The organism is Streptomyces sp. NPDC051636 (assembly GCF_044453765.1).
In the GTDB taxonomy this organism is placed as follows: domain Bacteria; phylum Actinomycetota; class Actinomycetes; order Streptomycetales; family Streptomycetaceae; genus Streptomyces.
On record NZ_JBITDA010000023.1, the window covers coordinates 55,421 to 111,803 of the forward strand.

At 71.8% G+C, this 56,383-nt stretch carries 46 protein-coding genes and 7 pseudogenes (1 of these 53 only partly in view); 27 read left to right on the forward strand and 26 right to left on the reverse strand.

Going from position 1 to position 56,383, the window contains the following annotated elements:
- Together ACIBBH_RS31560 and ACIBBH_RS31565 are read left to right on the forward strand one after the other, a co-directional pair.
- Nucleotides 1-263, forward strand: a pseudogene (locus ACIBBH_RS31560) (IS1380 family transposase) (it extends 1,144 nt beyond the left edge of the window).
- 209 nt (nucleotides 264-472) lie between these two features.
- Nucleotides 473-865 (forward strand): annotated as a pseudogene (locus ACIBBH_RS31565) (transposase); the annotation flags it as partial.
- Here the strand turns inward: ACIBBH_RS31565 and ACIBBH_RS31570 are convergent.
- Nucleotides 862-1,719 (reverse strand): glycoside hydrolase family 97 N-terminal domain-containing protein, encoded by an 858-nt coding sequence (locus tag ACIBBH_RS31570; RefSeq protein ID WP_399410464.1) that lies wholly within the window; start codon nucleotides 1,717-1,719, stop codon nucleotides 862-864. The pseudogene ACIBBH_RS31565 and the gene ACIBBH_RS31570 sit on opposite strands and share 4 nt — an antisense overlap.
- Nucleotides 1,720-1,799: 80 nt before the next feature.
- Entirely contained in the window at nucleotides 1,800-4,604 is a 2,805-nt protein-coding gene (locus tag ACIBBH_RS31575; RefSeq protein WP_399410465.1) for a GH92 family glycosyl hydrolase, read from the reverse strand.
- Nucleotides 4,605-5,575: 971 nt separating this feature from the next.
- Between ACIBBH_RS31575 and ACIBBH_RS31580 the strand changes: the two genes are divergently transcribed.
- Nucleotides 5,576-5,800 carry a hypothetical protein gene (locus tag ACIBBH_RS31580; RefSeq protein WP_399410467.1) on the forward strand — a complete coding sequence of 75 codons (225 nt, stop codon included), beginning with the start codon at nucleotides 5,576-5,578 and terminating at the stop codon, nucleotides 5,798-5,800.
- 82 nt (nucleotides 5,801-5,882) lie between these two features.
- Here ACIBBH_RS31580 and ACIBBH_RS31585 read toward each other — a convergent pair whose 3' ends face one another.
- Together ACIBBH_RS31585 and ACIBBH_RS31590 are read right to left on the reverse strand one after the other, a co-directional pair.
- Nucleotides 5,883-7,349: a glycoside hydrolase family 76 protein gene (locus tag ACIBBH_RS31585; RefSeq protein WP_399410469.1), complete on the reverse strand. Its 1,467-nt coding sequence runs from the start codon at nucleotides 7,347-7,349 to the stop codon at nucleotides 5,883-5,885.
- A gap of 20 nt (nucleotides 7,350-7,369) precedes the next feature.
- Entirely contained in the window at nucleotides 7,370-8,983 is a 1,614-nt protein-coding gene (locus ACIBBH_RS31590) for a glycoside hydrolase family 27 protein (protein ID WP_399410471.1), read from the reverse strand.
- Between the two features lie 239 nt (nucleotides 8,984-9,222).
- Between ACIBBH_RS31590 and ACIBBH_RS31595 the strand changes: the two genes are divergently transcribed.
- On the forward strand, nucleotides 9,223-9,552 hold the full coding sequence (locus ACIBBH_RS31595) for a hypothetical protein (RefSeq protein ID WP_399410473.1): 330 nt from the start codon (nucleotides 9,223-9,225) through the stop codon (nucleotides 9,550-9,552).
- Between the two features lie 205 nt (nucleotides 9,553-9,757).
- Here the strand turns inward: ACIBBH_RS31595 and ACIBBH_RS31600 are convergent.
- Nucleotides 9,758-10,096, reverse strand: a pseudogene (locus tag ACIBBH_RS31600) (transposase); the annotation flags it as partial.
- 98 nt (nucleotides 10,097-10,194) lie between these two features.
- Between ACIBBH_RS31600 and ACIBBH_RS31605 the strand changes: the two are divergent.
- The gene (locus tag ACIBBH_RS31605; RefSeq protein WP_399410475.1) at nucleotides 10,195-10,728 is read left to right on the forward strand and encodes a GlxA family transcriptional regulator; all 534 of its coding nucleotides are present in this window, start codon (nucleotides 10,195-10,197) and stop codon (nucleotides 10,726-10,728) included.
- 283 nt (nucleotides 10,729-11,011) lie between these two features.
- Here the strand turns inward: ACIBBH_RS31605 and ACIBBH_RS31610 are convergent, their stop codons facing one another.
- On the reverse strand, nucleotides 11,012-11,158 hold the full coding sequence (locus tag ACIBBH_RS31610; protein ID WP_399410477.1) for a hypothetical protein: 147 nt from the start codon (nucleotides 11,156-11,158) through the stop codon (nucleotides 11,012-11,014).
- Between the two features lie 23 nt (nucleotides 11,159-11,181).
- Between ACIBBH_RS31610 and ACIBBH_RS31615 the strand changes: the two are divergent.
- Nucleotides 11,182-11,528 (forward strand): annotated as a pseudogene (locus ACIBBH_RS31615) (TetR family transcriptional regulator); the annotation flags it as partial.
- Nucleotides 11,529-11,576: 48 nt separating this feature from the next.
- On the opposite strand, the gene ACIBBH_RS31620 reads toward ACIBBH_RS31615, so the two are convergent.
- The 9 genes from ACIBBH_RS31620 to paaA all read right to left on the reverse strand — a co-directional run bounded on the left by ACIBBH_RS31620 (nucleotide 11,577) and on the right by paaA (nucleotide 19,367).
- Entirely contained in the window at nucleotides 11,577-12,830 is a 1,254-nt protein-coding gene (locus ACIBBH_RS31620) for a kynureninase (RefSeq protein ID WP_399410479.1), read from the reverse strand.
- Nucleotides 12,827-13,693 (reverse strand): alpha/beta hydrolase family protein, encoded by an 867-nt coding sequence (locus ACIBBH_RS31625; protein ID WP_399410481.1) that lies wholly within the window; start codon nucleotides 13,691-13,693, stop codon nucleotides 12,827-12,829. The genes ACIBBH_RS31620 and ACIBBH_RS31625 overlap by 4 nt, the downstream gene beginning before the upstream one ends.
- Nucleotides 13,683-14,531: a tryptophan 2,3-dioxygenase gene (locus ACIBBH_RS31630; protein WP_399410482.1), complete on the reverse strand. Its 849-nt coding sequence runs from the start codon at nucleotides 14,529-14,531 to the stop codon at nucleotides 13,683-13,685. Before ACIBBH_RS31630 ends, ACIBBH_RS31625 begins: the two co-directional genes overlap by 11 nt.
- A gap of 84 nt (nucleotides 14,532-14,615) precedes the next feature.
- Nucleotides 14,616-15,392: an SDR family oxidoreductase gene (locus ACIBBH_RS31635; RefSeq protein ID WP_399410484.1), complete on the reverse strand. Its 777-nt coding sequence runs from the start codon at nucleotides 15,390-15,392 to the stop codon at nucleotides 14,616-14,618.
- A gap of 83 nt (nucleotides 15,393-15,475) precedes the next feature.
- Nucleotides 15,476-16,654, reverse strand: coding sequence for a 2Fe-2S iron-sulfur cluster-binding protein (locus ACIBBH_RS31640; RefSeq protein WP_399410486.1), 1,179 nt, complete (start codon nucleotides 16,652-16,654; stop codon nucleotides 15,476-15,478).
- A gap of 8 nt (nucleotides 16,655-16,662) precedes the next feature.
- Entirely contained in the window at nucleotides 16,663-17,175 is a 513-nt protein-coding gene (gene paaD / locus ACIBBH_RS31645; protein WP_399410487.1) for a 1,2-phenylacetyl-CoA epoxidase subunit PaaD, read from the reverse strand.
- On the reverse strand, nucleotides 17,172-17,981 hold the full coding sequence (gene paaC / locus ACIBBH_RS31650) for a 1,2-phenylacetyl-CoA epoxidase subunit PaaC (protein WP_399410489.1): 810 nt from the start codon (nucleotides 17,979-17,981) through the stop codon (nucleotides 17,172-17,174). Before paaC ends, paaD begins: the two co-directional genes overlap by 4 nt.
- Nucleotides 17,965-18,276 (reverse strand): 1,2-phenylacetyl-CoA epoxidase subunit PaaB, encoded by a 312-nt coding sequence (gene paaB, locus ACIBBH_RS31655; protein WP_399410491.1) that lies wholly within the window; start codon nucleotides 18,274-18,276, stop codon nucleotides 17,965-17,967. The genes paaC and paaB overlap by 17 nt, the downstream gene beginning before the upstream one ends.
- On the reverse strand, nucleotides 18,273-19,367 hold the full coding sequence (gene paaA, locus ACIBBH_RS31660) for a 1,2-phenylacetyl-CoA epoxidase subunit PaaA (RefSeq protein WP_399410493.1): 1,095 nt from the start codon (nucleotides 19,365-19,367) through the stop codon (nucleotides 18,273-18,275). The genes paaB and paaA overlap by 4 nt, the downstream gene beginning before the upstream one ends.
- Nucleotides 19,368-19,723: 356 nt before the next feature.
- Between paaA and ACIBBH_RS31665 the strand changes: the two genes are divergently transcribed.
- Genes ACIBBH_RS31665 through ACIBBH_RS31675 form a run of 3 tightly spaced genes read left to right on the forward strand, consistent with a single transcriptional unit; the run spans nucleotide 19,724 to nucleotide 22,235 of the window.
- Nucleotides 19,724-19,972: an acyl carrier protein gene (locus ACIBBH_RS31665; RefSeq protein WP_399410495.1), complete on the forward strand. Its 249-nt coding sequence runs from the start codon at nucleotides 19,724-19,726 to the stop codon at nucleotides 19,970-19,972.
- Nucleotides 19,972-21,456: a class I adenylate-forming enzyme family protein gene (locus ACIBBH_RS31670; protein ID WP_399410497.1), complete on the forward strand. Its 1,485-nt coding sequence runs from the start codon at nucleotides 19,972-19,974 to the stop codon at nucleotides 21,454-21,456. Before ACIBBH_RS31665 ends, ACIBBH_RS31670 begins: the two co-directional genes overlap by 1 nt.
- Nucleotides 21,457-21,476: 20 nt before the next feature.
- The gene (locus tag ACIBBH_RS31675) at nucleotides 21,477-22,235 is read left to right on the forward strand and encodes an enterobactin synthetase (protein WP_399410499.1); all 759 of its coding nucleotides are present in this window, start codon (nucleotides 21,477-21,479) and stop codon (nucleotides 22,233-22,235) included.
- Here ACIBBH_RS31675 and ACIBBH_RS31680 read toward each other — a convergent pair.
- Nucleotides 22,169-22,579 (reverse strand): MBL fold metallo-hydrolase, encoded by a 411-nt coding sequence (locus ACIBBH_RS31680; RefSeq protein WP_399410501.1) that lies wholly within the window; start codon nucleotides 22,577-22,579, stop codon nucleotides 22,169-22,171. The genes ACIBBH_RS31675 and ACIBBH_RS31680 overlap by 67 nt on opposite strands.
- Between ACIBBH_RS31680 and ACIBBH_RS31685 the strand changes: the two genes are divergently transcribed.
- Nucleotides 22,571-22,708, forward strand: a complete 138-nt coding sequence (locus tag ACIBBH_RS31685) for a hypothetical protein (protein WP_399410503.1) — start codon at nucleotides 22,571-22,573, stop codon at nucleotides 22,706-22,708. The genes ACIBBH_RS31680 and ACIBBH_RS31685 overlap by 9 nt on opposite strands.
- A 62-nt stretch (nucleotides 22,709-22,770) precedes the next feature.
- On the opposite strand, the gene ccrA is transcribed toward ACIBBH_RS31685, so the two are convergent.
- From ccrA to ACIBBH_RS31700, 3 genes are all read right to left on the reverse strand, one after another.
- On the reverse strand, nucleotides 22,771-24,006 hold the full coding sequence (gene ccrA, locus ACIBBH_RS31690) for a crotonyl-CoA carboxylase/reductase (RefSeq protein WP_399410505.1): 1,236 nt from the start codon (nucleotides 24,004-24,006) through the stop codon (nucleotides 22,771-22,773).
- Between the two features lie 95 nt (nucleotides 24,007-24,101).
- The gene (locus ACIBBH_RS31695; RefSeq protein WP_399410507.1) at nucleotides 24,102-27,905 is read right to left on the reverse strand and encodes a type I polyketide synthase; all 3,804 of its coding nucleotides are present in this window, start codon (nucleotides 27,903-27,905) and stop codon (nucleotides 24,102-24,104) included.
- A complete protein-coding gene (locus tag ACIBBH_RS31700; RefSeq protein WP_399410509.1) occupies nucleotides 27,898-36,636 on the reverse strand; it encodes an amino acid adenylation domain-containing protein in 8,739 nt (2,912 codons plus the stop codon). Before ACIBBH_RS31700 ends, ACIBBH_RS31695 begins: the two co-directional genes overlap by 8 nt.
- 475 nt (nucleotides 36,637-37,111) lie before the next feature.
- On the opposite strand from ACIBBH_RS31700, the gene ACIBBH_RS31705 reads away from it, so the two are divergent.
- Both ACIBBH_RS31705 and ACIBBH_RS31710 read left to right on the forward strand, forming a co-directional pair.
- Entirely contained in the window at nucleotides 37,112-38,458 is a 1,347-nt protein-coding gene (locus tag ACIBBH_RS31705) for a condensation domain-containing protein (protein WP_399410511.1), read from the forward strand.
- A 101-nt stretch (nucleotides 38,459-38,559) separates the two neighbouring features.
- Nucleotides 38,560-39,078 carry an RNA polymerase sigma factor gene (locus tag ACIBBH_RS31710; protein WP_399410513.1) on the forward strand — a complete coding sequence of 173 codons (519 nt, stop codon included), beginning with the start codon at nucleotides 38,560-38,562 and terminating at the stop codon, nucleotides 39,076-39,078.
- An 89-nt stretch (nucleotides 39,079-39,167) separates the two neighbouring features.
- On the opposite strand, the gene ACIBBH_RS31715 is transcribed toward ACIBBH_RS31710, so the two are convergent.
- Nucleotides 39,168-39,896, reverse strand: coding sequence for a PAS domain-containing protein (locus ACIBBH_RS31715; RefSeq protein WP_399410515.1), 729 nt, complete (start codon nucleotides 39,894-39,896; stop codon nucleotides 39,168-39,170).
- Between the two features lie 663 nt (nucleotides 39,897-40,559).
- On the opposite strand from ACIBBH_RS31715, the gene ACIBBH_RS31720 reads away from it, so the two are divergent.
- The 3 genes and pseudogenes from ACIBBH_RS31720 to ACIBBH_RS31730 all read left to right on the forward strand — a co-directional run bounded on the left by ACIBBH_RS31720 (nucleotide 40,560) and on the right by ACIBBH_RS31730 (nucleotide 43,075).
- Entirely contained in the window at nucleotides 40,560-41,828 is a 1,269-nt protein-coding gene (locus tag ACIBBH_RS31720; RefSeq protein WP_399410517.1) for a helix-turn-helix domain-containing protein, read from the forward strand.
- A 134-nt stretch (nucleotides 41,829-41,962) separates the two neighbouring features.
- A pseudogene (locus ACIBBH_RS31725) lies at nucleotides 41,963-42,157 on the forward strand (alkene reductase); the annotation flags it as partial.
- Between the two features lie 261 nt (nucleotides 42,158-42,418).
- Entirely contained in the window at nucleotides 42,419-43,075 is a 657-nt protein-coding gene (locus ACIBBH_RS31730) for a recombinase family protein (RefSeq protein ID WP_399410519.1), read from the forward strand.
- An 88-nt stretch (nucleotides 43,076-43,163) separates the two neighbouring features.
- Here ACIBBH_RS31730 and ACIBBH_RS31735 read toward each other — a convergent pair whose 3' ends face one another.
- From ACIBBH_RS31735 to ACIBBH_RS31745, 3 genes are all read right to left on the reverse strand, one after another.
- Complete coding sequence (locus ACIBBH_RS31735) at nucleotides 43,164-44,033, reverse strand: PhzF family phenazine biosynthesis protein (RefSeq protein WP_399410521.1); 870 nt, start codon at nucleotides 44,031-44,033, stop codon at nucleotides 43,164-43,166.
- A gap of 109 nt (nucleotides 44,034-44,142) precedes the next feature.
- Nucleotides 44,143-44,454 carry an EthD family reductase gene (locus tag ACIBBH_RS31740; RefSeq protein WP_060905596.1) on the reverse strand — a complete coding sequence of 104 codons (312 nt, stop codon included), beginning with the start codon at nucleotides 44,452-44,454 and terminating at the stop codon, nucleotides 44,143-44,145.
- A 78-nt stretch (nucleotides 44,455-44,532) separates the two neighbouring features.
- Nucleotides 44,533-44,679 carry a hypothetical protein gene (locus tag ACIBBH_RS31745; RefSeq protein WP_327286445.1) on the reverse strand — a complete coding sequence of 49 codons (147 nt, stop codon included), beginning with the start codon at nucleotides 44,677-44,679 and terminating at the stop codon, nucleotides 44,533-44,535.
- 206 nt (nucleotides 44,680-44,885) lie between these two features.
- Here ACIBBH_RS31745 and ACIBBH_RS31750 point away from each other — a divergent pair, with 206 nt between their 5' ends.
- Nucleotides 44,886-45,788 carry a LysR family transcriptional regulator gene (locus ACIBBH_RS31750; protein ID WP_399410524.1) on the forward strand — a complete coding sequence of 301 codons (903 nt, stop codon included), beginning with the start codon at nucleotides 44,886-44,888 and terminating at the stop codon, nucleotides 45,786-45,788.
- A gap of 11 nt (nucleotides 45,789-45,799) precedes the next feature.
- Here the strand turns inward: ACIBBH_RS31750 and ACIBBH_RS31755 are convergent, their stop codons facing one another.
- Nucleotides 45,800-46,144, reverse strand: a complete 345-nt coding sequence (locus tag ACIBBH_RS31755) for a hypothetical protein (protein WP_399410526.1) — start codon at nucleotides 46,142-46,144, stop codon at nucleotides 45,800-45,802.
- 264 nt (nucleotides 46,145-46,408) lie between these two features.
- Between ACIBBH_RS31755 and ACIBBH_RS31760 the strand changes: the two genes are divergently transcribed.
- Entirely contained in the window at nucleotides 46,409-48,094 is a 1,686-nt protein-coding gene (locus ACIBBH_RS31760; protein ID WP_399410528.1) for an ISL3 family transposase, read from the forward strand.
- On the opposite strand, the gene ACIBBH_RS31765 is transcribed toward ACIBBH_RS31760, so the two are convergent.
- Nucleotides 48,081-49,667: an oxidoreductase gene (locus tag ACIBBH_RS31765; RefSeq protein WP_399410529.1), complete on the reverse strand. Its 1,587-nt coding sequence runs from the start codon at nucleotides 49,665-49,667 to the stop codon at nucleotides 48,081-48,083. The two genes, ACIBBH_RS31760 and ACIBBH_RS31765, sit on opposite strands and share 14 nt — an antisense overlap.
- A gap of 91 nt (nucleotides 49,668-49,758) precedes the next feature.
- Here ACIBBH_RS31765 and ACIBBH_RS31770 point away from each other — a divergent pair, with 91 nt between their 5' ends.
- The 8 genes and pseudogenes from ACIBBH_RS31770 to ACIBBH_RS31805 all read left to right on the forward strand — a co-directional run bounded on the left by ACIBBH_RS31770 (nucleotide 49,759) and on the right by ACIBBH_RS31805 (nucleotide 53,335).
- Complete coding sequence (locus ACIBBH_RS31770) at nucleotides 49,759-50,250, forward strand: hypothetical protein (RefSeq protein ID WP_399410531.1); 492 nt, start codon at nucleotides 49,759-49,761, stop codon at nucleotides 50,248-50,250.
- Nucleotides 50,250-50,420, forward strand: a pseudogene (locus tag ACIBBH_RS31775) (hypothetical protein); the annotation flags it as partial. The gene ACIBBH_RS31770 and the pseudogene ACIBBH_RS31775, both read left to right, overlap by 1 nt.
- A 212-nt stretch (nucleotides 50,421-50,632) precedes the next feature.
- A complete protein-coding gene (locus ACIBBH_RS31780; RefSeq protein WP_399410612.1) occupies nucleotides 50,633-50,821 on the forward strand; it encodes a hypothetical protein in 189 nt (62 codons plus the stop codon).
- A 46-nt stretch (nucleotides 50,822-50,867) separates the two neighbouring features.
- On the forward strand, nucleotides 50,868-51,317 hold the full coding sequence (locus tag ACIBBH_RS31785; protein WP_399410602.1) for a hypothetical protein: 450 nt from the start codon (nucleotides 50,868-50,870) through the stop codon (nucleotides 51,315-51,317).
- 416 nt (nucleotides 51,318-51,733) lie between these two features.
- Nucleotides 51,734-52,495: an SMI1/KNR4 family protein gene (locus tag ACIBBH_RS31790; RefSeq protein ID WP_399410533.1), complete on the forward strand. Its 762-nt coding sequence runs from the start codon at nucleotides 51,734-51,736 to the stop codon at nucleotides 52,493-52,495.
- A 232-nt stretch (nucleotides 52,496-52,727) separates the two neighbouring features.
- Nucleotides 52,728-52,811 (forward strand): annotated as a pseudogene (locus ACIBBH_RS31795) (LexA family protein); the annotation flags it as partial.
- Nucleotides 52,812-52,902: 91 nt separating this feature from the next.
- The gene (locus tag ACIBBH_RS31800) at nucleotides 52,903-53,088 is read left to right on the forward strand and encodes a hypothetical protein (RefSeq protein WP_399410535.1); all 186 of its coding nucleotides are present in this window, start codon (nucleotides 52,903-52,905) and stop codon (nucleotides 53,086-53,088) included.
- Between the two features lie 55 nt (nucleotides 53,089-53,143).
- Nucleotides 53,144-53,335 carry a hypothetical protein gene (locus tag ACIBBH_RS31805; protein ID WP_399410537.1) on the forward strand — a complete coding sequence of 64 codons (192 nt, stop codon included), beginning with the start codon at nucleotides 53,144-53,146 and terminating at the stop codon, nucleotides 53,333-53,335.
- A 436-nt stretch (nucleotides 53,336-53,771) separates the two neighbouring features.
- Here the strand turns inward: ACIBBH_RS31805 and ACIBBH_RS31810 are convergent, their stop codons facing one another.
- Entirely contained in the window at nucleotides 53,772-54,260 is a 489-nt protein-coding gene (locus ACIBBH_RS31810) for a MarR family transcriptional regulator (protein ID WP_359185245.1), read from the reverse strand.
- Between the two features lie 67 nt (nucleotides 54,261-54,327).
- Between ACIBBH_RS31810 and ACIBBH_RS31815 the strand changes: the two genes are divergently transcribed.
- Together ACIBBH_RS31815 and ACIBBH_RS31820 are read left to right on the forward strand one after the other, a co-directional pair.
- Nucleotides 54,328-56,031 carry a DHA2 family efflux MFS transporter permease subunit gene (locus ACIBBH_RS31815; protein WP_399410539.1) on the forward strand — a complete coding sequence of 568 codons (1,704 nt, stop codon included), beginning with the start codon at nucleotides 54,328-54,330 and terminating at the stop codon, nucleotides 56,029-56,031.
- Complete coding sequence (locus tag ACIBBH_RS31820) at nucleotides 56,028-56,342, forward strand: hypothetical protein (RefSeq protein WP_399410541.1); 315 nt, start codon at nucleotides 56,028-56,030, stop codon at nucleotides 56,340-56,342. Before ACIBBH_RS31815 ends, ACIBBH_RS31820 begins: the two co-directional genes overlap by 4 nt.
- Nucleotides 56,343-56,383 lie beyond the last annotated feature (41 nt).

Below are 56,383 nucleotides of genomic sequence, written 5' to 3' on the forward strand. Positions count from 1 at the left end.
GCGGCTTCGCCGTCAACACCGTCTGGCTCGAACTCAGCCTCACGGCGATCGACCTGCTCGCCTGGACCCGCGTCCTCCTCCTGGACGGAGAACTGGCCACCGCCGAGCCGAAGAAGCTCCGCTACCGGCTGCTGCACGTCGCCGCCCGCCTCACCCGCGGCGGCCGCCGCCTGCGCTTGCGGATATCGGCGACCTGGCCCTGGAGAAACGAACTGGCCACGGCCTTCCACCGCCTCGCCGCACTGCCCCGACCCGCAGGCTGACCGGCAACCACCCTGACCGCCCACGACCCGAAGGACCCGGAGAACGCGACCACCGCGCCGGGACTCCGCCATTTTCCGAACACCGAAATCGCGTCGGTCACCCGACAATTGCCCCTCAGCGACACCTCATCGTCCCAACCGAAACGGCGGGGTTAGTACTGCAACGGTGCTTGCCGTGACTGATGGCCAGGTCGGTCGTTGGTGTGGTTATGGGTGGGGACCTTGCTGATGTCGGGTGGTGGGCGTGTCAACTGGATGCTGTGCATGAGCGGTTCGTGCACCGTTTCAGCAGGCCGGAGCCCCGGGAGTCCGCACTGGCTTATATGCGGGGCCTGATCGCTCCGCTGCAGCGGAAGAACGGCTGGACGCTGGCGGAGGAAGCCGGCCACGCAGGCCCGGACCGCATCCACCGGATGCTGAACCGGATCGAGTGGGACGCCGACGAGGTCCTGGATGACGTGCGTGACTATGTCGTCGAGCACCTCGGCGACCCGAACGCCGTCCTGATCGTGGACGACACGGGCTTCTTGAAGAAGGGGACGCGGTCGGCCGGGGTGCAGCGGCAGTACTCCGGCACCGCCGGGGCCTGGAATAACTGTCAGGGTTGATCTTCCGGATGGTCCTCGTCAGGCAAGCGAAAATGAAGCTGTTCGAGGGTCCGGGCGGGCGACCCAGGCAGCGGTGTGACGGCGATGCGATGCAGGTCCAGGAGCCGGTGCCCGTCTTGGAAGTGGTTGGAGAGGTTGGTGCGTGTAACGCCCAGCAGCTGGGCCAGAGGGTGCTGGTGATCGCCCTGTCGTAAGATCAGCGCGTAATTGCCGTTGACGTTGAACAGTGCACCGTAGCCGTAGTCACCGCTGGGGGCTCCCGCGGCGGTGGTCTGGAACCACTTTCCCTGGTTGTCCGAGGCGTACGGTTGCATCCAGGCCGAAGCGCTGGAAGGCACCGTCCATGAGGACGTCTCCCGGTTGACGGTGATCATCCCGCTGGAAGGCAGCACGTACCGGTACGCAGCACCTTCGTCCGAGACCCGGACCACCAGGTCCATACGGGCCCTTCCCGTACCGGTGAACGACAGGGTGGTCTCATTGAAAGTGTCCTGGACGTCGCGCCGCTTGCCGGTGGTCATCGTGTAGGACTCGGTGACCGTGCGGTCGCTGCGGCCGGTGAAGGACAGGTCGCCGCTGAAGTCACCCGCACTGGTGACGATGCCGATAGAGGACGGGGACAGCACGCTGGCGCCGCGGTCTTGTACCCCGAACCGCAGCGACCCGCTGTCCAGTGTCACCTGGGCACTGATCGGAGAGGTGCTGGACGGCCCGTTCACGGTCCAGCCAGTGGCGGCCGCGGTTGAGGCCGACGCCCAGGCGACCGGGGCCACAAGCGTGAAGGCCGGGACCGCCAGTATGACGGAGGCGATTGATGTCAGGCGATATCTGAGGGTGCTGAGTGGCACGGTGATTCCTCCTTGCTACTCCGCTGGGGAGCCCGCCGCGCGGCAGGGGTGGCCACGCAGCGGGCCGGGCCGGGACAAGGTCAGCTGTAGACCTCGAACTCGTAGATCCGGGCGGCGCCGCTGCCTGCCTGCTCGGCGGTCAGGACGTCGAGCTTGAGGTAGCGGGTGGTGACGTTCACCGTGTGTGTCGTGACGCTGGCGGTGTTGCCGCGCGCCCGGACCAGGGTGGTCCAGGTGTGGCCGTCTTCGGAGGCCTGGATGTCGTAGTCACGGGTGTTCCACGCGGTCGTCTCCCCGCCGGCGCCGGCGTGCTTGAGGGTGATGGTCCTGATGGGCGTGGGGCCGCTCAGGTCCACCTGCCACCACTTGGTACTGCCGGACGAACACCATTTGTCACCGGTTCCGCCCGAGACGCTGCCGTTGACCGCCTTGGCCGCGGTTTCGTTGGAACTGCACGCGGAGTCGGCGGTCGCCGGCTTGTTCAGGGCCACATCGTTCGACGTGGAACCGGTGTCGAACGACGGCGGGGCGTCGGTGGCCGAGCTGCCCCACGAGGTGTTCGGAGTGCCGCCCAGGGTCATGTCGACGGTGCCACCGTCCCGTACCAGTGACTCCGGCAGCCACGGCCGGGTCGAGGTGGCGCCGTTGACCCGCATGCTCTGGATGTACGGGGCGTTGGTGCCGGCCCCGGTGGCGTTGATCGTGAAGGTGGCCCCGTTGCCGCGGTGCACCACCACCTGGCTGAACAGCGGGCTGGCCAGCAGCAGATCCGCCCGGCCCGGGGCGAGCGGGTACACGCCCATGGCCGCGAAGACGTACCACGACGACATCGCCCCGAGGTCGTCCTGCCCGGGGATCCCGCCCGGTTCATTGGACCACAAGGTGTTGACGACCTGCCGCACGGTCTGCTGCGTCTTGTACGGCTGGCCGGCGAAGTCGTACAGCCACGGAGTGCCGATCGACGGCTCGTTGCTCAAGTCGGAGTGGGCGCCGCCTGCGTCGGACAGTGCCCAGCTGCCGTCGGAGGCGTGGAAGAAGCTGTCCAGCCGGCGCGCGGCCGAGGCCGGGCCGCCCATCTTGGCGAACAAGCCCTTGACGTTGAACGGGACCATCCAGGTGTACTGCGCGGCGCTGCCCTCGGCGAAGCCGTCGTCGCCGGCCGGGTCGAACGACTGCCACGCTCCGGACGAGTCGCGCTGCTGGATGTATCCGGTTCCGGGATTGAACACGTTCTTCCAGTTCTGCGCCCGCGACAGGAACTGACTGCTCGTGCCCGTGTCACCCAGCCGCTGCGCCAGCTGGGCGATGCCGAAGTCGGCGGAGACGTCCTCAAGGGTCTCGCCGGCACCGCCCCAGGCGTGTCCGTCGGACGGCACATAGCCGGTCGACAGATACTGGTCCAGGGACGGCCGCTCACCGACCACCATGACGTTCCAGCCGTCGCTGCTGCGGTCCGCGTCGGTCACGGTGGTGGCGGCGTGCACCATAGACGCCAGCGCTCCGTTCGCGTCGAACGAGGTTCCCCCGAAGGCGTAGATACTGGCCACCGCTGCGTGCCCAGGGTCACCGGTCATCACGTGGGTGCCGCCCTGGTTGTGGGTCCAGCGGTCCCACACCCCGTCGTTCTGACCGGCCTGGTTGTACAGCGACTGGGCTATGTCCGCGCCGACATCGGGCCGCAGCAGTGTCACCAGCTGCACCTGGTCCCGGTAGACGTCCCAGCCGGAGAAGTTTGCGTACTGCGCCTTCTGCGCGCCGGACACGGTGTGCACCTTCTGGTCCATCCCCATGTACTGGCCGTTGGTGTCGCTGAACACGTTGGGGTGGAGCAGGGAGTGGTAGAGCGCGGTGTAGAAGGTCGTCTGCTGTGCGGTGGTACCGCCGGTGATCTCGACGCGGCCCAGCTCCTTCTTCCAGGCGTCGTGGGCTTGCCGGCGCACTGTGTCGAAGGAGGTGCCGACGGGATTCTCCACGTTGAGGTTGGCCTTGGCGTTGGCGAGGCTGACGTAGGAGATGCCGACGCGCATGGTGACCGTCCGGTCCTGGCTGGTGTCGAACGTCACATAACCGCCCGAGCCCTTGCCGGGCGGCGGCCAGCCGTCGGTGCCGTACGTGGTCCCACCGCCGGCGCTGGTGCCGCCGGGATTGAGTGTGCCGTCCCGCCAGGTGCCGGTGCTGGTGAACTGCTGGTCGAACGCGGCGTAGTAGTACAGCGTGTAGTAGCTGCGGCGACCGATGTCGTTGATGTAGCCGCAGAAGTTTCCGCTGGTGACCGACCCGCTGATCACACGATTGGCGGTGTCGACGGTGGTCTGGGCGGCGCTGCTGCCGGCTTCTGAGTTCGACGTGCGGAACAGCAGCGAGGCGGTGCTGCCCGACGGGTAGGTGAAGCGGGCGGCACCCGTGTGGGTCGTCGCGGACAGTTCGACGTTGACACCGGAGGCCAGGCCCACGCGGTAATAGCCGGCGCCGCCGGTCTCGTCGGCGTGGGAGAAGTCGCCGGCGTACGTGGAGTCGTCCCTGTCCGCGGTGGGCGAGGAGGACACCGATCCCGCATACGGCAGGATCGGCACGTCGCCGGAACCGCCCGCGCAGCCGGTACCCGACATGTGGGTGAGACTGAAGCCCCGTACCCGTGTCACGTCGTAGTCGTAGCCGCCCGGCTGCGGGGCACGGGTCTGGTCGCCCCGGGTGTTCTCCGGGCTCCACTGCACCATCCCGAACGGGGTGTCCGCGCCGGGAAACGTTTCGCCGCTGTTGCTGGAACCCACGAGGGTGTCGACGGCAGCCGCCGGATCGCTGACTGCCGCACTGGCCGCCGGAGGGGCGACGAACTGCACGAGTCCGGCGACCGCGAGCGCGACGCCGAACGTGAACGGGGTCATCAAGACCCGTCTGAGGGGATGACGTCTGGACAAGGGGAACTCCTTCGTGGTCGGCCGGAACAGGCGGGCAGACGTGAGCTGCTGCTGACAACGTTGTCTTCTCGGCTGGGCGCGACAGGAAACAGGCAGGTTGGGACAGCGGCAACCCATCGGCGGATCTCACCGCCACGCGTCGGCGTCGCACCGCGCCGCCGGGTGGGCGATGCCGTCGTGCAAGCCACGGCCGCCTCCCGTAGTTGGGGTGGCACTCGCAGGAACCGCCCCCGAAGGCGGTGTTGCCGATCTGCATCGGATGCCAGTGGCGGGGTGGAAGCCGGCCAGGAAGGCGCCTTGGCTGGAGCCGCCCGACTGCGCGCAGTCGCCGCCGCCGGCTCCGTGACCGGTGGCCAAGGTGTCCGGTCCGGCGCACCGGTTGAGCTGTGCGCCGTTGCCCTCGTCGGAGGGGCCTCCACGGCCGATGGAATGCGCCCAGTGGTCGGGTGTCCGGTCGAAACCGATGCGTTACCGCCGAAGGCGTCGACCAGCTGACGGCCGTTTACCGTGCCCGCGGTGGCGAAGGCCGCGTCCCACGCGGTACCGGGGTCGCCGGTGCGCTGCGATGCACGGTGCAGTGACGTCGCGGTGAAGGTGAGGGGGCTGTTGCCGTGGTCGTGACCAGGACGGGGAACCCAGTGCCGGCAGACCGTGCCGTCGGTGTCGACGACGCAGTGGCCGGCGGTGGCGACCTCCGGCTTGTTGGTTCCGCTGACGGTGTCACCGGAACGGCGTATGCGCCGTCGGGCGTGGGCTTGCGGAGGGAAATCTCGCCGGCCGTGGTGGAGACCGGCCCCCCGCCTGCCCGGCGCTGCGGGGAGAACGTGGCCCGGCGAGCGGCGGACGCCATCCGCACCGCAGAACCCTGCGGGCCGGCAGCCGGCGGGGCGGACCACGGGGTGGGGGCCTGCCTTGCGGCGTTGGTGCCTTGCAGGTGCGTGGCCGGGCGGGCGGCCGGCGCGTCGAGGTCGGTCACCGAGGCCGGCCGTCCCGGCGTCCGGAAGTTCGGAGCAGCGGCCTGCGCAACGGTGACCTGGGCCGTCAAGGCGACCGGCCCGGGCTGCCGTGCGTCGCGCGGCTGCACGGTCGTCTGGGTGGTCCTCTGCCGCCAGCCACGTGCCTACGAGACCGACGGCAACCAGCGGACCGACGAGGCGCGTTGATCGCATTCGTTCCTCCTGCGAAGGTCGGTGTTGACAACGTTGTCCCGCTGTGGGCCGACTGGACCTGTTGAGCCCTGGTGGGTCAGGAGGCCGCGTTCATCAGGTCGACCGCGGACTGCTGGCGGGCGGCGTCGGTCGTGTCGAGGGGCCCGGCCCAGTGGAGGCCGTAGGCGTCGAGGGGGGTTCGGTCGCTGGCGTAGGCGGAGTCGGCTTGGCGGCGGATGTAGGAGGTGTAGGGGCGGTCGGGGAGCTGGGTGTTGAAGGCGCTGAGGCCTCGGATGCAGGCGCCTTTGAAGGAGGGACCGTCGCCGCCGCAGCCGCCTGTCTCGCAGGGCTCGCGCAGGATTCCGCCGGCGTTCAGCGAGGGGGAGGTGGTCGAGGCGTCACCGATCTGACGGCCTGTGGTGAGCAGATCGGGGTTCCCGGTGGCGCGGTACAGCTCCGCCAGGCCGCCGACGAACACGCCTTGGTTGTAGGACCAGGTGGTGTCGCCGTTGTTGGTGCAGGTCGTGAGGTCGATGCCGTCGTTGACCAGGTGGGAGCCGTTGATCATGCCGGTGCCTTTGAACCACGACCACTCCGCGTTCGCCCTGGCGAGATAGGTCGTGTCGCCGGAGATGCGGTTGTGCAGTGCGGCGTTCAGCTCCAGATAGAGGGAGTTGGCGATGGCGTTCTTGTAGGTCTTGGCGGTGCTCCACCAGACTCCGCCGCCGCACGTGGAGTCCCAGTACCGGGCCATGTGGTCCGCGTCGGCGCGGGCGGTGTTCAGGTACCTGCTGTCGCCGGTGACGTCGTACGCGGCGACCCAGGCCAGCCCCCACCACCCGGTGTCGTCGATGTAGTCGTTGGTGAAGTTGCCACCCTGGGCGGACAGGTTGTGGTCGTAGGTCCTGGCGATGGCGTACTTGTAGCTGCCCATGCCGGTGACCTGGATGTTGTTGATGAGGGCCGTCAGCGCATTGGCCGAGTTCCACCAGCCGGTTGTGTCGAACAGGCCGGTGCTGAGGTTGTACGACTGCATCAGCGCCGTGGCCGCCGCGGTCGGACGGCTGCCGGCGTTCCAGGTCGTACGGGCCCATGCCGTGCAGGCGATCTCGCTCCGGTCGCCCGCCTTGCCGCAAGCGCGGAGGGCGCCGACGCCGAGGTTGTTCCAGTCGTCGACGTTGTACATCGCGGTGCGCCAGCCGGTCTGGCCCGAGGGGATCGTGGTGTCGCCGAGCTTGCTGCCGGACGTCCAGGTGCGGCCGCCGTCGAAGGAGCGGTCGAGCCAGACCTCGTCGGTTGGGCTGCCGTTGGTGATCGAGGCCCAGCCCATGGCGTCGGTGTCGTCGAAGTGCAGGGTGATGGTGCGGGAGTGGACGGTGGTGGTCACCGGCTGGCGGTTCTGCGGGGACAGGGACGGGTCCCGGCCGTCGCAGTAGTTGTTGCAGATGGCGGCCTGGACTGCTGTGCTCGCTGCTTCGGCGGTTCCGGATGCCGGTATCAGGAGAGCCGGGGTCGCGAGCAGAGCCGCCCCGATCATGCCCCTGTTCCATGCATGTGAGTGCATGTCAGCTCCGTAGAGGTCGGTCAGCCCAGGCGCCACTGCTGGTTGGCGCCGCCGTTGCAGGTCCACAGTTCGAGCGCGGTGCCGTTGACATTGCCGGACGCCTGGTCGCCGCCGGTGACGTCGAGGCAGAGGCCTGACTGGGCGCCGGTGATGGTGCCGCTGGGGTTGAGGGCCCACTTCTGGTTGGCGCCCCCGGTGCAGGTGTAGAGCTGCACCTTGGTGCCCGCGGTGGTCCCGTTGCCGTAGGCGTCCAGGCACCGGGTGCCGCCGTAGAGCCGCAGTTCACCGTCGGCGGTGATCGTCACGGCCTGGTTGGCGCCGCCGCCGCAGTCCCAGATCTCGATCTTGGTGCCGGGGGCGGTCTGGTTGTCGTACGCGTCAAGGCAGCGGTTGGAGGAGGCGCCGACCAGGGGGTGGGTGCCGCCGACGCTGGTGCCGCTGCCGACGGAGACCCGGTACATCACGGAGCCGTGGGCGGGGACGCCGGCCGAGATGGTTCCACTGGTGCTGCTGACGACGTGCGACCAGAGGTTGTCGAGCTGGTAGGAGGATGCCGCGGGGAGACCGACCGCGCTGGCGGAGGTGGAGATGGTGGCGGCGGAGGAGTTCTCGTTGAAGAGCACCACCGATACGTCGCCGTTCGCCAGCGGCTTGGCCAGCACGTGAAGACCGCCGGAGGAGGACACCTCGGTGCCCTGCTTGCCCAGGGAGTCCTGGTCCACGGCGATGACGTCCTTGTTGCCGTACAGGGAGAGGGTGGCGGCGGAGGCCTTGCGCATGTCGTTCCCGGCGATCAGCGGCGCGGCCATCTCCGACCAGAGACTGAAGTGGGAACGGTCCTCGGTGAACGACATGCCGTTGCCGACTTCGAGCATGTCGGGGTCGTTCCAGGCGCCGGGCTTGGCGTACGGGGCGAGCTTGACGTTGGCCTTGTAGATCGACACCACCGTGGAGAAGTTGACGTTGATGTCGTCGGTGGTGCGCCAGCTGTTGCCGACCCCTGCACCCCAGGTCCACACACTGGCCAGGCCCCAGTTGCACAGGCTGTACACGATCGGGCGGCCGGTGTTCGCCAAGGCGTCGCGCATGGCGGTGTAGCGCTGCTGGTCGGGCACGTTCTGGTGGTTGCAGTTGTCGTACTTGAGGTAGTCCACGCCCCAGGCGGCGAAGCTGTCGGCGTCCGTCTGCTCGTGGCCGAGGCTTCCGGGGTAGCCCTGGCAGGTGGCGGTCCCGGCGCTCTCGTAGATGCCGAGCTTGAGGCCCTTGCCGTGGACGTAGGCGGCGGTCCCGCTGATGCCGTCGGGAAACTTGACGGGGTCCGGGACCAGGGCGCCGGCGGAGTTCCGGGCCGAGGTCATCCAGCAGTCGTCGATGTTGACGTACCGGTACCCGGCGTCCTTCAGGCCGGAGGAGACGAGGTAGTCGGCGGTCTGCTCGACCAGCTGCTCGGTGACGTTGCAGCCGAAGGCGTTCCAGTCGTTCCAGCCCATCGGGGGCGTCCTGGCAAGGCCGTTGTCGAGCGCCTGCACGGGCGCTGCCGCGCGGAGGACGAGCAGGGCCGGGGCGAGGACCAGCAGAAGCACCATCGTGAGGGCGGCACTCAGGGGTCTCATGGAGGGGGACGGGACGGTCATGCCGGTGTCTCCTGTTTCGCCGTGTGGGGCCGGACGAACGCAGGTGTCCGACAACGTTGTCCAGTTGCGGGCCCAGCGTCTTGGAAACGTAACCATCGCGAACATCCCACCAGCCGGGTCGGCCGTCAATGGTCCGTACCTGACCTGTCGTCGACTGAACTACTCATGCGGTCACGAGCGTTGACGGCCCAACGCCTTGATGAGAACGTTTCCACAGCCGGGCCACGGTGGTGACCACTGTGGCCACGACACCCTTCGCCGCGCACGAAGCGCTCTGCACCGTCATGAGCCCGGACCCACTGCCTTCCACAGGCCCCGTCGTGGGCAGCAACAACTGGTACTACGCCTACGGACGCGGCTTCGGCCCTGACGCGGTATTGCGGGACGCGCGGACGGTCGGGGAGTACGCCGACGGGCATCCCGTTCGCCCGTACTGCGTGATCGACGACTGCTGGACCGAGGGCGGCGGATCCGCGCCCGGCGGCCCCTGGGACACCGGGCTGCCGGGCGTGTTCGACGATATGGGGGACATGGCCGCCCGGATCACAGCAACGCCCCTGGCGGTGTGAGTTCACGGAGGGCTGCCCGGTGTTCCACCCCGGCACAGGCAAGGTCGGCCATGGCAGTGGGACGGCCGGCTTCCATGGCCCGGATTTCCACCGCACGCGCCCGGGCCGTCATGTGCCGGCTGGCCGTTGCCGTGCCTCGCTCGAAGGAGCAGGGGCTTCCGCGGCCTTGCGACCGGAAGTCCCCTGCTCCTCCGGACGGATGCGTCTCTCTTTTGAAGCTCGCGTTGAAACTCTCGGCGGCGGCGTTGTCCGTCGAGCTGCCGACGGCGCTCATGGACTGCCGGACACCGGCCTGAGCGCAGGCGGCGGCTAACGCCCTGCTCGTGTATTGCGACCCGTGGTCCGTGTGCCTGATCGCGCCATTCAGGCTGCCGCGGGTCCGGATCGCGGCGGCCAGGGCGTCGGTGACCGGCTCGGTGTGCATGTGGTCGGCGATGGCCCAGCCGGCCAGGCGGCGCGAGCACAGGTCGGTCACGGTCGCGAGGTAACAGAACTTCCCGCCGGCGACGGGGAGATAGGTGATGTCACCGACGTACTTACGGGAGGCGGGCCACCACGCACTGGGCGTTCGCGCAAGAGCTCGGCGAGCGCCATCCCTCCGCGCGGATCGACCCCGCGCCGCTGTAGGTGCAGGACGGGAACGTGTTCACCTCGGCCGGGGTTACCGCCGCCGACCTCACGCTTGCCTTGGTCGAGGACGACATGGGCCCGACGCTGGCCCGCTCGGTGGCCAGGATGATGGTGATCTACCTGCAAAGCCCTGGAAATCAGGCTCAGATCAGCATGTTCGCCGAGGCGCCAGCCCCGGCGCACGGCGCCGTGCAAGGCGTGCTCGCGTACATCATGGAGCACCTGGACGGCGACCTTGCAACGGCCAATCTCGCCGGACATGCGGGCATCAGCGGCCGGCATCTGGCCCGGCTCTTCCTCCACCAGCTCGGCCAGACAGCGGCGCAGTATGTCCGTAAGGTCCGGGCCGAGGCTGTCGCGAAGGTCCGGGCCGAGGCTGTCGCGCATCTGCTCGTCCCGACGACTCTGCCGATGGCGTCGATCGCCGGCCGCTGCGGATTCAGCTCGACCGAGACTATGCGGCAGGCGTTTCTGGATCACTTTGGGACGACGCCCAGCCAGCACCGCACGGTGCACCAGGGCGCGCGGGCCGCCTCCGGTGGGTGAGGAAGCCGCCGAGCGTATACGTCGTATCCAGCCCGTCGTCGGGAGTCCCCGGTCAGGGCGCCGTCGGCGGCCACCCGGTCGAGCGCCAAACCGCTCACTGACACTGAACAGCAGCTCTCACACGCTGATCCTGTCGATGCTGGCCGGAGCACCTCCCGAGAGCGCTGATCTCGCCGCCCTCCCCGGCGGGAGGTCAAAGAAGAAGCTCAGGGGGCGGCCAAGAGCGGCAGCAGGTTGTCATGTACCCGCTGACAACGGTGTCCGAGCTGCTTCGGGTTTCTGGTCATGGGCGCTCGACGAGCTTGCCGACGAAGCGCGGGTCGGGGGTTGTGCCGCCTGCCGGCGCCGCCCGCAGCCGCACCGACGAGCGGCCGTCGTCCAGCGCCAGGTGCGCTTGTCGCACGTCCGTGTCCTGCCCAGTGATCGTCATCGAGACCACCTCCTCGGCAAGGAGTGAAGACCCTGTCACCGCGTTCGCCGGCCGGTGTGGCCCGCTACCAGCGACTGTTCCGCGAGTTCATCGCCGCCTGGATGGGGGATCCGACGAAGTCGGCGTCGCTGCGGGCCGAGCTGATGGCCGCGGCGGTGGTCGCGCCCACAACCACGTGCTGCGGCGCTGGCTGCGCGGCGAGTCGGCCGATCCGGTGGCCGAGGTGGACGAGGCGATGCGCGAGGTCCTCGCTCTCTTCCCCGCGCGCCCTTCCCTGCCGGGCTCCGAGGGCACGACCGCCGTGTTCCGTAGTGGACAGGACTTCGACACGCTGCTCCCCGAGCTGCGGCGTCTGATGGAGTCGGGCCCGAGCAGTGAGCGCCCGGTGCGCCGCGGCGGCGTCAGGTCATCGGTCCCCTCACGTCACCGGGCCGGTCACCCGCGGCATCGGGTCGTACGCGCCCTCGGCGGCGATGTCGCGCAGGCACCGTGCCGCGGTGAGCAGGTCGCGGTGGGTGGTGTAGAGCGCGTGGACGCCGAAGCGCAGCAGGTCGGAGGCGCGCATGTCGGCGATCACCCCGCGGTCGGCGAGCGCGCGCGTCAGCGCGTGGGCGTGCGGGTGGCGCAGGGAGACCTGGCTGCCGCGGCGGTCGGGGTCGGACGGGGTGACGGAGGTGAAGCCGAACGGGGTGAGCAAGTCGTCGGCGCAGCGCAGGAAGAACCCGGTCAGGGAAAGGCTCTTGGCACGGACGTCGGCGAGGTCCACCCCGTCGTAGGCGGTCAGGGCCGCTGCGAGCGCCAGCAGGGAAAGGATCGGGGGCGTGCCGATCCGGGCCTGGGCGATGCCGGGGGCGGGCGCGTAGTCCCGGCTGAGGCCGAAGGGATCGGCGTGTCCGGTCCAGCCGGGCAGCGGGGTGCGCAGCTCGGGGTGGTGGCGGCGTGCCACGTACAGGTACGCCGGGGCTCCGGGACCGCCGGACAGGAACTTGTAGCCGCAGCCGACGGCGAGGTCGACCCCGAGGACGTCGAGTTCGACGGGCAGGGCCCCGGCCGCGTGACACAGGTCCCACAGGACCAGCGCGCCGGCGTCGTGCGCGGCCCGGGTCAGGGCGCCCATGTCGAACAGCTCACCGGTGCGGAAGTCGACGGGCGAGTAGCTGACGACGGCCACCCGGTCGCCCTCGGCCCGCAGGAAGCGGGGCAGGTCGGCCGGTGGCACCCGCCGCAGGTCCAGGCCACGGCGTTCGGCGATCGCGGCGGCCACGTAGCGGTCGGTGGGGAAGTGGTCGGGGTCGGTGACGAGCAGGCTGCGACCCGGCCTGAGTGAGACGGCCGCGTCCAGGGCGGTGTACAGCTGCACGCTGGTGGAGTCGCCCGCGACCGTCTGTCCCGGCGCGGCCCCGATGAGCGCGCCGATCGCGTCGCCCACCCGCAGGGGCGCCTCCCACCAGCCGTTGTCGTTCCAGGAGGCGATCAGGTCGGTGCCCCACTGCCGGGTCACGACATCGGTGAGGACCGGCGGGACGGCGGCGGGCAGCGGGCCGAGGGAGTTGCCGTCGAGGTAGACGACGTCCGGGGGGAGCAGGAAGCGGTCGCGCACGTGTGCCAGCGTGTCGTCGGCGTCGAGGCGCGCGGCGACCTCGTCCAGGTCGGTCGTCGGCGTGGTGGTCATCGGTGCGCGGGCTCCTCGTGGGCCGGGACGGAACGCTGGGCGGAGACGGAGGGCTGGGCCGGGAAGGCAGCCGCCATCTCCCGGAGGGTGTCGGCAACGGCACGGGCGCCGGGCGCGCCCGGCTCGATGAGGGTGTAGTGGCCGGTGCCGGGCAGGACGACCGTGCGGAGATCGCGGTGGACGGCGGCGTAGTCGCTGAACTGGCTGAGCGGGACCTCCTCGTCGACGGCGCCGTGCAGCAGCACGGTGGGCACCCCGGTCGTGCCCGCGCCGCGCAGCAGCGTCAGGGGATCGACCTCGGACAGTCGCTCCTCGAAGTGCTCCGCCCCGCCGAGGAGTTGCAGGGCGGCGCCGTTGCTGAGGTCGTCGCGGCGGGTGGCGACGAGGTCGGTGAGGGGCGCGAGGGCGAGGACGCTCGTCGGCAGAGTGCGGGTGTGCCAGCGCGAGCCGGCCGGCAGCAGCCCGCGCGCGGCGCACCACAGGGCCAGGTGCCCGCCCGAGCAGTGGCCCGCCAGGACGTACGGCCGCCCTTCGGGGAGGGTGTCGACGATGAGGGCCACGTCGTCGAAGGTCTCGGGGTAGCCGCCCGCTCCCCCCGAGCGGCGGAAGCCGGGCAGCAGGACGTCGAAGCCCTGTTCGGCCAGGTAGGCGGCGAACGGGGTCAGGTGCATGCGGTCGTAGCGCCAGTAGCCGCCGTGCAGCAGGATCACCCGCGGGGCCTCGGGGTCGTCCGCCGGCCAGGCGTCGTACACCTGGTGGGGGTGGTCGCCGTAGCGGCCGTGCACCGGTGCCAGGACCGGCTTCAGGCTCAGGACGCGCTTCTCCTCCTCGGCGGCGAAGGCGGAGATGACCCTAGATGTCACCGCGCACCTCCCACAGCTCGGGGAAGACCGGGCGGGCCGCGCGCTGCTCCAGCCACGCCAGGCCCGAGGAGCCGGCGCTGCCGGGCTTCGACCCCATGGCGCGGCGCACCACCAGGACGTGCTCGAAGCGCCAGCGGGTGATCAGCTCGGCGATGTCGGTGAGCAGTTCGCCCAGCGCCAGGTGGGGGTGGTGCTGCGGTCCGGTGTAGATCTCCCGCCACATCTCCACCACCCCGGGGTCGGAGGTGTAGGGGTCGGTCACGTCCCGCTCGCGGACGCGCATCGGCACGTGCAGGCCCTGGCGGTGCAGGAAGGCCAACACCTCGTCGTACAGGGAGGTTTCACGGTACGTCTCGCTGAGCGCCTCGTGGACGGCCGGGTCACCCCGGTGCGCGCGCAGCAGCCCGGCGGACTTGTCGCCGAGGAGGAACTCCAGGTGCCGGTACATTGCCGACTGGAAGCCCGACGCCTTGCCGAACGCGGCCCGGAAACCGTTGAACTGAGCGGGTGTCAGTGCGGCGATCGGCGCCCAGGCGCCGTTGAGCGCGGTCAGGGCGCGCCGGCTGCGGGTGAGGGCGTCCATGGCCGCGGGCAGGTCGTCCTTGGCGAAGGCCACCCGCGCGGTGCGCCACTCGTGGACGATCAGGGTGAACCAGAGCTCCATCACTTGGGTGGTGACGAGGAAGCCCATCTCGTCCGGTGCGTCGGTGAGCGGCTGCTGCATCGAGTTGAGGGCGGAGGCGTGCACGTAGCTGTCGTAGGGGCTGGCGCCGGTGAAGGGCCGGGTCAGGGCGTCGTCCGTGATCGGGTCGGCGAGTGCGGTGGTGCGGTCGTTCATCGCATCTCCTGGTGCTGCGGCCGTGCGGAGTGACGGTCGCGTGAGGGTGCGGCGGATGTGGGGAAAGCCGGTGGGCTCGGGTGGTCAGACGCCCAGGTGGGCTCCGCCGGAGGCGTCGATCCACTGGCCGGTCACCCAGCGGGCGTCGTCGCTCGCGACGAAGGAGACCACGTCGGCGATGTCCGTCGGCTGTCCGAGCCGGTTGAAGGTGGACGCCTCGGAGTACCTGCGGCGGATCTCCGGGACGGCGAGCGTGGGGTTGATCTCCGTCTCGGTGTAGCCGGGGGCGACGGCGTTGACGGTGATGCCCCGGGGGCCCAGCTCCTGGGCGAGGGTCAGGGTGAGGTAGTCGAGGGCGGCCTTGGTCATGGTGTACGAGACGATCGCGGGGAACGCGACCCGGGTGGCCACGGAGGAGATGTTGATGATCCGGCCCCCGTCGCGCAGCCGGGTGAGGCCGCGCTGGATGATGAAGAACGGCGCCTTGGTGTTGATCGCGAACACCCGGTCGTAGTCGGCCTCGGTCACGTCGGCGAGGGGGCGCGGGACGGTGATGCCCGCGTTGTTGACCAGGATGTCGAGGCCGCCGTCCGCACCCCGGTCGGCGAGGGCCCGGTCGAAGGCGGACCACAGGGTGTCGGCGTCGCCGGGCACGCCCAGTTCGGCGTGGACGGTGAACGCTCGGCCGCCGTCGGCCTCGATCTCCTTGACGGTCCGCTCGGCCGCGGTCAGGTCGTGGCCGTAGTGCACGGCCACCAGCGCGCCCTCGCGGGCGAGACGACGGCTGATGGCCCGGCCGATTCCCCGGCTGCCTCCGGTGACCAGGGCGGTCTTGCCTGCAAGGCGGGCGGTGGTGCTCAACGTGCGTCTCCTTCGCTGGGTGCGGACGGGTGCGTGGTGGTCGCGGGCGGGTGTGCCTTTTGGGGCCGTCACGCGGTCGGGTGTCATGCGTCGAAGTCGAGGACGACCTCGGGGGTGTCCGGTCGTGCCCGGCACACGAGCGTGTAGCCCGCGGCGCGGTCACGGTCGTCCAGGGCGTGCTGCTGGTCGGCTCGCACCCGTCCGGACAGCACCTTGGCGCGGCAGCTGCCGCACACGCCCTCACGGCAGGCGTACGGCACGTCCGGGTGCGCGCGCAGCAGGGCGTCGAGGATCACCGTGTCCTGCGGTCCCACGGTGGTGTGCCGGCGGTGTCCGTCGAGCAGGGCGGTGACGTGGCTGGTCCCGGCGGCCGGGGACGGTCCCGCGGTGCTGTGGGTCGACCGGGCCGGTGCTGGGTCGGCGGAGGGGGCCGCAGGTGTGGCAGCCGAGGTGAACAACTCCCAGCGCACCAGCGCCGGTTCGGCGCCCCAGCCGTCCAGGAACCGCCGTACTGTGGCGATCAGGCCCAGGGGTCCGCACAGGGCGAACGAGGTGTCACCGGTGGGCCGGGCGTCGAGGACGGTGAGCAGACGGGACAGCATGTCGTCGTCGATCCGTCCGTGGAACGGACCGCCCCCGGGTGTCCACTCGTCGCGGGTGAGGACGTACAGGGCGGTGAAGCGGTCGAGGAACGTGTCCTTGAGGGCGGCCAGTTCGTCGGAGAGCAGGGTGTGCGCGGCGGTCGGGACGGAGTGGACGAGGGACACCCGGCAGGCGGTGTCCCGGCGCAGGACGTCGGCGGCCAGCGCGGCCAGCGGGGTGATGCCGGAGCCGCCGGCGATCAGGACGTGGTGGGCGCCGGGCACGTCCGGCAGGGCGAAGTGACCCGTGGGGGCGGACAGTTCGAGGCGGTCGCCGGGGGTCAGGCGGGCGGCGTGGGCTCCGAAGCCGTCCGGGGCACCGCGCTTGATCACCAGGCGGAGGGCCGTGGGGTCGTGCGGGGGCGGGCACAGGGAGTAGGCGCGGCGCAGTTCACCGTCGGCGCGGCGGTGGCGGACGACGACGTGCTGTCCGGGCCGGTGGGCGAAGACCTCGCGCAGCCCGGCGGGCACCTCAAGGGTCACGGCCACGGCGTCCGGGGTCAGGGGGCACACCTCGCCGACCGTCACGGGGTGCCAGCGGGCGCGCGTGCCCCCGTGCACGGGCCGCTCGGGGGACGTCTCCTGCCGGAGGACGGTCGGTGGAGTGGCGGCGGTGTTCACGGTGTGCCTCATAGCGCGGTCAGGTGGGGGAAGGGTTCGCGGCACGCCGTGCACCACAGCATCGACTGGCAGCGGGACGGCCCGAAGGGGCTGTGCGGCCGGGTGGCGCGCGAGCCGCAGTGCGGGCAGGCGACCGTGCCCAGCTCCACGGCGACCGGGCCGCCGTCTGCGGCGGGCAGGGGCGGGGCGATGCCGTGGGCGGCGAGGGTGCGCAGTCCGCGCGGGGTGATGCGGTCGGTCGTCCAGGGCGGGGACAGCACCTGCCGCACCCGGCCGTCGGGGTGGCCGCAGGCGACCAGGACCTCGCGGACGGCGGCGGTGATCGCGGGCAGCGCCGGGCAGCCCAGGTAGGTGGGGGTGATCCCCACCTCCAGGGTCCCGTCCGGTCCGGGGCCGACGGAGCCCACCACCCCCAGGTCGCCGAGGGTGATCACGGGCAGCTCGGGGTCGGGCAGGGCCTCCACCCGCCTGCGCACCTCCGTCACGGCGAGGGGCGCCCCGGTGTGTGCGGTGGCGTTCACCAGGTTCCCCCGGGGAACTGCCGGTGCACCGACTGCAGTTCGCCGATCAGGTCGGTGAACTCCTCGGTGTGCAGGCCCGAGCGCCCGCCCCGCGCCTCCCAGGAGGGCGTCGGCACGGTGAGTCCCGCGCCGGCCACGACCTCGGTGACACGCCGCTCCCACTCGGGGCGCAACGGCGCCGGGGAGGGCGCCGTACCGGTGGCGGCGAGGCGCCGTACGACGTCGTCCTCGTCGAAGAGTTCGGCCGTGTAGGGCCACACCCGCTCCAGGCCCTGCTGCATCCGGCGCGCGCTCTCCGACGTGCCGAGGCCGAGTTGGCGGACCCAACGGTCGGCGTGCAGCCGGTGGAAGGCGACCTCCTTGGCCGCCCGCGCGCCGAAGGCGGCGAGTTCGGGGTCCGGGCAGCCGGACAGGGCCTGGTAGTGCAGGGACGCGTAGTGGGTGCAGGCGAGTTGGCGGGCGATGGTCACCGCGAAGTCGCCGTTGGGCAGTTCCGTCAGCAGGGCGTTGGTGAAGTCGCGTTCGCGGCGCGTGAAGGCGAGGTCGTCCTCGGTGCGCCCGGTGCCGTCGAGCCGGCCGGCGAGGGTGAGCAGCGTGCGGGCGTGGCCGACGAGGTCGAGGGCGATGTTGGACAGGGCCAGGTCTTCCTCGATCAGGGGCGCGCGCGTGATCCACGCGCACAGCCGCTGTCCGAGCACGAGGGCGTCGTCCCCCAGGCGCAGCACGTACGTGGCGAGGTCGATGCCGGTGGGAGTGCCGGGGGTGCCTGCCCCGGTGTCCGCCCGCTGGTCACTGGTCGTGGTCACCTTCGGGCCCCTTCTCGGTGAGCGGCGGGAAGTGTTCGGGGTACCGGTACGGCTTGTGCCGGGAGCCCGCGAAGTACGGGTCGCGTTCGTCCGGGGAGGCCGCGTGCACGGCGTCCGAACGCACCACCCACAGCGACAGCGGGTCGCCGCGGCGCGTGTACAGATCACGGGCGACCGCCAGCGCCGCGTCCGGTCCGGCGGCCCGCACCGAGCCCACGTGCTGGTGGGCGAGTCCGCGGCGGGCCCGCAGGAAGACTTCCCAGGACGCGGGCGCGCCCTCGTCGTCGCGGTTCATGCGCGCTCCTCCTGCGCCTGCCGGGGGACGACCGCGCCGGAGCCTGCCGGTGACCCGCCGGTCTCCTCCCGGGCGGCGTACGCGGCGGCGGCCTCCCGGACCCAGGCGCCGTCCTCGTGTGCGGCCCTGCGGTGGTCGATGCGTCGGCGCGCCCAGTGGGTGTCCTCGCCCAGGGCCGTGCGGTAGGTGTCCCAGTCGATCGGGGTGAAGTCGTAGTGGCCGCGTTCCTCGTTCCAGCGGATGGCCGGGTCGGGCAGCGTCAGGCCCAGGCGCTCGGCCTGCGGGACGCACTGGTCGACGAAGCGCTGGCGCAGTTCGTCGTTGGTGTGCCGCTTGATGCCCCAGGCCATCGCGCGGCGCGAGACCGCCGCCCCGAGCGCGGCGGTGCGCGCGTCCGACCCGCCCGCCTCGGTGTCGGGCGGGCCGAACATCAGCGCCACGGCCGGCAGCCACCAGCGGTCCACCGCGTCCTGCGCCATCGCCTTCTGCTCGGGCGTGCCCTCGCACAGGGCGCGCATCAGGTCGTAGCCCTGGCGCACGTGGAAGGCCTCCTCCTGGCAGACGCGGCGCATCGCCCGCGCGTACGGGCCGTAGGAGGTGCGGCACAGGGGGGCCTGGTTGATGACGGCGGCGCCGTCGGTCAGCCAGGCGATGGCACCGGTGTCCGCCCAGGTCAGCGCCGGGTGGTTGAAGGTGGCGGACGCGCGCTGGCGGCCGAGGTGCAGGGCGTCGAGCAGGTCGGCGCGGTCCACGCCCAGGGTCTCGGCGGCGGAGTACAGGTACAGGCCGTGGCCGGCCTCGTCCTGGACCTTGGCGATGAGCACCGACTTGCGGTGCAGGGACGGGGCGCGGGTCAGCCAGGCACCCTCGGGCTGCATGCCGATGATCTCGGAGTGGGCGTGCTGGGCGATCTGGCGGATCAGCATGCGGCGGTAGCCGTCGGGCATCCAGTCGCGGGGCTCGACCGTCTCGCCACGGGCGATCAACTCGTCGAAGTGGGTCTGGAGTTCGTCCTGCGCGGCGCTTGAGGGCTGCGCGGCGCCCTGCGTCGCCGGCCCGGTGCCGTCGGCGACGGCCGTCCGCGCGGTCACTCGGCACCACCCGTGCGGACGAGGGTCGCCACGACGGCGGGGCGCACGGGGGGCACGGGGCGCACGGGGCGTCCTGCCGTGGACCGGACCCGTACCGGCTGCCTGGGCACGCGCATCACTCCCTGGTTCGGGGCCCGCCCGGGTCCCGCGACGCAGGACGGACCGGACGGAGCAGGTGTCTTCGTTCCGGTAAGGAGGCCGGGCGGGCGGCCCGGCTATCCCTGCGGACCGCGGTTCGGGCGCGTGACAAAGCTCACGGGCGGCCCGGGGGAGTGCGAACGGCCCCGGCCGCCTCTTGAGAGGGTGACAGTCCAGGCCCGCACGGCGGCCGGCGTGCCGCGGCGAAAGGGGAAACCATGAGCACCATCAGGGAGTTGCTGGTCGAACTCACCGGCACCGTCGAGTACGCGGACGGGGTCGGCGACGACGTCGACCTCGCCGCCAGCGGCATCGACTCCGGCGACCTGGTGCGTCTGGTGCTGCTCGTGGAGCAGCGGCTCGGCGTGGAGATCACGGCCGAGGACATGGAGAAGCTGCACACGATCGCCGACTACGAGCGGTTCGTGGCCGAGCGCTCCGTCGCCGGCGCCGCCGGCGGTGCGTGATGTGGCTGACCCAGCTGCTGGAGCGCAACCGGCAGTGCTTCCCCGACCGGATCGCGCTCGTGGACGAGCAACGCAGCGTCACCTGGGCGCAGTTCCACGACCGCACGGCCGAACTCGCCCGCGGTCTCGCCGAGCTGGGCATCGGGCGCGGTGAGCGGGTCGCCGTCCTGTCCAAGGACCGCATCGAGGTCCTGGAGAGCTACTTCGCCCTCGCCCGCCTGGGCGCGCTGTTCGTGCCGCTGAACCACAGCCTGGCCGAGCCCGAGGTCGCCGGCATCGTCGAGCGCGTCGGTGCGGCGGCGGTGCTCGGCGAGTCGGAGCTGCTGGACCGCCATCCCCGGCTGCCGGAGTCGGTGCGCGTCCGCATGGCGCTGGACAAGCCCGCCTTCGCGACGCTGGGCACTCTGGCGCCGGAGCGGGAACTGCCCCCGGTGGCCGACACCGACCCGATCGCCGTCCTGCACACCTCGGCGACCACCGGACAGGCCAAGGGCGTCACCGTCGACAGCGCCTCGTTCCGGGCGATCGCCCTGGGCTGGCTGGTCATGGCGCGGCCCACCGACGACATCGTCATGGTCAACTGCTGCCCGCTGTACCACGGCAGCATGGTCGTCTCGCTCACGTACATGGCGGCCGGCGCCACCGTCGTGCTGATGCCCGGCTTCACCCCGCAGCGGGCGCTGACCGCGGTGGAGCGCCACCGCGCCACACACATGTGGATGGTGCCGCAGATGCTGCGGTTCATGCTCCAGGCCAGGTCGTCGCAGCGCACCGACTTCTCCTCGCTGCGGGAGATCCTCTACGGCGCCGCGCCGATGCCCCTGGACGTGTACGCCGAGGCGGTGGAGCGGCTGGGCTGCGGCTTCCGCCAGGTGTACGGCATGACCGAGGTCGGCGGCCCCTTCGTCACCCTCGGACCCGACGAGCACCCCGCGCCGGGGGCCGTCACCGTGCGCATCCCGTGCGGGCGGGTCGTGCCGGGCATGTCGGCGCGCGCCGTCGACCGGGAGGGCCGGGAGGTGCCGCGCGGCGAGATCGGCGAGATCGTGGTGCGCGGGCCCGGCGTCATGCAGGGCTACTGGAACGACCCCGAGGCCACCCGCGAGATCACTCTCGACGGCTGGACGAAGACGGGAGACCTGGGGTTCGTCGACGACGAGGGCCGCATCAGCCTGGTGGACCGGACCAAGGACGTCATCATCCGCGCCGGCCAGAACGTGTATCCCTCCGAGATCGAACGCGCCCTGATGACCCACCCGGCGGTGCACGACGCGGCGGTCGTCGGCATGCCCGACGAGGACTACGGCGAGGTGCCGCTGGCCTACGTCGCCCTGGAGCCGGACGCGGACGCGAGCGCGGCGGAACTGCTGGGCCACGTCGCCCGGTTGCTCGCGCCGTACAAGCGCCCCAGGAGCGTGGAGTTCATCGAGCAGGTGCCGCGCAACCCCGCTGGAAAGATCATCAAGAAGCTGCTGCGGGTCTGACGGGGAGGGGCGCGAGCCGCGTGAGCGGGTCCGGCACCGGGGCACCGGAAGCGGCCGCGACCGTCACCGCGCTGACGCGGCTGCGTCCCCGGCTGACCGCCGCACGGCTCGGCCTCGGCCTCGCCCATGTCGACGAGCCACGGCTCGGCCCGGCCGGCCCGGCGGAGGCGTCCGCGGCGGCGACCATGACGCCGGGGCGCCGCCGCGAGTTCCTGGCCGGGCGCGAGGCCGCCCGCCGGGCGCTGCGCGCGGTGGGCGTGGACTGCGGTGAGATCCCCCGCGAGGGCCGGTTGCCGGTGTTCGCCCCCGGGCGGGCGGCGTCGATCTCGCACAGTGCAGGGATCGCCGTCGCCGTGGCCCGCGTCCCGGGCGGGGACACCCCGCTCGGCTGCGACGTGGAGCTGCGGCCGCTGCCGTACGACGCGGCACGGCTGGTGCTGGGCCCCGACGAGGAGCGGCTGCTCGGCACCGCCGCGGGAACGCAGGGCGGGCCCTGGTCGCTGACGGGCCTGTTCTCCGCGAAGGAGGCCGCGTGGAAGGCCCTGCGCCTCGCGGTGGGCGAGGCCGTGACCGCGTCGATGGGGACGCTGCGGGACCTGCGGGCCGAGCCGTGCGGCGACGCACTGCGCATCGGTCCGCGCGCCGGCCTGCGCGCCGGTCCGGCGTGCGCGGTGCGGGTGCGGGTCCTGCCTGTCGGCGCGGGCGTGTTCAGTTACGCGCTGGGCTGGGCCGACGCCGCGGGAAGGTCGACGCCGGCGCCGACGGCGAGGCGGTCGTAGGGGGCGCCGGTGCCGGGGCCGCCCGCGCCGAGGAAGCCGCCGACCATGGCGAGGCCGGTGTCGTTGAGGGCGCCGTCGTGGATGGCGTAGGGGTGGCGGGGCGCGACCTCGCGCACGTAGTCGATCAGCCGGCCCGTGGTGGACCACGGGCCGTGCACCGGAAGCAGCAGGGCGTCCACGCGGGTGTCCGGGACGGTCAGGGCGTCGCCGGGGTGGAAGAGGGTGCCGTCGACGAGGAAGCCGATGTTGCCCACGCGCGGGATGTCGGGGTGGATGGTCTCGTGCCAGGTGCCGTGGACCTCGACGGTGAAGCCGGCGGTATCGAACGCCTCGCCGTGGCCCACGAGCGCGCCCGGCGCGCCGACTGGCTCAACGCGGCCATCGCGGACACCCTCAGCGCGCGGGAGCAGGAACACCTGCGCGCGTGCGTCCCCCTGATCGCCCGGCTCGCCGGCCGCCTGAGCGACCGCTGAGCCCTTGGGAACCGGAAGACCCTTCGCCCCGAGTGACAGCCCGGGCGATGGGCCTTCGCCGGTCAGGAGTCGGGACGCGCGTTGACCAGCGCCGCCATGTTGCCCGCCGGGTGGCGGTTGTCGTGGATGAGCTGGTGGGCCAGGCCGATCTCGTCGAAGGCGAAGGTCCGCGACAGACACGGGTCGATGACGCCCTGCGCGATCAGCCGGGTCACCTCGCGCGCCTCGCGGGCGCTGGCGACGTGCGAGCCCTGCAGACGCTTCTGCCGCATCCACAGGAAGCGCAGGTCCACGTCGCCGTTGTAGCCGGTGGTGCCGCCGCACAGGACGACCATGCCGCCGTTGTCGCACAGGTACATCGACGTGGGCACGGTGTCGGCGCCGGAGTGCTCCAGCACGATGCGCGGGTTGCGGCGCTCCCCGAGCACCTCCCAGAACCGCCGGCCGAAGGCGCGGGCGCCGCTCAGCCAGCGGGCCATGGCCGCCTCGTCGGAGGTGCTCGGCAGCCGTCCCCAGTGGTCGAACTCGCGCCGGTCGATGAAGCCCTCGGCGCCGAGCTTCAGGCAGAACTCACCGCGCTCCTGGCTGGAGACCACCGCCACCGGGATCCCCCCGACGTGGCGGACGAGCTGGATGGCGATGCAGCCGAGCCCGCCCGCGCCGCCCCAGATCAGCACCGGGTCGCCCGGGCGCACGGTGTGCGGCTGCCAGCCGAAGAGCTGGCGGTAGGCGGTGGCGGCGGTCGCCATGTAGCAGGCGGCCTCCGCCCAGGACAGCCGGGCCGGCTTGGGGTGGCACATGTAGTCGTCGACGACCGCGAACTGGGCGAAGGAGCCGTAGTTCTCCTCGTAGCCCCACACGCGCTGGGTGGAGGAGAAGGCCGGGTCGGCGCCGAGGCGGACGTCTTCGGCGGACTCGTCCCAGCGGTTGGCCAGGACCACGACCTCGTCGCCGAGTTCGACGCCGCGTACGTCCTCGCCGACCGCCCACACGATCCCGGACAGGTCCGAGCCGCCGATGTGGAAGTCCTCGGTGGCGCCGGCCCTCTGCCGGGCGGTGATCACGTCGAGCGGCTCGCCCAGCGCCGCCCAGACGTTGTTGTAGTTGATGCCGGCCGCCATCACCTTCACCGCGACCTGCCCGCGGCCCACGGGCGGGACGTCCACCACCTCGGTGCGGAAGGCGTCGACGGGCTGTCCGTAGCGCTCGCGGCGGATGAGCGAGGCGTACATCCGGCGGGGGACGGTGCCGATCTCGGGCGCGTCGCCGAGCTCGTAGAGGTCCTGGGTCGCGGTCACGTGGCGTCTCCTGAACGGTCGGGCGTACTCGGGTGGACGGTCGGGCGTACGGGGGCGGTCCGGGTGGCCGAGCCGGCTCGGCCTGCGGCCGGGGTTCAGTGGCTCAGGGCGCGCAGGGCCTTGGCGACCGTTTCGCCGATGCGGGCGATCGGCTCGGGCTCGGTCATCTCGTAGTGTCCGCACGGGACTTGGTGGTCGTGGAGAGTGCCGTCGACGTACGGGCGCCAGGCGTCGGCCTTGCCCGGCTGGACGGCGAGGTCGCCCGAGAAGTCCGTGACCGGTTCCTCGGCCGCGCTGAAGAACAGCACGTCGCCGCGGAAGCGGCCGGGCGCGAACTGCGGTGCGATCCGAAGGTTGTTGCGCATGACCGTGGCGATCGCGGCGGCCTGCTCCCGGGTGATCGGCGCGCTCTGCGCGTCGGCCTCGATACGGTCCAGGACCCGCTCCACGTCCGCCGCCCCGGCCCCCGGTGCCACCGGCAGGCCGGCCACCCGGGACAGCAGCGCCGCGACCTGGCGTTCGGCCGTCTCGGGGTCGTGGGCGGTGCCGTGCGGCTGGGGTGCGTCGAGCATGGCCAGCAGGTCCACCCGCTCCCCGGCCTCCTGCAGCGCGCAGGCCATGGCGTGGGCCACGAAGCCGCCGTAGGACCAGCCCAGCAGCCGGTAGGGGCCGTGCGGCTGCACCTGGCGCACCACGTCGAGGTACGCCGTGACCATCGCCGCGGCGTCCGGCGAGGGGAGCCGGGTGCCGTCCAGACCCAGTGCCTGGACGCCGTAGACGGGCTGGTCGCCGCCGAGGTGGGGGAGCAGGCCGGTGTAGCGCCAGGACACGCCCGCCCCGGGGTGCAGGCAGAACAGCGGGACGGCGGTGCCCTCCGCGCGCAGGGGCAGCAGCGGGCCCAGCGCGGTGGCGGGAGCCGTGTCGGGCGTCGCGTCCGCCGGTTCCTCGGCGAGCAGTCCGACGATGGTGGGCGCGGCCAGCAGTTTCGCGGCGGGCACGTCGAGGACGCCCGTCTGGCGCAGCCGGCCCGCCAGGAGCACGGCGCGCATGGAGTCGCCGCCCAGGTCGAAGAAGTTGTCGTGCACGCCGATGCCGCCGATGCCGAGGGTCTCCTCCCACAGCCGGGTGACCGCCTGCTCGCGGTCGGTGCGCGGCGGTACGTGACGCGTCGTCAGCCGGGGGCGCGGGGCGAGAGCGGCGCCGGCCGGTGCCGCGGCCGGGCCGTCGGACACGGTGGTGTCCGTACGGGCACCGGGCGCGTCGATCCAGTGCCGGTGGCGTTCGAAGGCGTACGGCGGCAGCGGCACCCGTCGGGCGGTGTCCGGCGCCGGCGGCAGGGCGCTGTCGACGCCCGCGCTCCACAGCCGGCCCAGGGCCTCGGCGAGGACGAAGCCGTCGGCCGCCTCGGCCTTGGCGTGCCGCATGGTGGTCACCGTCACCGGTGCCCGGTCGGCGAGCCGGTTGCCGGCCAGCTTGGTCAGGGTGTCCCCGGGGCCGATCTCCACGAGCACCGGGTGCAGGCGGTCCCACAGCGCGGCGATGCCGTCGGCGAACCGCACGGTGTGCCGGGTGTGGTCCAGCCAGTGCCGTACGGAAGTGGCCTGGGCGTCGGTGATCCAGTCGCCGGTGACGTTGGTGACGTAGGGGATGCGCGGCGGGCGCAGGGTGACCCGGCGCAGGTGGTGCTCGAAGGCGGGCAGGACCGGGTCCAGGACGTGGGAGTGGGCGGCGACGGGGATGCGCAGCCGGCGGAAGGGGATGTCCCGTCGGGTGAGTTCGGCCTCGAAGCGCGCGACGGCGTCCAGGTGCCCGGCGACGGTGCACGCGGTGCGGCCGTTGACGGCGGTCAGGGACAACTGCTCGTCGAGCAGCGGCAGGATGTCCTCCACCGGAGCGGCGACGCCGGTGGTGGCGCCGCCCGCCGAGCTGATCAGCCGGATGCGCTCGGTGACCAGCGGCAGCATCTCCTCCAGGTCGATCACCCCGGCCAGACAGGCCGCCGTGTACTCGCCGAGCGAGTGGCCGATGAGGGCGTCCGGACGTACGCCCGCCTCCATCAGCGTGCGGGCCAGCGCGTACTCGGTCACCACCAGGCCCAGGAAGGCGTCCGTGTCGTCGCCCGGGCGGCGCTCGACGAGCGTGGTGCGCAGGTCGCCGCCGAGGACGGGCCGCAGGATGCGCGCGCATTCGTCGACGGTGTCGCGGTACACGGCGTTCTCGCGGTACAGCTCCGCCCCCATGCCGGGGTACTGGGTGCCGCCGCCCGGCAGCAGGAACGCCACCCGGGCCGGGTCGTCGCCCGCGGGCGGGGTGACGGGCGCGGCGGAGCGCAGGGCGTCGACGGCCTCCTCGCGGGAGGAGGCGGTGACGGTGAGGCGGTGGCGCAGGGCGGGCCGTTCCGTGCGCAGGCTGTGCGCGACGTCGTCCAGGCGCAGATCGGCACGGCGTTCGAGGTGCCGGGCGAGGGCGTCGGCCTGGCCGCGCAGGGCGCCGGCGGTGCGGGCGGACAGGGGCAGCACCAGGCGACGGCCGTCCTCGGGCGGGCGCGGCGCGGCGGGCGCGGCGGGTGGCGCCTCCTCCAGGATGACGTGGGCGTTGGTGCCGCCGATGCCGAACGCGGAGACGGCGGCCCGGCGCGGGTGCTCGTGCTCCGGCCAGTCCTCCAGGGCGGTCGGCACCCGGAAGGGGCCGGAGTCGAAGTCGATGAGCGGGTTGGGCCGGTCGAAGTGCAGGCTCGGCGGAATCTGACGACGCTCCAGCGCCAGCACGGCCTTGATGAGCCCGGCGATGCCGGCGGCCGCCCCCAGGTGGCCGATGTTGGTCTTGACCGACCCCAGGGCGCAGAAGCCGCGTGCGTCGGTGCTGTGCCGGAACGCCTCGGTGAGCGCCGCCACCTCGATGGGATCGCCGAGTTTGGTGGCGGTGCCGTGGGCCTCGATCAGGCCGATGGTGCCCGCGTCGACCATGGCCTGGGCCTGCGCGGCGAGGATGACCTCGGTCTGTCCGGCGGCGCTGGGCGCGCTGAAGCCGACCTTGCGGCGCCCGTCGTTGTTCACGGCGCTGCCGCGGATGACGGCGCGGATGCGGTCGCCGTCGGCGAGGGCGTCCTCCAGGCGCTTGAGGACGACGGCGCCCACGCCGTCGCCGGAGGAGGTGCCGGCGGCGTCGGCGGCGAAGGCGCGGCAGTGGCCGTCGGGGGAGAACGGCCCGTCGGGCACGTGCCGGTAGCCCAGGGCGGCCGACGGGTTGAGGGAGACCGCGGCCGCCAGCGCGGTGTCGCACCGGTGGTCCAGCAGGTCCTGGCAGGCGGTGTGCACGGCGACCAACGCGGTGGAGCAGGCCGTCTGCAGCGACACGCTCGGGCCGGTCAGGCCCAGTTCGTAGGAGACGCGGGTGGCGAGCGTGCCCAGGGAGTTGGCGGTGGCCGCGTGCACGAGGGCGACCGAGCCGGGCTGTCCGGCGAAGCGCGGGTGGACGTGGGCGGGGTAGTAGCGGCTGTCGCCGCTGCCCGCGTACACGCCGAACGCCCCGGTGTCACGGCCCTCGCCCAGGCATCCGGCGTCCTCCAGGGCGTGGTAGGCGGTCTCCAGCAGCAGCCGCTGCTGCGGGTCGACGACGGCGGCCTCGGCGGGGCTGTAGCCGAAGAAGCCGGAGTCGAAGCGGTCGATGCCCTCCACGACGGAGGCCATGCGCACCAGGGACGGGTCGTCGAGGTCGCTCGGGTCGCCGCCCGCGGCGAGGAACTCCTCCTCGCTCACGGGGCGTACCGACTCCCGGCCGGCCGCCAGGCTGTCCCAGAAGGCGTCCAGGTCGTCGGCGCCGGGGAAGCGGCCCGCCATGCCGATGACGGCGACGGCGGGGGCCTCCTCCTCGGCGTGCGCTGCGGGTGTGTCATGCATGGCCGCGGTCCTTTCCGTGGCGTGCGGTGCGGCGGGCACGGGCCGCTCGCTGCCGTTGTGCTTGTTCCTTGGCGCGGTCCAGAGCGCTGGGCGCGGGCCCGGCGGACCGGGGTCCGGCCGGGCCGTCGGGCCGGGCGGCGCCGACGGTGTCCGGCCCCGGTGACGGCTTCGCGGCGGCGGGGCCGGTGGTGGCCGCCAGGTGGCGGGCCAGGTCGCGGACGGTGGGGTGGGCGAACAGGTCGACCACCGACACGTCGGCGTCGAAGGCGCTGTTGACGGCGCTCTGCGCGGTGACCAGCAGCAGCGAGTTGCCGCCCAGGTCGAAGAAGTTCTCGTCCAGGCCCACCCGGTCGCGGCCCAGCACGGCGCACCACACCTCGGCGAGCCTGCTCTCCAGCTGCCGCGCCCGCTCACCGGTGTCGGTCCGCCCGGGGTGGTCGGTGGTGCCGGCCGAGCGCAGCACCCAGTCGTCGGCCAGGCCCACCGCACGGGCGGCGTCGCCCGCCGCGCGGTACAGGGCGCCCAGGTCGGTGCCGTCCGCCAGGCCGACGCGCGCGGCCGGGCGCCGCACCGGACGCACCGGTCCCGTCACGTGGCTGCGCACCCAGGGGGCGGTGCGGTCGGCGCCGACCAGCAGGTGCGGGAGGTCCAGCGTGCGCGCCAGGTCGAAGGAGCGCAGCGCGGCCGGCACGTCCAGCAGCCGGTAGCCGCGGGCCTCGGTGAGCGCGGTGAGCCGGTAGCCGCGGCTGATGCCCTGCTCGCGCCACATGCTCCAGGCCAGGGACTGCGCGGGCAGCCCGAGGCTCCGGCGGTAGAGGGAGAGGGCGTCGAGCGCGGCGTTGGCGGCGGCGTAGGCGGCGTTCATGGCTCCGCCGAAGAAGCCGTTGACGGAGGAGAAGGTGACGAAGGAGGTGACCGGGTGGTCGGCGGTCAGCCGGTGCAGCGTCCACGCACCGCCCGCCTTCGCCGCCACCGCCTGCTGCCAGGTGTCCTCGTCCAGCTCGCCCACCGGGCGCTCGACGAGCGTCCCGGCCAGGTGCAGCACCGAGGCCACGGGCACCCCCCACGCCCGGGCGGCCGCGTCCACGGCGGCGCGCACCTGGGACTCGTCGGTGACGTCGGCGCAGGCGTAACGGACCTCGCCCAGCTCGCGCAGCCGCCGCAGCACCTCCCCGCGCCGCGGCCCGTCCGCCGGGGCGTCCAGGTCGTCCTCGGGGGTGCGGCCCAGGACCAGCAGCCGGGTGCCGGGCGTGCGCAGCAGATGCGCCGCGACCTCGCCGCCGACGCCGCCCAGGCCGCCAGTGACCAGCGCGAAGCCGTCGGTGGCGGCCGGCCTCGGACGCGGGGGCGCGTCGGGCAGCGGGGCGAGTCGGCGCACATGACGGTGACCGTCGCGGTACGCCACCTCGGCGGCGTCGGCGGCGACGCGCGCCTCGGCCACCAGCAGCCCCGCCGCGTCCGCACCGGCGTCCGATGGCAGGTCGACGTGCGTGCCGCGCAGCCAACCCGACTCCTCCGTCAGCGACTTGAGCAGGGCACCCGCCATGGCGTGCCCCGGGTGGGGGCGGTCCTCGGCGCGCACGCCCCGGGCGCCCGCGGTGGCGTACACCAGGTCTACGGGGCGCTGCCGTCCGGTCCGGGAGGCGAGCGCCCGGGCGAGGGCGAGCAGGGACAGCGTGCCGGTCTCCTCGTGCGGTGCCGCCGGCGGGGCGTCGCTGCCGCGCAGCCCGCCGAGGTGGACCACGGCGTCGACCGGCCGCTGGTCGTGCTCCAACTGGTCGAGCAGGGCGGTCAGGTCGCTCTGTTCGCCGGAGCGGATCCGGTAGCGGGCGGCGTCGAGGCGGGCGTAGGACGTGCCGTCGGAGGCGATGGTGCAGCGCTCGCCGGTGGCGCGCAGGGTGTCGGCGATCCGCTCGGCGATCCGCAGGGAGCGGGGGTCGCCGCCCGCGAGGACCAGGGTGTGCCGGCCGGGCGTGGCCTGCCGCGGGGCGTGGTGCTGTGCGCGCTGCCAGACCGGCCGCAGGAACCAGTCCGGCACGGTCGCGGCGGTGCCCAGCAGCAGTTGGGTGGCGCGCACCTCCTCGTCGAACGCACCGGCCTCGAAGCTCTTGCGCAGCTTGGTGCGCTGGATCTTGCCGATCTCCGTCTTGGGAACGGCGTCCTGGGCGACCGGGACGAGGAAGGCCGGGCTGACACCGATCTCTCGCGTCACCTTGCCCGCGATCTCCCGCAGCGCGGCGGCGGTGTCCCCGTCGGCGGCCTCGGGGGAGAGGTGGAAGAACAGGGCGAGTTCGTCGGTGGGCGCGGACGGGTCGGAGCGCACCGCCACGGCGGCGGTGAAGCTGCGCACCACGTGCGGCAGTTCCTCGACGCACGCCTCGATCTCGTGGCTGTAGTGGTTGACGCCGTTGACGATGATGACGTCCTTGGCGCGCCCGGTGATGTACAGCTCGCCGGCACGCAGGAACGCCAGGTCGCCGGTGTCGAACCAGCCGTCCTCGGTGAACGCCTCCGCGTTCGCGCCCGGGTTGTCGTGGTAGCCGCCGGTCACGGAGGTGCCGCGGACCTGGAGGCGGCCGGCGTCGCCCTCGGCGAGCACGGTGCCCGTCTCGTCGACGACGCGCATGGCGAAGCCGGGGTAGGGCAGGCCGCAGCTGACGAACGTGCCCTCGTCAGGGACGGGTTGGGCGGGCAGCACGGCGTCGGTGACCACCGAACAGGTCTCGGACATGCCCCAGCCGGGGTGCATCACGTCCTGCGGCAGGCCGAACGGCTCGAGCGCGTGCAGGAAGCGGCGGACCGCGGCGGCCACGACGACCTCGCCGGCGTTCATCACCAGCCGCATCGGCGACAGGTCCCAGGTCCGGTCGGCGAAGCGGACGGCCTGCTCGGCCAGGAGACCGAACGCGAAGTTGGGCGCCCAGGTGACGGTGACCCGGTGCCGGTCGGCGAGGTCCATCCAGCGCAGCGGGTCCTGCAGGATCCAGGAGGTGGGCGCGTGGATCTGACGGCAGCCCAGGTACACGTCCCGCAGGTGGAACATCACCACGCCGGTGACGTGGTCGAGCGGGATCCAGTTCAGGGACACGTCCGAGGCGTCGAGCGCGTTCATCTGCTCGGTGGCGGCCGAGCGGGTCAGCACGTTGCGGTGGGTGAGCCGCACCGCCTTGGGCAGGCCGGTGCTGCCGGACGTCATCAGCATCAGGACGAGGTCGTCGGGCCGGGCGGGGTGCCAGTCGTGGTCCTCCGCTGCCTCGCGCAGCTCGTCGGCCGTGGCCAGGCGCAGTCCGGGCCAGTTCTGGCGGGCGGCCAGGTCGCGCAGGCCGCTCTCGCGGTCGGCGGAGCACACGATCCAGGGCCGGCCGAGCATCCGCCAGATGCCCTCCAGCTTGGTCAGCGCCGCCGAGGGCGTGTCGTAGGAGGCGGGGACGGTCAGCGGGACGGCGACGAAACCGCCCAGGACGCAGCCCCACAGCACGGCCAGGAAGTCCTCGGTGGCGTCGCACTGGAGGATCACCTGGTCGCCTGGGCGCAGTCCGGCCCGGCGCAGTCCGGCCAGGACCCGGGACGCCTCGGGGATGAGGGAGGCGTAGCTGCGCCGGTGCTCGCTGCCGTCGGCGTGGACGTGGACGATGTCGCCCTGCGCCCGCTCGGCGGCGCGGCGCAGGGCCTGCGCCCAACTGGAGACGGACGGTTCGACGAGCGCGGGGCCCTCGCTGAGCGCCGGTACGGCGGACGCCGGGGCGCTGCTGCCGGTGGGCTCGGCGCCGGTGGTGTCCGGGGCGCGGTCTGTGGGTCCGGCGTGGCGGCGGCCCAGTTCCTCGGGGGCGTCCTCGACCGTCACCTCCGCGTGGGTCACCCCGGGGACGCGGGTCAGGCGCTCGTGCCAGGCGGTCGCCGCGGTGCGGTCGACGGCGGGCAGGGCGGTCAGCTCGGCGGTGTCGAGCAGGCCGTCCTCGTCGTGGGGCAGGGCGTTGACGGCGGTGACCCGGACGGTGCCGTGGCCCGCGCGGTCCAGGACCTCCTCGACGCGTTCCGCCGCGTCGGCGCGCCCCGGCACCACGTACAGGCGCGGTGCCCGGCCGTCGGAGGCGGGCAGGGCGCGGGCGTCGCGGATGCCGGGCACGGACAGCGCGGCCGCCTCCAGCTCCGCGACGGCCGGCCCGGACGGGACGGGCGTGCGCTCGGGGACCGCGGGCAACTGCCCGACGCGTACGGCCGGATCGGCGCTCACCGCGCGCAGGACGTCGTGCAGGGCGCGGGCGAAGGCGTCGGCGGTGGAGGCGTCGTAGAGGTCGGTGGCGTACTCGATGTGGAGCGTGAGGCCGTCGGGGGCGCCCTCGGGGGTGTGCCGTTCCAGGACGTCGACGAAGAGGTCGAACTTCGCGGTTCCGGTGGCGGTCGGCCGCAACCGGGCCCGGTGCCCGTCGAGTTCGAGGACGGCGGGGTCGTTGTTCTGCAGGGCCAGCATCACCTGGAACAGGGGGTGCCGGCCGGGGTGGCGGGGCGGGTTGAGCTCGTCGACGAGCCGGTCGAAGGGCAGGTCCTGGTGGTCCAGGGCGGCCAGGTCCGCGGTGCGCAGCCGGGCGAGCAGGTCGCGGAAGGCGGGGTCGCCGGAGGTGTCGGCGCGCAGCACCAGCGTGTTGGTGATCAGCCCGATCAGCTGGTCCAGGGCGGGTTCGGTGCGGCCCGCGACCGGGGTGCCCAGGACGATGTCCTCACCGGCGCCGCAGCGGGTGAGCAGGGCGCTGAGGGCGGCGTGCAGCACCATGAACAGGCTGGCGCCCTCGCGGTCGGCCAGGGCGAGCAGATCGCGGTGCAGGGCGGTGTCCACGACCGTCTCGAGGTGGGCGCCGGTGCCGCGCGGCGCCTCGGGACGCGGCCGGTCGCCGGGCAGGCCGCACTCCTCGGGGAGGTCCGCCAGTGCCGTGCGCCAGTGCGCGGTCAGCCGCTCCAGGCGGCCCGTGCCGTCGGGTGCGGGCGCCAGCAGGGCGCGCTGCCACAGGGCGTAGTCGGCGTACTGCACCGGCAGCGGCGTCCACTCGGGGGCGCGGCCGGCGCGGCGGGCCGCGTAGGCGGTGCTCAGGTCCTCGGCGAACGGCCGCAGGGACCAGCCGTCGGCGGCGCTGTGGTGCAGCAGGAGCAGCAGCGTGCGGTCGTCGGCCGGGCCCAGCAGCCAGGCGGCCAGGGGGCTTTCCGCGCTCAGGTCGAAGCGGTGGCGCAGGGCGGCCTCGACGTGGGCGGCGCTCTCCGCGGCGGGGCAGTCGACACGGCGCAGACGCGGGCGCCGCGTGCCGGGCGGCAGGACGCGCTGGTGGGGTGTGCCGTCGTGCTCCACGAACACCGTGCGCAGGCTCTCGTGGCGGTCGGCCAGGTCGCCGAGGGCCGCTTCCAGCGCGTCGGCGTCGAGGTCGGCGGGCGGTGTCACCACGAGCGGGATGTTGTAGGTGGCGGCCCGGTCGCCGAGCCGGTGCAGGAACCACATGCGCTCCTGCGCGAACGACAGCGGCACCCGCTCGGGACGTACGGCGGCCCCGAGGACGGGCCGGGGCAGGGCGTCGGAGGGGTCGGCCGAGTGGGCGGCCAGCCGTGCCGCGAGCGCGGCCGGGGTCGGTGTCTCGAACAGAGCGGTGATGGGGATCTCCGCGCCGGCGTCGTGCCGCAGCCGGGCCAGCAGGCGGGTGGCGAGCAGCGAGTCGCCGCCGAGGTCGAAGAAGTTCACGTCGATGCCCACGGTGTCGCGGGGCAGCTTCAGCACGTCCTCGAACAGGGCGCACACCAGCACTTGCTGCGGGGTCTCGGGGCGGGTGCCGGACGCGGCGGCGGTGAAGTCCGGTGCGGGCAGGGCCTGTACGTCGAGCTTGCCGTTGGCGGTCAGGGGCAGGGCGTCGACCGGGACGCAGGCGGCCGGGACCATGTGCTCGGGCAGGCGGGCGGCGGCGTGGGCGCGCAGCTCGGCCGGGTCGGCGGGCGTGTCGCCCGCGGTGAGGACGTAGGCGACGAGGTGCTGGGCGCCGTTGTCGGCGCGGCGGGCGACGACGGCGGCCCGGGCCACCCGGGGGTGGGCGGCGAGGACGGACTCGATCTCGCCCGGCTCGACGCGGAAGCCGCGGATCTGCACCTGGGCGTCGGCACGGCCGAGGTAGTCGAGGGTGCCGTCCGGGCGGCGCCGTGCCAGGTCGCCGGAGCGGTACATCCGGGTGCCGGGCGGGCCGAAGGGGTCGTCGAGGAAGCGCTCGGCGGTCAGCTCGGGCCGGTGGAGGTACCCGGCGGCCACCCCGGCGCCGGACACGTACATCTCGCCGCTCGCGCCGCGCGGAACCGGCCGTCCCCCGGCGTCGAGGAGGTGGACGCGCAGGTCGGACAGGGGCCGGCCGATGACGCTGCCGCGCCGCGGGTCGTCGAGGTCGGCCCGGGTCAGGCGGTGGTGGGTGACGTGCACGGTGGTCTCGGTGATGCCGTACATGTTCACCAGCTCCGGCCGGTCCAGGCCGTGCCGGTCGGCCCAGGGGCGCAGCCGCGCCGGACGCAGGGCCTCACCGCCGAAGACGACGTAGCGCAACGCCCCGCTGTCACCGCCGCGTTCGAGGTCGGCGTCGATCAACTGCTCGAAGGCGGACGGCGTCTGGTTGAGGACGGTGACGCCCTCGCGGTGCAGCAGTTCGAGGAAGTCCCGGGGGGAGCGGCTGACGGCGTGGGGGACGACCACGAGGCGTCCGCCGTGCAGCAGCGCGCCCCACGTCTCCCACACGGAGAAGTCGAAGGCGTAGGAGTGGAACAGCGTCCACACGTCGTCCGGGCCGAAGGCGAAGTGCTCCGCGGCGGCGGAGAACAGGCGCACCACGTTGGCGTGCGGCACCGGGACGCCCTTGGGACGGCCGGTGGAGCCGGAGGTGTGGATGATGTACGCGATGTCGGCGGGGCCCGTCGGCCCGTGCCGGTCGGCGTCGGTCAGGTCTCCGGCGGGACGGTCGGCGAGGTCCGCCGTGACCTGCGGGTCGTCCAGGAGGACGGTGGGCACCGACGCGCCGCCCAGGTGGGCGTGGGCGCGCTCGGTGACCAGGGCGACGGGGGCCGCGTCCTCGACGACCAGCCGCAGCCGCTCGGCCGGGTGGCCGGGGTCCAGGGGAAGGTAGGCGGCGCCGGTCTTGAGGACGGCCAGCAGGGCGGGCAGCAACCGCACCCCGCGCTCGAGCGCCAGCGCCACCACCCGGCCGGGGCCCGCGCCGTGCTCGGTCAGCAGCCGGGCCAGCCGGTTGGCCTGGGCGTTGAGCCCGGCGTACGTCAGATGGACGTCGCCGCAGGTGACGGCGGTCCGCCCGGGAACGGCGGCCGCCTGCTCCTCGAACAGCTCCGTGAGGGTGCGCTCGACCGGATACGTGTGGACGGGCGTGTCGCGGGGGTGCTCGCCCGGCAGCAGGACGTCCAGCTCGCCCAGCGCGGTCGTCGGCGCGGCCTCGGCCAGCCGGCGCAGCACGGTGATGAACCGTTCGCGGTGCAGGGCGAGTTCGTCTTCCTCGTACAGGGCGGGGTTGGCGTCGAGGGCCAGCCACAGACCGCCGGCGTCGGCACCGGGCCGCACCGAGATCTGCAGGTCCTCCACCGCGCCGCCGGACAGGTGGTGCCAGGTGGTGGGGTGGCCGTCGAACACGGGCGACTCGTCGAAGGGGACGATGTTCAGCACCGGTCCGTACAGCCGGCGCCCGGTGCCCAGCAGTCCCAGGTCGCGGCGCAGGTACTCACCCCGGTAGGCCTGGTGGAGGCGCAGCGCGCGAAGTTCCTCGGCGACGCCCTGGGCCGCCTCGGCGAGCGCCGTCCCCGGGGTGGCGTTCACCCGCAGGGGCAGGACGTCGGAGGCGGTGCCCGGGGTGCGCAGTGCGGCGCTGCCGAGGCGGCTCATCGTGGCCAGGCCCAGCACCAGATCCTCGGCGCCGGTCATGCGGTGCAGGTACACGGCGGTGGCCGTGGCCAGCAGGTCGGTGCGGGCGACGCCGAGACGGGAGGCGGCCGCGTCCAGGGCCGCCACCTCGGACGGCGTCAACTCGGCCGTGCGGCGCAGGAAGGGAGCGGTCGGAGCGGCCGTACGGGAGGTGAGGCGCTCCGGTTCGGGCAGCGCGGCCAGGCGCTCGGCCCAGTGGGCGCGGTCACGGGTGTGGCGCTCACCGGCGCGGTAGGCGGCCTCCTCCTCCTGGAGCCGGCCCACCGGTGCGAAGCCGGAGGGATCCGGCTCGCGCCCGGCGGCGAGCGCGTTGTACACCTCGGCCAGGCGCCGGCCCAGGAGCTTGTAGCTGTAGCCGTCGAGAAGGATGTGATGCGCCCTCAGCAGCCAGATGAACCGGTCGGGCGCCAGCGTCAGCAGGGCGTGCGAGAAGAGCGGTCCCTTCTCCAGGTCCACCGGGGTCGCCAGGTCCGCGCGGATCCAGTTCCAGGCGGCCGCCTGGGGGTCGTCGGCGTCACGGACGTCGACGTGGTGCAGGGGCCAGTCGTCCGGGTCCGCGGCCCGGTGGCAGCGGGGGCCGTCCTCGGTGTCGACGAACCGCAGGGCGAAGGTATCCGCCTCGGCGACCGTGCGGCGCAACGCGGTCTCGAACAGGCCGGTGTCGAGCGGCCCGTGGATCTCCACCGCCTCGCCGGTGTTGTACGCGGCGCTGTCCGACACGAGCCGCCCGGCGTACCAGAGACCCTCCTGGGCCCCGGACAGCGGACGCCGCTCGTCCTGCTGGAGTGACATAGCACAACCCTCACGTGGCAAGCCGAAATGTCCCGGCCGGCGACGGCACGACCGGATCGGAGCGGTGCGGCCACCGCCTCGTGCCGCCCTCGCGTGTGACTGCGCGCCGGGCCGGCCCACGAAGCGGGAAAAGGGAGGTCGCACGCCGGGAGCCCGGTGAACCCGCGTCATCCTGGCTCCGGTTCTACGGCACATCACGGTGCGCCACCGCGGTCGGGCCGGTCAAGACGGTGCCGGTCCACGGACGGCAATTCAGGGAATTCCCCAAAGAACGCCGGGCCGGGGAGTGCGCATACGACACGAACTTCTAGGGAAATCACCCGACTTCCCTTTCCGAAGGCCTCTCGGGTGGATTCGGCGACGGCGCGCGGTGCACCCTCGAACGCGACTCCCGACGCCCGCGGCCGCATTCCGGCGACAGGCCGACCGCGCCCCAGGGCCCACCCGTTGGACGATCGAGAAGAGGGCTGCCGCCATGCACCGTCCGCTGTGTCCGGTTGAGACGCTCTACGTGGGCCAGCGCAGCAGGGCCGTGCTGTCCTGCACGCTGCGTGGACGCGTCGACGTCGAGGCGCTGGCCGCCGCGTTCCACGCCGTGACGCAGGCCCACCCGACCCTGCGCTCCCGCATCGTGGCGGACGGCACCGGCCATGCGCTGGCCCTGCTCGACGAGACCGAGCGGCCCCGCCTGGAGACGCGCACCGGAGACCTGGAGGAGGCCTACGCGACGGAGCTGAACAGGCCCGTCACGGTGGGCGGCCCGCTGTCGCGCGCGGTCCTGGTCAGCGCACCGGACGAAGAGGAGCACCTGTTCGTCCTGGTGGTGGACCACACCGTGACCGACGGGCACAGCAGCATCACGCTCCACAACACGCTGTGGGACCACTACCGCTCGCTCGTCGCCGACGAACGGCCGCAGACCGGGCGATCCGACGCCGACGCCTCGGACACCCCGGACTGGCCCGAGCCCGTCAGCGCGCTGCTGCCGCCCGCCGACGAGGCGGACACCGCCGCGTACCTCGACGCCCGCATCGCGCAGGCCAAGGAGAACCCGGTCGAGCTGGTGCGCTACGACGTGGCGCGCACCCCGGAAGCGGCGTCGGCCGGTGGGACGGGGAAGGGGGACGACGAGGGGCACATCGAGGTGCGCCGGCTGACCCTGGACGCCGACCGCACCGCGCGCCTGCGGGAGAGGGCACGGCAGGCGGGCGTGTCCGTGCACGCGCTCATCGCCGCCGCCCTGCTGGCCACCGCCCGACGGCGACTGGTGGGCGACGGCTCGCGCACCCTGGGCTGTCTGTCTCCCGTCGACCTGCGCTCCCGGATGACGCCGCCGCTGCCGGCGTCCGCCATGGTGCCGGCGGTCACCACGCACCTGCAGACCCTGGACGTGTCCGAGACCTCCGACCCGCTGGGTCTGGCGCGCACCGTCCACGCGCGGGTGAGCGACTTCATCGCCAGTGGCGGCCACTTCCACGAGATGCGCATCACCCAGGAGATCCCCCGCAACCCCGCCCTCCAACTGGCCACGGTCATCGTCACCAACATGGGGGTCGTCCCCGGGCCCCGCCTGCCCGACGGTCTGCGCGCCGTCGACGTCCGCCTGGTGCCGGGCCGAGAGAACTACTTCCCGCAGGCCGGACGCAGCCCCGTCATGGCGTGCGTGGTCGCCTTCGAAGGCCGCCTGTCCATCGAGTTTCCGCACTACACCGCCTGTTTCAGCCCGTCCTTCATGCGGGCCTTCCGCGACGAGGTGCTCGACGGCCTCCTCGCCTTCGCGTCCGAGGCACGGCGCGAGCCCGCCACCGCGGACGTGAGCTGAACACCGCCTTCCCGCTGGCGGGTCGACCGCCGCCACGCCCCCGAACGAGGGCTGCCCCCCTCCCGTACACGCCCGGTTGCCGTAAGGAGTCCTCCTCCGACATGTCCACCGTCAGCGAACTCCCGTCCCCCGTTACGCTGTTGCCGCGCGCCCAGTCGGGCGACGAGCACGCCATGAACCACCTGCTGAACCACATCACGCCCTACGTCGCCCGCATCTGCCGCTCCATCACCCGCGACGACGCGGCCGACGCCACTCAGGAGGCCCTGCTCGCGATCTACCGCGGACTGGGCACACTGCGCGAACCGGTGGCCTTCTACGGGTGGGTGCGCGCGGTGACGGTCCGCGAGGCCGTGCGTACCGCCAAGCGCTTCGGCGAGGAACAGACCTGTTCCCAGGTCGAGTCGCAGCACCAGGCCAACCCGCTGGACGCCGTGCACATCACCGATGTGCTCGACCGCCTCTCCCGGGCGCACCGGCAGGTCCTGACCCTGCGCGCCTACGGCCTCAACGAGGAGGAGATGGCGGAGGTGCTCGAACTGCCCGTGGGCACCGTGCGCTCCCGCCTCTTTCGCGCCCGGCGCCGCTTCCAGGAGGCCTGGCAGCCGTCGGCGGCGTGAACCTGGTCGGCCTCGGCACGACCGTACGGCGAGGTCCGTGGCGTCATCCCTGACGGCCACGGCCCTCGCCGGGGGACGGGCTTCCGCTCCTACGGCTTGACGCGCGCCGGCAGTACGCGTGGCGGCCACTGGCCGGCGGCGAACATGCCCAGCGCATGTGCGCGGGAGACCAGCGCGGGCCGGTTGGGGGTGTCGAACCTCCGCAGCATCTGACCGATGCGGTACTCGATGCCCTGACGGCTCAGGTACAGGCGCGAGGCGAGTTGCACCGTCGACTCGCCGCGTGCCACGCCCTCCAGCACCTGCGCGTCGAGCGCGCTGAGAACCGGTCCGTCGTCGACCGCCGTCGGTGCGGTGTCCTGCGGTGGTGCGGTGGTGGCGGGGGCGGGGTGGTGCAGGAGGACGACGGCGCCGGACGTCTCACCGGTCAGGCCGCGCACGGCGATGGCGGTCATGTCCGCGTGGAAGAATGCGCCGGCTCCGTCCTTTCCGGTGACCTTTTCGGTGAATTGGGGGCGACGGCCCGAGGAGAGAGCGATGAATTGTTCCCGCAGACGGTCGGGCACGGCTGAATGCAGGAGGTCGAGGAGCCGGTACCCGCATATCTCCCCTGTGCTGAGGCCGAATTGCCGGGCGAATTCCGGCTCTGCGGCCGTGATGACAAGGTGGTCCGGAAGGGCGCGGACCGTGCAGACGGCTCTCGACGCGGAAGCGGGACGCGGGCTGTTCGTCAGGGAGGGGCGGAGCGCGGGGGGAGCCGGCGGGGCGGCCCGGTGGTGCTTACGGGGCGAGGCGTCGGGGAAACTCGTGGTCGCCACGGACGTACCGTCCTTTTGGTGCGCATGGGGGGTGGAGGGGGGTGGGCGCGGAACGGACCGGCGCGTCGGTGCCGGGGTGTCGGCGGGGGTCCGGTGCACAGGCGTGCCACCTCGTCGGCGGACGTGGTCTGTGGTTCCGTCGGGATGGGGGAGGGTCGGCGCGAACGGCGGACCCCGGACCGCTGGTAAGGGTGAGCGGATGCACCCGGTGAGGATCAGCCGGTGGCTGGATAACGTTGTCACGGCCGTCGGAGCCCCTCGCTCGGTCCGGAGATCGGGCTCGGCCGTGGAGCGAGCGGAGAGGATCTCTGCGTCGGCCCTGGGCGGGCAGGGTGTGGCACGGAAACCTCCATGAGACGAATGGGGGAGTCGCGTCAGTTCAGCGCCTTCGAGGCTAAAGTGCTGCAACCACCTTGGCAAGGGTTTGCCAGGTGACCTGGACAACGTGTCAACTCCCGTACGTGAAGCCACAGTTGGCCCGCAACCGGGCGGGCCGACATAGGCCCTCGCACCGCAACACGCGAGCTGAACTGGGGAGTTGATGATCGGTAATTGTCTTGCAAGCCCTTTCTCGGGCTTCGTAAAGTGTTGACAACTTCAGGTCTCCGATCGAACAGGCCGAGGGCGGAGGTCTGGCGCAGTCACGGGAGCAGAGGTGGGGAGATGCTCGAGCAGCCGCACTTCGGCCGTCGGCTCAAGCGGCTCCGGCTGGAGCGGGGGCTGAGCCAGGCAGGGCTGGTCGGTGACGGCATGTCGACGGGGTACCTGTCGCGCCTGGAGTCGGGTGAACGCCGGCCCACCGAGCGTGCGACGGCGTATCTCGCCGAGCGGTTGGGTGTCGACGCGTCCGTGCTGACCGCCCCGTCGCCTCAACGGTCCCTGACCTGTGAACTGGCGGTCGTGTTGTCGGCACCGTACGGCACGTGCGACGTCGCCGCCCTCAGCCGGGTGGTCGCCGAGGACGCGGGTGACGATCCTGTCGCCCGCTGGCAGGCGCTGTGGCTGCTGAGCCGCACCGCCGGCCGCGCCGGCGACTACGCGCAGGAACGGGAGCGTCTGCTGCAACTCGTCGAGCTGAGCGAGCGGTTGGAGGTGCCGGAACTGCGGGTGCGCTCGCTCGTGGCGTACGCCCGCTGCACCCGGGCCCTGGGCGACATGCGCACAGCAGAACCGGCGGCCGCCCGGGCGTTCGCGATCGCGCGCTCCGAGGACCTGTCCGTGTCCGACACGATGGCCGCACTGACGGTGCTGATCGACATCGAGGCAGAGCTGGGCAGACTGGACGCGGCCGCACGGCACGTCGACGAACTCGAGCGGGACCTGCTGCCCGTGGCCGCACCGGCGCAGGCGGCCGAGGGATGGTGGACCGCCGCCACGGTCTGCAGCCGCCAGGGCGACCACGCCGCCGCCCGGACCCGACTGAAGACGGCCCTCCAGCTCCTCGAGAGCACGGACAACCTGCCCCTGTGGACCCGGCTGCGGCTCGCGGCCACCGCGGCCGCGCTCGAACTGGCACCGCCCCAACTGGCCGCCGCCGAGGTCTGGTTGGCCGAGGCCGGGTCCGTGGTGGACCTGATCGGCAACCCCGTGCAGGCCCAGGAACTGCGTGCTCTGCAGGCACACCTGGCCTTCCACCGGGGCCGGCCGGACGAGGCCCGGACGATCGCCGGCGCGCTGCTGGCCGAGGAGGACCTGCGGCTGCCCTATCGGGACCGGGTGCGACTGTCGGTCCTCGACGGCCGGCTGTTGATCCTGTCCGGGCGTGTGGAGGAGGGCATCGCCGTCCTGCAACGGCTGGGCCGCCAGGCGACGGAGTCCCAGAACCTGGACCTGGCCGCGCACGTCTGGCAGTCTCTGGCCCAGACGCTGGCGGACCTGCGCCTCCCGCACGCGGCGAACGCCGACGACGGCGCGCCGCGTGCGTCGGGTTGAGGTACACCGCGTGTCGTGAGCGGGTCCGTTGTGCGGGGTCCCGACGCTCGGCCCCTGTTCGGCCAGGGCGACGCGCAGGGTCTCACGGTGCCGTCGAGCCGTCGTCATCAGCTCGTCGAGCGCGTCCCGGGTGGGTCGCCTCCTGGCGTCAGGTGACCGCTGCCGCGCACACCAACGGCGGCCGGATCTTCGCCCGGATCATGCACGGTGGCCGGGTCTCGCACCTGGACACGACCGGGACACTGCCCGTCGCCCCGTCGGCCGTGTCCGCCGTCGGGGACGTGTTCACCCCGACCCGGCCGCAGCCCGCTCCGGTGCCCCGCGCGCTGATCGTCGTCGGCTGACCGCTTTGTAGAGAGACGGTCCAGTGAGCTCTTTCAGCGTGGCCACTGATCGGGTGACGGGATCGATGCCCGCAACGTACGAGGCTCCCGTGCCGTTGGGGGAGGTGTTCGAAGGCTCAACCCACAGGCACAGGATCCGCGTTGGTTCCGCCTTGCGGGCCTTCAGCGGGATGTGCACTTCGCCGGCTACATTCACGGTCACCAGTCCGTGGGGACCGGCTGTACGCGCCGCTGCTGCTGTCCCTGATGGGGCTCCGTCCGGCGGAGGTCTGCGGCCTGAGGTGGTCGGACATCGACCTGAACGCCGGCACGCTCAGCATCGCCAACGCGCGGACCATGATGGGGAACCGCACGGTGGTGGAGAAGGACACGAAGAGCACGGCGGGGGAGCGCGTTTTGCAGCTCCTGAGCCTGGTAAGGGAGGCGCTGAAGACGTTCCGCGCCACGCAGGCAGTGAAACGCCTGACGGCGGGTGAAGGCTACGAAGGCACCACTCCTCAGATGCCCCGAAGCGGTGCAGGGCCATACACACGGCCGGAAGGAGGGGTCGGCATGCACTCCTCGCCATCGTCGAAGACGACCTGCACGCCAACGGCCGCCACTTCCGCACCCTCGACGGCATTGCTCGACACCAGCGACGACATGTGCGGCGAACTGATCTTCACCGTGTTCGCCGCCATCGCCAAGTTCCAACGTCAGCAGATCGTCACAGGCACCCGCGAAGGCCTCGACGCCGCCCGCGCCCGAGGCCGCGTCGGCGGCCGTCCTCGCGCCCTGACCTCCGAACAGATCACCGACGCCCGCATCCTGCTCGGCGCCGGACAAACCCGAACCGCCGTCACCGCCAAGCTGCGCGTCTCCCGATGGACACTCAGCCGCGCCCTCGACACCGCGTCCCGCTGACGCCCGCCACCGGGTGCCAACGCTTGACCGCAGCGGACAGCCCCAGCCCCATGCGCGGATCGCAGAAGAGGACGGTCTAGTCGTCGCCTCAGTGTCCGTCGCGGACCACCGCTAACCCGCCGACCCGGGTCGTGATGCCCGCCGGCCCGCGTCGGGCCGAAGCGAGCACGCTGGCCGGTCGACCGAAGGTGTCGCCCTGCTCCACCTCGATCGCGACCGTCTGCGCCCCTGTCGTGTCGAGCAGGTGGGCGGCCAGACAGCCGGTGCTGTTGGCGTTGGCGACGTCCTCGTCGACACCGATCGCCGGCGCGAACATCCGCGCCGCACCCGGTCGGTCGCCCACCGGCGGTACGTACACGAAACAGCCGAGGAGCCCGTACCGCTGGCACGCCGCTGTCAGCCTGCCGAGGTGTGGGTGGACTCGGAGCAGCGCCGACCGGTCGTGGACCGGTACCAGCATGCGTGGTGCGCCGGGCGCGGCGATCCGTGGCGCGTCGGTCGGATGCGGGTCGTCCGCGGTGAGCCCGAGCGCGGCGACGATCGCGGCGCGCTCGTCCGGTGCCGGGTGACGCAGCGCGACGAGGCCCTGGTCGAACCACACCTCGATGCCGGCGGGGCGGCGGATCGCGACGGTGTCGAACGTGCGCCCGCCGGTGTGTTGGCGGTCGTTCAGCTCGCCCAGCGCGGTGCGGGTCAACCGGACGGCCTGCGCGGCAACGGTGCCGTGGCCGCAGCCGGACAGTTCGGCGGTGGCGGTGAAGAACCGGACCGGCCAGCCACCGTCCGGCGTCCGCCCCGGGCCGAGGAACGCCGCGTGCGAGGTGCCGGCCGCAGCAGCGACCGCACGCCGGTCTGCGTCCGTCGCCGCCGGGTCGTCGTCGGTGACGGACGTGGGGCTACCGCCCCGGCCGTCGCGCCGCACGCACGCATCAACCACCGTGACATCCGGCCAGGACATCGGCCCACCTTTGACGCTCAACGAACCGGCAACCGCGAACGGCGTCCGCCGATAGCGGGACCTGGCCGCAACGGCCGACCGAACGCGTCCCGGAGCGTACCGGCCTGCCTCAGCCGGTGCCGTCCTGCACCGGATAGTGGATGATGACCGCACCGCCGGTGGCGTAGTTGGCGACATCGGCGGCCACCCGCTGGCCTTGTGGCGACGCCCGTGCCGCGGCCATGGCGGCGGCGTCAGCGAAGTCGCCTTCGAAGACCGCGAAATACGGCGCTTCTCCCTTGGTCGCCGCCACGTCGAAGCTGTAGCGCCACGCAAGCAGGCCGGGCCAATTCATGACCAGTGGAAGGTGGTTGGTCACGTAGTAGTCGCGGAAGTGGTCAGGGTCGGCGGGCTTGGAATACAGGACCACCAACTTATGCATGACGACCTCCGTCCAGAGACGAGACCGTAACACTCCCGGTGACCTGGGAGCTCCTGCTAAGAACTGCCGCCGACCTCGCTAGGTGCGGAGCATCGGGATCTGGGTGAGGACGGAGGTGGTTTCGAGGAGCGCGTGGGAGTCGGTGGCCAGCCACAGCGGGAGGTCGCCGACGAAGGCTACGACATCGGGGAGGGCCCGGGTGGGTCGGGTCGCGCCAGAATCCATAGTCGAGCACACCGGGCTCGGTGGCCGCGGCCTTCGCGAGAGCCGTGAGGGCGGACTCGAAATCGGCGGTGTGTGTGAGTGCGAGGTCCAGTACTGCGGTCAGTTGAATCGACATATGCGCAGGTTAGGGCTTGATGTGCGGTCGAGGGAAAGACCGGTACGGGATAGGCTCAGAACGGATCGTTATCAATCGGCAGGGAGGGCACGTGGCGCCGGATACGGTGAGCCTGCGGTACTTCCTGGTGCTGGCGCAGGAGTTGAACTTCACCCGCGCGGCCGCACGGATCGGTATCGCACAGCCCGCACTCAGCGCCCGGATGCGCCGATTGGAGGCGGAACTCGGTACGGCCCTGCTGGTCCGCAACACGCGTAGCGTCGTATTGACCACGGCCGGTGCGGCTTTGGCGGAGTCCGCGCCGCCCGCGCTGGCGGCGCTGGACCGGGCATGGGACACCGCCCGGAGCGCGGCGGCCGGTGAACTGGGCACGCTGCGCATCGGATACAGTCTCAGCGCCGGGGCCGAGACGGCACCGGCCCTGGTGGACAGGCTGATTCGCGGCAACAGCGGACTTGAGGTCGGCGCGGTCCCGATGGCGACACCGGAGATATCCCCCGCGGTCGCCGACGGCCGCATCGATGCCGGGATCACCCGCGGTGAACAGCCGGGCCGTGGCGTGCGCCGGTTCCTGCTGCGGCGTGAGCGCATCGGGGTCCAGCTGGCGCAGCACCATCCGCTGGCCGAACACCCGGAGATCGAGATCGCCGACGCGGCCGCGTATCCGCTGCGGCTCCCGGACCGTGCGGCCAACCCCGTGATCCACGATCAGCTGTCCGCACTGTTCCTAGACACCCGACCACACCCCCGATTCCACACGCCCGCAGTCTCTTTCGACATGTCTCAGCGCGACCTGCGCGACGGGGTCACCCTCGCCCCGGCCGGAGAAGCCGCGGTCACGGCATCACCGGCCGGTCTCACCTGGCGACCGCTGCGGGGCGCGCCCAGCCTGACGATCCACCTGGTCCTCCCACGCGAGCAGTCGCCACTACACCGCCGCATCCGTGCCGTCGCCAAAACCCTGGCGCACGAGCTGCACTGGCTGCCGGACTGACGCGCAAGAGGTCAAGCGAGACGGACGTCTGCGGTGGCGAGACCGAAGACCTTGCGCCGGGCGGCCGTGGTGACGGCGAACTCGTGGTCGGTCGGCGCGAATCGGGCCACCGCGTCGACCTCGCGCACCACGGTCGCCGGATTGTGCGGGCGCCCGGTGTTCCGCAGGACCTCGCGGGTGTCGTTGTACATCGTGATGAGCACGCCTCCGGCGAACGTCAGCTGGTCCTCCTCCAGGTCCGCGAGGTGCTCGACGATCGCGGTGCGGTCGCGTGCGACGTAGGCGCGCGTCAGGTCGAGGGCGCGCCACGCGGCCTCGTTCATCCGGGGGTCGGTGCGGTCGGCGAAGTCCTTCATCGTGGCTCCGTGGTCGATCGAGCGGAGGGGGTAGTGCGGGGGTGGGGCACGGCAGTGGACAGCCCCAGGTCGAGGCGCTTGTCCATGTCGAGGCGGAACGTTCCGTACGGGTTGACGTTGGCGGTCAGGCCGCGCCGGTCCTCGCCGGTGAGCCTCTTCGCGCACGCTGGCTCGGCCAGGACCTGCTGGGCTCTGTCCGCGGTTCCGTGAATCCGCAGGCCAGGGTCCGGAACGGCGGATCGTTTCGGCAAGGTGTTTCATGCCGTGGCGAGCAAGACGGTCGAGGATGTGCTGTTTCCCGGAATCGGTGTGCGAGTGGAGGGCGTGAGCGACTCCTCCGACACCTTGGTGGTGGAGGCGGTGTCCACCGGTCGGCCGGGCCTGTGCCCGGACTGCCGGAAGCGGGCAAGACGCGTGCACAGCTCGTACCAACGTGCCCTGGACGAGCGTCCGTTGGGCTCCCGACGGGTCGTGGTCCGGCTCCGGGTGCGACGGTACTTCTGCGACCGCAGGAGCTGTTCCCGCAGAACGTTCGTTGAGCAGATCGCCGGTCTGACCGAGCGGCACAGCCGGTCGAGCACCGGGCTGACGGGCTGGCTGCAGTCCATCGCGGTGGAGCTGGGCGGCCGTCCTGCCGCGCGGCTGTGCCGCCGCCTGCGGGTGGCCGCGGGCCGGACCCGACTGCTCAGGCTGCTGACGGCGCCGCCGGTTCAAGACCGTGCCCCACTGGTGCTGGGAGTGGACGAGTTCGCCTTCCGCAAGGGCTGCGCCTACGGCACCGTCCTGGTCGACGTCGAAGCCGGCCGGGTCGTGGACGTGCTGCCCGACCGCACCTCGGAGACGTTCGCGGCCTGGCTGACGGAGCATCCCGGAGCGGAGATCATCTGCCGCGACCGGGCCACCGCCTATACGAAGGCGGTCAGAGAGGCGGCCCCGAACGCCCTCGAAGTTGCCGATCGCTGGCATTTGCTTCAGAACTTGTCCGCCGCGGTGGAGAAGACCTGTCATCAGCACCGCGACTGCCTGCGCAAACCCGCCGAGCAGGAGACCGTGCCGCCGGTTCCGAAGCCGGTGCCGATGGAACTGCCCGTGCCGGAACTACCCGGCACCCAGATTATCGAACGGACCCGCCATCGCCATGAGGACGTCCACCGCCTGGTGGAGAAGGGCTGGACCGTCAGTGCCATCGCCCGCCGTCTGAATCTCGACCGCAAGACCGTGCGCCGCTTCCGCGACACCGACCTCGACCAGTTGCTGGCCTCCGCCCGCGACCGCCGCCCGAACGGCGTGCTGGAGCCGTTCAAGGCGTACCTCAACGCCCGCTTCACCGAGACTCAGGGCCAGGTCAGCGGCACCCGCCTGTTCCTGGAGGTCCGCGAACGCGGTTATCGGGGCAGCCGCCAGGTCGTCCGCAAACACCTCGCCGCCCTGCGGGCGGGCACCGCCGAACCGGTCCGGGCCGACATCCCCAACCCACGCAAGATCACCTCGTGGATCATGCGGCCCCGCGAGACCCTCACCGAAAGCCAGGACAAGCGACTGCTGGAGGTCCGGCTCGCCTGCCCGGACATCACCCGAGCCTGCGACCTCGCCCGCGCGTTCGCCGATCTCGTCCGTCACCGGCGCGGATACCTGCTGCTGGAGTGGATCCGCCAAGCCGAGCAGGACGCTCCGAAGCCGATGCGGGGCTTCGCCGGCTCCCTCCGCCAGGACCTCGACGCCGTCGCCGCCGGCATCACCCTCCCCTGGAGTTCCGGAGTCGTCGAAGGCCATGTGAACCGGGTGAAAACACTCAAGCGGGCTATGCGGCCGGGCTTCATTCGAACTCCTCCGGGCCCGGATCCTCACCCAGCCATGACCTGCACGGAGTCGCGGATAGAGCCGTTTCCTGGGCTTTCGCGAATGCTGGAATTCGGCCGCGGCTGGTGGTTTCGTCTCACTGACGGGTGATTGCCCGTGAGATGCCGGCGGTGACGGTTGTGGCGAGGACCCAGCCAGCAGCGGTCAGCCCGTAGGCAAGCCATTGTCCGATGCCTCGTGGTGCGAAAGCCGCCTCCTGCCCGAAGGTGATAATGGGGACCAGCAGGTCGAGCGTGTAGAAGACGGCGTTGAACGGCGGTGCCTTTCCCGCTTCGAGCGGTGCGGGGGAATGGACTGCGAAGAAGATCGCACCACAGGCGAGAAGAGCCATGAGCCAGAGGCCGGCGCGCAGAGGCCGGTAGCCGTAGCCGACGGTCGTGTCCTGGATGTAACCCCAGACGCGGATGTGCGGGGGAAGCGTAGCTCGCCGATGGCGTTGCTTGGCCAGCAGCACCGTGCGTGCTTCGTCCTCGTGTCCGAGCCGCCGGTACGCGGCTGCGAGCTGTTCGTACGGCTGCGGGACATAGCCCTCGGCACCGCGCCGGAGCCAGTCGAGCCGTTCGGCCGCTGCCAGGGGGGATGCGAGGGCGTCGTAAGTGGTCTCGGTCAGCCGGATGTCTGCCGGCCAGGTGTCCGGGGTGTCGTACAGGGTGCCCAGATGGGCGTTGCGTGCATCGACGGTGCCGTCGATCGGCCGCTGGGTACGCAGATCTGTCTCCCGGGCCTGGGTCATCCGCAGAGACAAGGCGGTCTCGCCAGGATGTGTGAGCGTGATGTCGCGGAAGCTGAGCTGCGTACCGATGTTGCTGCCGTCAAGCTGGATGCCGCCGTTGACGGCGAGGCCCCGCCCGAGGTCGAAATTGCGGGTGACATGAACGTCGACAGCCTCCAGCGCGACGTCGCCGGCGTTGTTCAGAACGGCGCCGCAGAAGCCGATCGCGGCCGAGACCACGGCACCGGACAGGATGATCCGCCCCTCGGCTCTGAAGCCCGGGTGGAAGGTGAAGTCCTCGGTGATCTGGACATGGTAGGCGTCCAGCGCGTTGCCGTCGGGATTGCTCAGGCAGGCGCCCTCCAGGTCGAACTCCCCGTCGATGGAGGCACCGGATACGCGGAATCCTCCCTGGACAGCCAGGTTGGTGCACAGCACGTCGCCGTCCACGGCGACATGGACCGCGGATATCGCCTCGGACCCCGGTGCCGTGACCACGGTGTCGCGGAGGTCCAGGTCACCGTGGATCTCGGCGCGGTTCAGTATGAGGGGTCCGGTCAGGTGGCATCGGGACAGCACCAGTCGGCCCTCGATCTGGGCCATGTCGGCGGCAAGACCCGGCAGGGAGCTTCCGGGGAGGACCAATTCGCGGAGCCTGGCGCCCTGCAGCAGGGGTACTTCGTCGAACCGGCAATCGGTCAGGACAACCGGCACGGCAACCTCGGCGAATCGCAGATCCAGGCTGCCTGCGATGCGGGCGCCGGTGAGGCGGAGTGCCGGGCGGTCACCCGGGGCGGGATCGGCACCAGCACCCAGCAGCAGCGCCTCAATGACGTCGGCCCGTATCGCGCATTCCGCCGATGACGTGCCGTCGCGGACATCGACGGCAGTGCCCTGCGGGAAGGAGTTCCACAACAGACGTTCAGCAGCACCAAGTTCATCAAGACGCATGATCGACGATCATGTCGGTGCGGACCCACCCAGGACAAGACCTGACAGCCGACCCCGCAGACGAGGCAGCGACGAGCACGCCTGCGCGGGCATGTCCCTTCACGCAACCGCGGTCCGAGCCTGTGAACTGGCCATCGACCTGTCCCGCCGCAGCACTCCTGCCGAGGGCGGGTTCTGCACCTTTCAGCCCGTCGTCGACGGCGGCGCCTGCCCCTGGAACCTCGACTGCCACAACTGCGACAAGTTCGTGCTCTCGGGCGCCGACCTGCTCTACTGGCGGCGCAAGCGAGAGCAGTGGCGGCTGCTGGCTGAAGGCACCCCCGACGACGCCACCGCCGACTACCTTCACCACTATTTCGAGCCCACGGCCCGCGCGATCGACGGCCTGGAGAAGGCATTGGCCGGCCTCGGTCTCCTCGATGACGCTCTCGCCCTCGACTTGCGCAAACCCCAGGACTACTGCCACCGCGTCTGGTCCACCGCCTTCCGCGCGGCCGACCTCGCCGAAGCGGGCGACGCCGAGCAGGGCGAGTACAGCGATACGTGCACAGTGGACGACGAACCCGAACGGGACATCGCATGATGGCCGCCACCATTCCAGAACCCCGCACGGCGGCTGCCCTGGCTGCCCGCCGTCGCAGGACCGAGACCGCCCTCCAACGTGTCCACGAGGCTATCGCCCGCCTCCGCCGTGAGAGGGCCCAGGTCAGCGTCGCTGCAGTCGCCCGTCGCGCGGATGTCTCCCGCACCTTCCTCTACGACAATCCTGAGGCTAGAGCCGCAGTCGCCTCCGCTATGGCCGAGGCCGGAGACCGCCGGTCCGGACGCTCGCCGACCAGGACGATGAGCGCGAGGCGACTTGGCGCGAGCGCGCACTCAATGCTGAGGACGCCCTCAAGGCCGCCCACGCCGAAATCCTCGCCCAGCGCACCCGCATCGGCGAACTCCTCGGCCAGATCCGCGACTTGCAGACCGAATGGACCGAGGAAGCCATCCAGCGGATCACGACCGGGAACACCACACTCAAGCAGCGAGTCCGCCAACTCACCACCGACAACCGCACCCTCGACGAACGGCTCAAGGCCGCCCGCTCCAACCTCCGCTTCCAAGACCGGCGCGTCGCCGACCTCGAAGCCCGGATCGCGGGCACCTGACAACCCGCGGGACCGCTCAGTCCGGTCCGGTGACCAGGAGAAACCTGTGGTCACCGGACCGTTCCGTATGCCAGGCTCCAGCATTATGGAGCCCCACAACGAACAGGCCGCAGGCGAGGTCCTGCATCAACGCGGCTGGCGCAAGGCATTCACCGTCCAAGAGATGGTCGACAAGTGGGCCTGGCTCGTGGGTAAAGTCGAGGACGGTTACAGCGACCTGGTCGACGAGTACACCAACGACCTCTACAGCCGAAACTGGCTGCACGAGGCATGGCCGATCCTCGCCGAGCGCGAGATCGTCCTATGGACCCCGCAGATCAAGGCCCTCGACGACCGCTTCCGGGCCGCCACTGTCTTCGACGACGGCATCGCCTTGTCGCAGTTCCACCGGATCAGCGGATTCGACCCCATCGACATGTGGTGGTGGCGACGCCACCCTCGTCTGCTCGTCGGCGATCTCGGCCGCTCGCTCCGCTCGGCAGGTGCCACCGACTGATCCTCGGCGGCACAACGCACGAGAGTCCGCCGAGCCGTGATCGCCGTCCGGATCACTCGGACGAGCGACAGCATCGACCCCAACTCTGCGTCACGGACATGTAGTCTATGAATCGCCGCAGGTCAGAGCCGGATCACGAGCTCCCGCGGTCGGTAAACTCGACGAGGCGCGCCACAGCGCCGACCCCGTCCGGCTGATGCAGCTCTTCGGCCTGTCCAACCTCTCCGCCACTCGCTACGTCCTTTCGGCACACCCAGACAAGAAGAACGGCCCCATCGCCCCGTGAGGCCCGTCCGGTCTGATCGGCTGTTCACGAGTACCGCTGGCCAGCGGGGTAACCGTCCCGTGCCAGATCCCTTCCCGGGGTCCGTGTGATCGTTTCCCGGTACCTCTGCGGAACGGGTACGGTCCAGCGCATGGTGGGCGACTTCGATGCAGCTGAGGCCATGCACGACGGCATATCGGACCGGGCTGAGGCATGGGACTTCATCCGGGCCTTCGTGGCTGGGTGGTACACACCCTTGACCGACGGCGACGGCATCGGCGAGGAAGAACTCAAGCGGGTCGAAGGCCAGCTGTGCCTGTCGCTTCCTGCTGCTCTGCGTGAGGCGTACCTGCTCTTCGGCCGGCGTCCGGAATTGTTCGAGCAACAGGATCCGATGCTGCCTCCCTCAGAGCTCTTCGTGCACGACGACCTCGGGGGTGTGCTGTGCTTCCGCAGCGAGAACCAGGGGTGCGCATTCTGGGGCGTGCGCCTGTCCGATCTGGGAGAGGCAGACCCGCCTGTCGTCGTCCAGTCGCATGAGGGGTGGCAGCCGTTCATGGACAGGGTCTCGCTGGCGTGTGTGGAGCTGGTCCTCTCCGAGTGCCTGTTCAGCGACGGTCCCCTCTACAACGCTTGCGAATTGCCGGCCGGGGTCGTGAGCGAGGTTCCGCAGCTCTTCCAGCGGGTCGCTCTCCCGGACTACCCGATGTGGACGGGTAGTGACGAGTCCCCGGTCCGCTGGTTCTCTGCTCCCGGACTTCTACTGCGGCAGGACGGGCTGACGGCCGGGTGCTGGCTGCACGTCCGAGGGACGACGCTGGCCCACCTCTCGACAGCCTGCATCGCCGTCCCGGGACGGTGGGCCCAGTGGCAGGGGACCGAGCCGACCGCGGTCGACGAGCTTCCCTTCTAAGCCTCATGTGGACTCTGCCCCGGTAGGCGTCCAAGACTCGGAAGAACTCCTTGACCGGAGTGGAGCCCTCGGGGGCGTTGCGTTCATTTTCGCCGAGAAGCAGGTCCTCGCGGCTGAACCGGTGCGTACCCCAAAGCACGCGAACCCACGCCAGACCGCGCGTGATCGGGCGCAGTTTGCCACCGGTTCCCAGCGTGTGCCCTCCAAGGTTCGGCGAACTCGTCGGTTTCCCGTGGCCGGTGACTCCATGATCGACGCGGCGATCTGTGACGGCGACATCGTGACCGTACGACGGCAGGACAGCGCTGACCACGGCGACATCGTCGCTTCTATAGGGGTGAACTGTGGTGCGGCGCGATGCCTACGGGATCGGTGCAGCTCAGCGGCTATGCAAGGGACAATACAGCGTGCAACAGGTTTGCTCGGAGATGTATGCCGACCCGACATGCGGGGCGAACGTCGCCCGGTTCGCGTTCTTCAACTCCGCAGCCAGACGGTTCTACACCGACTGGGAGCGCATGCCCCGCTTCGCCGTGGGCGCGCTGCGCATCGAGGCGGGAAAGACCCCTACGACCGGGAGCTGTCGAACCTGATTGGTGAACTGTCCACCCGCAGCGACGCCTTCCGCGTGATGGGGGCTCGCACAACGTGCATGTCTTCCGCGAGAGCACCAAACGCCTCAACCATCCACTCGTCGGCGAACTGGAACTCGATCAGGAGACCATGCCCCCCAAAACCGCCGCGGAGGACGGCCTGAAGCTACTCGCCAGTTGGTCCGCCACGACCGGACAGGAGCAGGACGCGCAATCCACGAGCAACCCGCCGCCCCGGCAGGCCTGACGGGGCCGTACTGGCCCCTTTCCGGCGCTCAGTAGAGACTGTCACCCGGCGCGCGCAAGCCAGTGAGTTCGGCGATCGCCTCCGGTTACGGCCTGAAATAGCGGCATCCGTTCCAAGTCGCACTGACCTGCACCGAAGGCACGCTCACCTTGTCATGTCAGGACACGACACAGCTTCTAAGGGAGTCCGCGGGGCCCTCCCCGCTCCTCCGGCGCATGTGGTCTTCACAAAGTCCGCCGCCGTGAGGTCGTTGACGTCGAACGGGTCGATCACGGTGCCAGGGCGGAGCTCATACCTGGTGTGACGGGATCCGTACTTGCCGACCGTCAAAGCGATCACCTGGGCCGCACCGGCACTGAGCAAGAGGGTGCGGGCCCATTCGATGGACGTTCCGTCGGCGTTCGTCAGGGCACCACCTTGTTCCCCACCGCTGCCGTCAGCGGCGCTCGGCGGGGGCCGCACCGGACGCGAGGAGTCCGGGGTGCAGGTCGTGGTCGAGTCCGGCGTGCACGAAGACCCGCTTGAGCAGGGTGACGAAGGTGTGCGCCTCGTCCGGCTCCAGCCCGCCGAGCAGCCGGGCCTCGAAGCCGTTGACCAGGGCCTCGGCCTCGGCGTGCAGGCTGCGGCCGGCCGGGAGCACGTGGACGGCGTGGGCGCGGCGGTCGGTGGGATGGCGGCGGCGCTCCACCAGGCCGCGCTGCTCCATCTCGTCGACCAGGCCGACCATCACGTTGCGGTGCACGTTCAGCGGCCCGGCGAGCTGGTGCTGACTGAGGCCGTCCTCCTCGATCAGCAGGTTGAGCAGGCCGAACTGGCGGGGGTGGATGCCCAGCGGCGCGAGCACCTCGACGAGCTGCTCCTGCACGTGGGCGCTGAGGTGGGTCATCACGCAGGCGGGGTGGTCGAACAGCAATTGGTTACTCACGCCCGCCATGATACCTCCGAGTAATTATCACCTTGAGGGATAGTCATCCAAAGTGCATACTTGGGCGGTGACTCAAGACATCTCCGCAACCACTCCCGCCGCCCCACCGCAGGAAGCCCCGGGTGGCGCCGCACCCGACCCGAAGCGCCGCCTGGCCTTCGCTGTCGTCCTGATCGCCGGGTTCATGGACCTGGTGGACACGACGATCGTCAACGTCACCGTCCCGAGCATCCAGCGCGACCTGCACGCCGACTACGCCCAGATCGAGTGGGTCATCGCGGCGTACGTGCTCTCCTTCGCCGCCCTGCTGATCCTCAGCGGCCGGCTCGGCGACATCTTCGGACGCAGGCGCGTCTTCCTGATCGGCATGGCCGGCTTCACCGTCGCCTCGCTGCTGTGCGGCGTCGCGGTCAACCCCGAGATGCTGATCGTTTCCCGCTTCCTCCAGGGCGCCGCGGCAGGCCTGATGGTCACCCAGATCCTGGCGATCCTGCACGTGGTCTTCCCGCCGAGCGAGCGCGGCAAGGCGGTCGCCATCTTCGGCGCGGTCACCGGCTCCTCCGCGGTCTTCGGCCTCGCCCTCGGCGGCGTGGTCGTGCAGTGGGACCTCTTCGGCTGGGAGTGGCGCCCGATCTTCCTGGTGAACGTCCCGGTCGGGATCGCCGCGCTGATCGCCGGGGCCCTGGTGATCCGCGAGTCCCGCGCCGCGCAGCGCCCCAAGCTCGACCTGCTCGGCATGCCGCTGGCCATCGCGGCCGCGGTGCTGCTGGTCTACCCGCTCACCGAGGGCCGCCGCCTGGGCTGGCCGACCTGGACCTACGGCATGATCGCCGGCGCCCTGGTGCTGCTCGCGGTCTTCCTCGCCTACGAGAAGCACCGCTTCGCCAAGGTCGGCTCCGCGCTGGTCGAGTTCGGAGTGTTCCGCTCCCGGTCGTTCTCGATCGGCATGGCGGTGTGGTTCCTGTTCTGGATCGCGGTCGGCGGCTTCTTCTTCGTCTGGACGCTCTTCCTGCAGCAGGGCCTCGGCTGGACGCCGATGCACGCCAGCCTGACCGCCGCCACCTTCGCCATCGGCGTCGGCATCGGCGCGGGCAACGCCCCCGACAAGCTGGTCCCCAAGTTCGGCCGCAACGTGCTGGTGGCCGGCGGCATCGTCAACGCGATCAGCTTCGTCGCCTTCTCCGTCCTGGTCGCCAACTACGGCCACGACCTGGCGTCATGGCAGATCATCCCGGTGCACATCGTCTCCGGCATCGGCTTCGGCCTGATCGTCGCGCCGACCCTGGATCTGCTGCTCGGCCAGGTCCCCGGCGAGCAGGCGGGCAACGCCTCCGGCCTGCTGAACACCGTCCAGCAGCTCGGCATGGCGCTCGGTGTGGCGCTGACCGGCGTGCTCTTCTTCGCCCAGGTCGGCAACGCGGCCGGCGACGCCGCCGACGAGGCCGCCCCGGTGCTGAAGTCCGCCCTCAGCAGTGCCGGCGTCACCTCCCAGGACCAACTGCTCGCCGACTTCCGCACCTGCGTGCAGCAGCGCGCCGACTCGGTCGACCCGAGCAAGGTCCCGGCCATCTGCCTGAAGAACGACCCGAAGGCCGCCGGCGCGTTCGGCGGGGCCATCGCCCGCGCCGACTCGGTCAGCTACTCCTCGGCGTTCTGTACCGTCCTGCTGCTGGACGCCGGCATCCTGGTGATCGCCGCCGTCGGCTTCCTGACCCTGCCCAAGCACTCGCGGCCCGCCGACAGCACCGAGCCCACCGAGGTGACGGTATGAGCAACGAGAAGAACGTCCTGGTCCTCGGCCGCGAGCGGCACCTGGTCGACGCCTCCACCGACATCATCGAGGCCAACGGTTTCAACGCGGTCGGCGTGACCCGCGACGAGGAGGCCCTCGCCCTGCTGGACACCGGCCGGTTCATCGCCGTCCTGGTCGGCAGCGGCGTCGAGTGGGAGTCCCGTCCGCCGGTGCATCAGCACGCCGCCCCACACGGCACCGTGGTCCTCGAGGCGCGGCGCATCCCGATGCAGACCGTCCAGGACCACGTCCGCCACGTGATCGTCCCGCGGCTGCAGCAGATCGCCTGACCATCACCGCACCAGGGCCCCGCCACGCCCTGATCCGTCGT

Bases quoted from the DNA above. Each gene is read 5' to 3' on its own strand.
- ACIBBH_RS31575 (WP_399410465.1), bottom strand. From the start codon at position 4,604: ATGACCCCGTTCACGTTCGGCGTCGCGCTCGCGGTCGCCGGACTCGTG.
- ACIBBH_RS31585 (WP_399410469.1), bottom strand. From the start codon at position 7,349: ATGCACTCACATGCATGGAACAGGGGCATGATCGGGGCGGCTCTGCTC.
- ACIBBH_RS31590 (WP_399410471.1), bottom strand. From the start codon at position 8,983: ATGACCGTCCCGTCCCCCTCCATGAGACCCCTGAGTGCCGCCCTCACG.
- ACIBBH_RS31610 (WP_399410477.1), bottom strand. From the start codon at position 11,158: ATGACGATCACTGGGCAGGACACGGACGTGCGACAAGCGCACCTGGCG.
- ACIBBH_RS31620 (WP_399410479.1), bottom strand. From the start codon at position 12,830: ATGACCACCACGCCGACGACCGACCTGGACGAGGTCGCCGCGCGCCTC.
- ACIBBH_RS31630 (WP_399410482.1), bottom strand. From the start codon at position 14,531: ATGAACGACCGCACCACCGCACTCGCCGACCCGATCACGGACGACGCC.
- paaB (WP_399410491.1), bottom strand. From the start codon at position 18,276: ATGAACCGCGACGACGAGGGCGCGCCCGCGTCCTGGGAAGTCTTCCTG.
- ACIBBH_RS31665 (WP_399410495.1), top strand. From the start codon at position 19,724: ATGAGCACCATCAGGGAGTTGCTGGTCGAACTCACCGGCACCGTCGAG.
- ACIBBH_RS31670 (WP_399410497.1), top strand. From the start codon at position 19,972: ATGTGGCTGACCCAGCTGCTGGAGCGCAACCGGCAGTGCTTCCCCGAC.
- ACIBBH_RS31695 (WP_399410507.1), bottom strand. From the start codon at position 27,905: ATGCATGACACACCCGCAGCGCACGCCGAGGAGGAGGCCCCCGCCGTC.
- ACIBBH_RS31700 (WP_399410509.1), bottom strand. From the start codon at position 36,636: ATGTCACTCCAGCAGGACGAGCGGCGTCCGCTGTCCGGGGCCCAGGAG.
- ACIBBH_RS31705 (WP_399410511.1), top strand. From the start codon at position 37,112: ATGCACCGTCCGCTGTGTCCGGTTGAGACGCTCTACGTGGGCCAGCGC.
- ACIBBH_RS31710 (WP_399410513.1), top strand. From the start codon at position 38,560: ATGTCCACCGTCAGCGAACTCCCGTCCCCCGTTACGCTGTTGCCGCGC.
- ACIBBH_RS31720 (WP_399410517.1), top strand. From the start codon at position 40,560: ATGCTCGAGCAGCCGCACTTCGGCCGTCGGCTCAAGCGGCTCCGGCTG.
- ACIBBH_RS31730 (WP_399410519.1), top strand. From the start codon at position 42,419: ATGGGGCTCCGTCCGGCGGAGGTCTGCGGCCTGAGGTGGTCGGACATC.
- ACIBBH_RS31735 (WP_399410521.1), bottom strand. From the start codon at position 44,033: ATGTCCTGGCCGGATGTCACGGTGGTTGATGCGTGCGTGCGGCGCGAC.
- ACIBBH_RS31740 (WP_060905596.1), bottom strand. From the start codon at position 44,454: ATGCATAAGTTGGTGGTCCTGTATTCCAAGCCCGCCGACCCTGACCAC.
- ACIBBH_RS31745 (WP_327286445.1), bottom strand. From the start codon at position 44,679: ATGGATTCTGGCGCGACCCGACCCACCCGGGCCCTCCCCGATGTCGTA.
- ACIBBH_RS31755 (WP_399410526.1), bottom strand. From the start codon at position 46,144: ATGAAGGACTTCGCCGACCGCACCGACCCCCGGATGAACGAGGCCGCG.
- ACIBBH_RS31765 (WP_399410529.1), bottom strand. From the start codon at position 49,667: ATGCGTCTTGATGAACTTGGTGCTGCTGAACGTCTGTTGTGGAACTCC.
- ACIBBH_RS31770 (WP_399410531.1), top strand. From the start codon at position 49,759: ATGTCCCTTCACGCAACCGCGGTCCGAGCCTGTGAACTGGCCATCGAC.
- ACIBBH_RS31790 (WP_399410533.1), top strand. From the start codon at position 51,734: ATGGTGGGCGACTTCGATGCAGCTGAGGCCATGCACGACGGCATATCG.
- ACIBBH_RS31820 (WP_399410541.1), top strand. From the start codon at position 56,028: ATGAGCAACGAGAAGAACGTCCTGGTCCTCGGCCGCGAGCGGCACCTG.